47 protein-coding genes (2 of these 47 running past the window's edge) are annotated in these 57,671 nt (G+C 45.1%); 30 read left to right on the top strand and 17 right to left on the bottom strand.

Annotated elements, in window-relative coordinates; translation table 11 throughout:
• From putA to ACXAGK_RS01070, 6 genes are all read left to right on the top strand, one after another.
• On the top strand, positions 1-200 hold the 3' end of the coding sequence (putA, locus tag ACXAGK_RS01045; protein WP_474853508.1) for a bifunctional proline dehydrogenase/L-glutamate gamma-semialdehyde dehydrogenase PutA. The gene continues 3,598 nt to the left of window position 1, outside the view; 200 of the gene's 3,798 nt are visible here — the last part of the coding sequence; its start codon lies beyond the left edge, outside the window; the stop codon is at positions 198-200.
• Positions 201-455: 255 nt separating this feature from the next.
• Complete coding sequence (locus tag ACXAGK_RS01050; protein WP_474853510.1) at positions 456-1,907, top strand: TolC family protein; 1,452 nt, start codon at positions 456-458, stop codon at positions 1,905-1,907.
• Complete coding sequence (locus tag ACXAGK_RS01055) at positions 1,904-3,406, top strand: efflux RND transporter periplasmic adaptor subunit (protein WP_474853512.1); 1,503 nt, start codon at positions 1,904-1,906, stop codon at positions 3,404-3,406. The genes ACXAGK_RS01050 and ACXAGK_RS01055 overlap by 4 nt, the downstream gene beginning before the upstream one ends.
• Complete coding sequence (locus tag ACXAGK_RS01060; protein ID WP_474853514.1) at positions 3,396-6,623, top strand: efflux RND transporter permease subunit; 3,228 nt, start codon at positions 3,396-3,398, stop codon at positions 6,621-6,623. Before ACXAGK_RS01055 ends, ACXAGK_RS01060 begins: the two co-directional genes overlap by 11 nt.
• Entirely contained in the window at positions 6,595-7,335 is a 741-nt protein-coding gene (locus tag ACXAGK_RS01065) for a response regulator transcription factor (protein ID WP_474853516.1), read from the top strand. Before ACXAGK_RS01060 ends, ACXAGK_RS01065 begins: the two co-directional genes overlap by 29 nt.
• A complete protein-coding gene (locus tag ACXAGK_RS01070) occupies positions 7,329-8,663 on the top strand; it encodes a sensor histidine kinase (RefSeq protein WP_474853518.1) in 1,335 nt (444 codons plus the stop codon). Before ACXAGK_RS01065 ends, ACXAGK_RS01070 begins: the two co-directional genes overlap by 7 nt.
• 147 nt (positions 8,664-8,810) lie before the next feature.
• On the opposite strand, the gene ACXAGK_RS01075 is transcribed toward ACXAGK_RS01070, so the two are convergent.
• Positions 8,811-9,413, bottom strand: a complete 603-nt coding sequence (locus tag ACXAGK_RS01075; RefSeq protein ID WP_474808855.1) for a TIGR04211 family SH3 domain-containing protein — start codon at positions 9,411-9,413, stop codon at positions 8,811-8,813.
• 172 nt (positions 9,414-9,585) lie between these two features.
• Here ACXAGK_RS01075 and ACXAGK_RS01080 point away from each other — a divergent pair, with 172 nt between their 5' ends.
• The gene (locus tag ACXAGK_RS01080; RefSeq protein ID WP_474853520.1) at positions 9,586-11,091 is read left to right on the top strand and encodes a CYTH domain-containing protein; all 1,506 of its coding nucleotides are present in this window, start codon (positions 9,586-9,588) and stop codon (positions 11,089-11,091) included.
• A 59-nt stretch (positions 11,092-11,150) separates the two neighbouring features.
• Positions 11,151-12,230 (top strand): helix-turn-helix domain-containing protein, encoded by a 1,080-nt coding sequence (locus ACXAGK_RS01085; protein WP_474853522.1) that lies wholly within the window; start codon positions 11,151-11,153, stop codon positions 12,228-12,230.
• A 28-nt stretch (positions 12,231-12,258) separates the two neighbouring features.
• On the opposite strand, the gene mutH is transcribed toward ACXAGK_RS01085, so the two are convergent.
• Positions 12,259-12,936 carry a DNA mismatch repair endonuclease MutH gene (gene mutH, locus ACXAGK_RS01090; RefSeq protein WP_474853524.1) on the bottom strand — a complete coding sequence of 226 codons (678 nt, stop codon included), beginning with the start codon at positions 12,934-12,936 and terminating at the stop codon, positions 12,259-12,261.
• A 113-nt stretch (positions 12,937-13,049) separates the two neighbouring features.
• On the opposite strand from mutH, the gene rppH reads away from it, so the two are divergent.
• From rppH to ACXAGK_RS01125, 7 genes are all read left to right on the top strand, one after another.
• Positions 13,050-13,592 carry an RNA pyrophosphohydrolase gene (gene rppH / locus ACXAGK_RS01095; protein WP_474808848.1) on the top strand — a complete coding sequence of 181 codons (543 nt, stop codon included), beginning with the start codon at positions 13,050-13,052 and terminating at the stop codon, positions 13,590-13,592.
• A gap of 133 nt (positions 13,593-13,725) precedes the next feature.
• Positions 13,726-16,017 (top strand): phosphoenolpyruvate--protein phosphotransferase, encoded by a 2,292-nt coding sequence (ptsP, locus tag ACXAGK_RS01100; protein ID WP_474854455.1) that lies wholly within the window; start codon positions 13,726-13,728, stop codon positions 16,015-16,017.
• A 3-nt stretch (positions 16,018-16,020) separates the two neighbouring features.
• Positions 16,021-16,827 carry a sulfite exporter TauE/SafE family protein gene (locus tag ACXAGK_RS01105; protein ID WP_474853526.1) on the top strand — a complete coding sequence of 269 codons (807 nt, stop codon included), beginning with the start codon at positions 16,021-16,023 and terminating at the stop codon, positions 16,825-16,827.
• Positions 16,828-16,831: 4 nt separating this feature from the next.
• On the top strand, positions 16,832-17,644 hold the full coding sequence (gene lgt / locus ACXAGK_RS01110) for a prolipoprotein diacylglyceryl transferase (protein WP_474853528.1): 813 nt from the start codon (positions 16,832-16,834) through the stop codon (positions 17,642-17,644).
• 8 nt (positions 17,645-17,652) lie between these two features.
• Complete coding sequence (locus tag ACXAGK_RS01115; protein WP_474808842.1) at positions 17,653-18,486, top strand: thymidylate synthase; 834 nt, start codon at positions 17,653-17,655, stop codon at positions 18,484-18,486.
• Between the two features lie 9 nt (positions 18,487-18,495).
• Positions 18,496-19,566, top strand: a complete 1,071-nt coding sequence (locus tag ACXAGK_RS01120) for a response regulator (RefSeq protein ID WP_474853530.1) — start codon at positions 18,496-18,498, stop codon at positions 19,564-19,566.
• Entirely contained in the window at positions 19,563-20,537 is a 975-nt protein-coding gene (locus ACXAGK_RS01125; RefSeq protein WP_474853532.1) for a GGDEF domain-containing protein, read from the top strand. Before ACXAGK_RS01120 ends, ACXAGK_RS01125 begins: the two co-directional genes overlap by 4 nt.
• A gap of 11 nt (positions 20,538-20,548) precedes the next feature.
• On the opposite strand, the gene ACXAGK_RS01130 is transcribed toward ACXAGK_RS01125, so the two are convergent.
• The 6 genes from ACXAGK_RS01130 to rapA form a co-directional block, all read right to left on the bottom strand.
• On the bottom strand, positions 20,549-22,726 hold the full coding sequence (locus ACXAGK_RS01130) for a response regulator (protein WP_474853534.1): 2,178 nt from the start codon (positions 22,724-22,726) through the stop codon (positions 20,549-20,551).
• Positions 22,727-22,831: 105 nt separating this feature from the next.
• Complete coding sequence (locus ACXAGK_RS01135; RefSeq protein WP_474853535.1) at positions 22,832-24,178, bottom strand: AmpG family muropeptide MFS transporter; 1,347 nt, start codon at positions 24,176-24,178, stop codon at positions 22,832-22,834.
• 100 nt (positions 24,179-24,278) lie between these two features.
• A complete protein-coding gene (locus ACXAGK_RS01140) occupies positions 24,279-24,602 on the bottom strand; it encodes a hypothetical protein (protein WP_474827940.1) in 324 nt (107 codons plus the stop codon).
• A gap of 143 nt (positions 24,603-24,745) precedes the next feature.
• Entirely contained in the window at positions 24,746-25,633 is an 888-nt protein-coding gene (locus tag ACXAGK_RS01145) for a DUF3530 family protein (RefSeq protein WP_474853537.1), read from the bottom strand.
• A 145-nt stretch (positions 25,634-25,778) separates the two neighbouring features.
• Positions 25,779-26,495 (bottom strand): bifunctional tRNA pseudouridine(32) synthase/23S rRNA pseudouridine(746) synthase RluA, encoded by a 717-nt coding sequence (rluA, locus tag ACXAGK_RS01150; protein WP_474853539.1) that lies wholly within the window; start codon positions 26,493-26,495, stop codon positions 25,779-25,781.
• A 50-nt stretch (positions 26,496-26,545) separates the two neighbouring features.
• Positions 26,546-29,407: an RNA polymerase-associated protein RapA gene (rapA, locus tag ACXAGK_RS01155; protein WP_474853541.1), complete on the bottom strand. Its 2,862-nt coding sequence runs from the start codon at positions 29,405-29,407 to the stop codon at positions 26,546-26,548.
• 336 nt (positions 29,408-29,743) lie between these two features.
• On the opposite strand from rapA, the gene ACXAGK_RS01160 reads away from it, so the two are divergent.
• Positions 29,744-30,535: a DUF4019 domain-containing protein gene (locus ACXAGK_RS01160; protein ID WP_474853543.1), complete on the top strand. Its 792-nt coding sequence runs from the start codon at positions 29,744-29,746 to the stop codon at positions 30,533-30,535.
• 9 nt (positions 30,536-30,544) lie between these two features.
• On the opposite strand, the gene ACXAGK_RS01165 is transcribed toward ACXAGK_RS01160, so the two are convergent.
• Positions 30,545-31,912, bottom strand: coding sequence for a gluzincin family metallopeptidase (locus ACXAGK_RS01165; protein WP_474853545.1), 1,368 nt, complete (start codon positions 31,910-31,912; stop codon positions 30,545-30,547).
• A gap of 218 nt (positions 31,913-32,130) precedes the next feature.
• Between ACXAGK_RS01165 and ACXAGK_RS01170 the strand changes: the two genes are divergently transcribed.
• Positions 32,131-34,206, top strand: a complete 2,076-nt coding sequence (locus ACXAGK_RS01170) for an extracellular solute-binding protein (RefSeq protein WP_474853547.1) — start codon at positions 32,131-32,133, stop codon at positions 34,204-34,206.
• Positions 34,207-34,513: 307 nt separating this feature from the next.
• On the top strand, positions 34,514-35,911 hold the full coding sequence (locus ACXAGK_RS01175) for a PhoH family protein (protein WP_025256610.1): 1,398 nt from the start codon (positions 34,514-34,516) through the stop codon (positions 35,909-35,911).
• A 113-nt stretch (positions 35,912-36,024) separates the two neighbouring features.
• Here ACXAGK_RS01175 and ACXAGK_RS01180 read toward each other — a convergent pair whose 3' ends face one another.
• The 3 genes from ACXAGK_RS01180 to ACXAGK_RS01190 all read right to left on the bottom strand — a co-directional run bounded on the left by ACXAGK_RS01180 (position 36,025) and on the right by ACXAGK_RS01190 (position 40,581).
• The gene (locus ACXAGK_RS01180; protein ID WP_474853549.1) at positions 36,025-37,002 is read right to left on the bottom strand and encodes a hypothetical protein; all 978 of its coding nucleotides are present in this window, start codon (positions 37,000-37,002) and stop codon (positions 36,025-36,027) included.
• A 273-nt stretch (positions 37,003-37,275) separates the two neighbouring features.
• A complete protein-coding gene (cysG, locus tag ACXAGK_RS01185; RefSeq protein ID WP_474853551.1) occupies positions 37,276-38,661 on the bottom strand; it encodes a siroheme synthase CysG in 1,386 nt (461 codons plus the stop codon).
• 129 nt (positions 38,662-38,790) lie between these two features.
• On the bottom strand, positions 38,791-40,581 hold the full coding sequence (locus ACXAGK_RS01190; RefSeq protein WP_474853553.1) for a DEAD/DEAH box helicase: 1,791 nt from the start codon (positions 40,579-40,581) through the stop codon (positions 38,791-38,793).
• A gap of 305 nt (positions 40,582-40,886) precedes the next feature.
• On the opposite strand from ACXAGK_RS01190, the gene prsT reads away from it, so the two are divergent.
• The gene (prsT, locus tag ACXAGK_RS01195; protein ID WP_474853555.1) at positions 40,887-43,661 is read left to right on the top strand and encodes an XrtA/PEP-CTERM system TPR-repeat protein PrsT; all 2,775 of its coding nucleotides are present in this window, start codon (positions 40,887-40,889) and stop codon (positions 43,659-43,661) included.
• Between the two features lie 180 nt (positions 43,662-43,841).
• On the opposite strand, the gene ACXAGK_RS01200 is transcribed toward prsT, so the two are convergent.
• Positions 43,842-44,678, bottom strand: coding sequence for an ion transporter (locus ACXAGK_RS01200; protein WP_474853557.1), 837 nt, complete (start codon positions 44,676-44,678; stop codon positions 43,842-43,844).
• A 188-nt stretch (positions 44,679-44,866) separates the two neighbouring features.
• On the opposite strand from ACXAGK_RS01200, the gene ACXAGK_RS01205 reads away from it, so the two are divergent.
• Positions 44,867-45,019, top strand: coding sequence for a hypothetical protein (locus ACXAGK_RS01205; RefSeq protein WP_474808806.1), 153 nt, complete (start codon positions 44,867-44,869; stop codon positions 45,017-45,019).
• 126 nt (positions 45,020-45,145) lie between these two features.
• On the opposite strand, the gene tolC is transcribed toward ACXAGK_RS01205, so the two are convergent.
• The gene (gene tolC, locus ACXAGK_RS01210; protein WP_474853559.1) at positions 45,146-46,543 is read right to left on the bottom strand and encodes an outer membrane channel protein TolC; all 1,398 of its coding nucleotides are present in this window, start codon (positions 46,541-46,543) and stop codon (positions 45,146-45,148) included.
• 296 nt (positions 46,544-46,839) lie between these two features.
• On the opposite strand from tolC, the gene nudF reads away from it, so the two are divergent.
• The 5 genes from nudF (at position 46,840) to parE (ending at position 51,364) form a co-directional block, all read left to right on the top strand.
• Positions 46,840-47,466 (top strand): ADP-ribose diphosphatase, encoded by a 627-nt coding sequence (gene nudF, locus ACXAGK_RS01215; RefSeq protein ID WP_474853561.1) that lies wholly within the window; start codon positions 46,840-46,842, stop codon positions 47,464-47,466.
• Entirely contained in the window at positions 47,463-47,903 is a 441-nt protein-coding gene (locus ACXAGK_RS01220; RefSeq protein ID WP_474853563.1) for a DUF1249 domain-containing protein, read from the top strand. Before nudF ends, ACXAGK_RS01220 begins: the two co-directional genes overlap by 4 nt.
• Complete coding sequence (locus ACXAGK_RS01225; RefSeq protein ID WP_474853565.1) at positions 47,900-48,727, top strand: metallophosphoesterase; 828 nt, start codon at positions 47,900-47,902, stop codon at positions 48,725-48,727. Before ACXAGK_RS01220 ends, ACXAGK_RS01225 begins: the two co-directional genes overlap by 4 nt.
• 40 nt (positions 48,728-48,767) lie before the next feature.
• Positions 48,768-49,349 (top strand): YqiA/YcfP family alpha/beta fold hydrolase, encoded by a 582-nt coding sequence (locus tag ACXAGK_RS01230; protein ID WP_474808796.1) that lies wholly within the window; start codon positions 48,768-48,770, stop codon positions 49,347-49,349.
• 119 nt (positions 49,350-49,468) lie between these two features.
• A complete protein-coding gene (gene parE / locus ACXAGK_RS01235; RefSeq protein WP_179982326.1) occupies positions 49,469-51,364 on the top strand; it encodes a DNA topoisomerase IV subunit B in 1,896 nt (631 codons plus the stop codon).
• A 107-nt stretch (positions 51,365-51,471) separates the two neighbouring features.
• Here the strand turns inward: parE and ACXAGK_RS01240 are convergent, their stop codons facing one another.
• Positions 51,472-52,146 carry a hypothetical protein gene (locus tag ACXAGK_RS01240; RefSeq protein WP_474853568.1) on the bottom strand — a complete coding sequence of 225 codons (675 nt, stop codon included), beginning with the start codon at positions 52,144-52,146 and terminating at the stop codon, positions 51,472-51,474.
• Positions 52,147-52,381: 235 nt separating this feature from the next.
• Between ACXAGK_RS01240 and ACXAGK_RS01245 the strand changes: the two genes are divergently transcribed.
• A complete protein-coding gene (locus ACXAGK_RS01245; RefSeq protein WP_474853569.1) occupies positions 52,382-53,086 on the top strand; it encodes an HAD family hydrolase in 705 nt (234 codons plus the stop codon).
• Positions 53,087-53,275: 189 nt separating this feature from the next.
• Positions 53,276-54,571 carry a hypothetical protein gene (locus ACXAGK_RS01250; protein WP_474853571.1) on the top strand — a complete coding sequence of 432 codons (1,296 nt, stop codon included), beginning with the start codon at positions 53,276-53,278 and terminating at the stop codon, positions 54,569-54,571.
• Between the two features lie 98 nt (positions 54,572-54,669).
• On the opposite strand, the gene ACXAGK_RS01255 is transcribed toward ACXAGK_RS01250, so the two are convergent.
• Positions 54,670-55,002 (bottom strand): hypothetical protein, encoded by a 333-nt coding sequence (locus tag ACXAGK_RS01255; RefSeq protein ID WP_474853573.1) that lies wholly within the window; start codon positions 55,000-55,002, stop codon positions 54,670-54,672.
• Positions 55,003-55,280: 278 nt separating this feature from the next.
• Between ACXAGK_RS01255 and ACXAGK_RS01260 the strand changes: the two genes are divergently transcribed.
• The gene (locus ACXAGK_RS01260; protein ID WP_179982331.1) at positions 55,281-55,472 is read left to right on the top strand and encodes a hypothetical protein; all 192 of its coding nucleotides are present in this window, start codon (positions 55,281-55,283) and stop codon (positions 55,470-55,472) included.
• A gap of 1 nt (position 55,473) precedes the next feature.
• Here ACXAGK_RS01260 and epmB read toward each other — a convergent pair whose 3' ends face one another.
• Positions 55,474-56,499, bottom strand: coding sequence for an EF-P beta-lysylation protein EpmB (epmB, locus tag ACXAGK_RS01265; protein WP_474853575.1), 1,026 nt, complete (start codon positions 56,497-56,499; stop codon positions 55,474-55,476).
• 36 nt (positions 56,500-56,535) lie between these two features.
• On the opposite strand from epmB, the gene efp reads away from it, so the two are divergent.
• Positions 56,536-57,105 (top strand): elongation factor P, encoded by a 570-nt coding sequence (gene efp / locus ACXAGK_RS01270; protein WP_179982333.1) that lies wholly within the window; start codon positions 56,536-56,538, stop codon positions 57,103-57,105.
• Between the two features lie 102 nt (positions 57,106-57,207).
• On the top strand, positions 57,208-57,671 hold the start of the coding sequence (gene epmA, locus ACXAGK_RS01275; protein ID WP_474853577.1) for an elongation factor P--(R)-beta-lysine ligase. It continues 505 nt past the right edge of the window; only the first 464 of its 969 coding nucleotides appear in the window; the start codon lies at positions 57,208-57,210; its stop codon lies off the right edge, out of view.

Raw genomic sequence — 57,671 nt, forward strand, 5'->3', positions numbered from 1 at the left:
TAGTGGATTCGAGTACTGAACGTACGGCGAGAATCTCGGCCATGCTGTCTTCTCGTGAAGGGGCTATTTTGCCGGTAATTACCGCGGAATATAACGATAACCTTATTCAGCGTTTGATGACCGAAAAAACTATCAGTATTGATACAACGGCATCAGGCGGCAACACGTCGTTGATGACCCTAGTTGAAGATGATGAATAAGCGGTAGCGTTTGCTTCAAATAGCTAATTAGCGATTGTATCAATATATTAGGCCAGCTTGACGCTGGCCTTTTTTATTCGACTTACTCTGGGCTTCATCTAAGCCTTTTCATGCCTTTCTCCTCTTTTTCTTATCACTTTCTCATGCCTTAACCCTGCCTTAACCCTGCGTTTGAAATACTAGCGTTAGTTAATTTAAACAAGTTGCGTATAGGCCTTAAAAAGTAAGCTATGCGCCAAGCAATAGGCATAAGTAATGGGCAAGATAAAACTTACGGTAAATAGTATTACCCTTTGTATTTTATTATCTGCATGCACAAGTACTGATGACAGAAGATTGAGCGAATCAGCATCCCTTACAACGGGAAATGATGTCGTGTGGCAGTCCCAAGCGCAGCAACAAGTTTCAGCGCAAACCCTAGTGTTGAATTCAGACACTGGGTTAACCGACGTAATAGATCTCAATCAGCTTCCGCATTTAGCAGACTATATTGATGAAGCTTTGTCTTCCAATGCAAGTCTGCAGCAGGCGTTAATCACGCTTCGAAAAGCACAAGTTGCTATCGATAGCGCAAAAGCAGACAGAAACGTGAATGTGGACACAAGTTTCTCAGCATCAAAAAGTGAAACTACAGGCAGCAGTTCATCTACTACTAGTACGGACGTAAATACAAGTAATCAGCTAAACAACCCAAGCTATAGCGCAAGTTTAAACGTTAGCTGGGAGCTGGATTTGTGGCAGAAAATTAGCGATGGCATAAGTGCTGCTAACTTAGATGCCGCGAGCGCCAGAGCCAGCTATCAATCGGCCAGAGATTCATTGGTTGCTAGCATAATAAGAAGCTATATCGATGTACTCACTCAACAGCAATTACTAAATATCGAACAGGCTCGGTTATCGGTACTAGAAAACAACGAAGCAGTGATCTTAACGCGCTATCGCACCGGGCTTGGAAGCCTAGACGATTTAGATACTGCGCGTACAAGCAGTGCAAATACCCGAGCTTCTATTGCCCAGTATGAATATGCTCTGTCATCAGCCAAGCGCACATTGGCAGTACTCCTAGGCAGGCAGGACCAATCGCTAAGCGAGCTTGATACGCAGGTGAATTTTCCAGATATCCTGTTGCCGCTTGCTAATCTGCCAAAACAAGACCTTGCCCGCAGACCCGACCTTCAGGCGGCCTTCTATACGATACAAGCAACAGAGTTCGAAGTTGATGTGGCCTATAAAGCTTTACTGCCCAGTATTAGTTTATCGGCATCGCTATCTGATTCTGCCTCTACACCCTCACAAGCTTTGTTTACAAACCCTGTATGGACATTGCTTGGACAGATGACGGCACCTCTTTTTCAGGGAGGCGCATTAAGGGCGCAAGTAGAAGACGCAAAACTTACCGCAGCAAATGCTTGGTGGCAGTATCGCGAAACGCTATTAACTGCGGTGCAGGAAACCCAAAACGCACTAGATAGTGAAACTGCCTACAGTGCGCGAATTGGCCATACAAATGTGGCGCTCGCCAATGCTGAGCGCAGTGTAGCTACCATTGAAGGTCAATATCGACAAGGTCTTGCTGATATCTTGGACTTACTTTCGGTGTATGACACGCGCTTTGACTTACAAGCTCAAGCTGTTGAGCTTCACGCCCAAAAATTACAAAACCGAATTGACTTAGGCCTGGCTCTTGGCCTTGGAGTGTCGCAATGAGAAATAAACGAATTATCGTAACCTTAATCGCTGCTGCGAGTATAGCGCTGGCAGTCATGTATACCATGGTGAACATGGGGGCTCAGCATCCTGGCGCTCGGCCGCAGGGGGCGCCTAAGTCAGAACCACCGTCTTCGCAATTACCCGATGATGCAGAGCAATTAAAAGATGACGCCTCAACAGTGAGACCAGCAGGTAGTGGAAGACCGTCAAGAGGTGATACGGCTGAAGGCACTATGCTTCGCCCATCTAGGGGTAATGAGAATGAAGTAGCCAAAGAAGCAGGTGAAAGGCCATCTGCAGATAGCCCTTCTTACCGAAGCCAAAAAGTAGAACAAAGTGTTGATTCTCAGCTAGCTCAAGTAGGGGTTATTAAGGTAACCGCCAACAGCTACAAGGCCAAAGTAAAGGGGTATGGTCAGGTAGTTCCTCAAGATAGCTTGAGCTTAGTCGCACAGGTTAGCGGGCAAGTTACTCACTTATCGCCAGCTTTTAAGACGGGCACGTTAGTTGAAAGTAACACAACTTTAGCGCGCATTGATGACACCAGCTATCAGCAGGCATTAGCAAGTGCCAATGCGACCTATCAGACAGCTGTAGTAAGCCTAGAAGAGGAGCGCTTGCAGGGAACACAAGCTAAAGATGAATGGACACGTTCGGGGCTTGAAGGCGAGCCACTATCCGCGTTGGTTTTAAGAGAGCCACAGCTTAAAGCCGCGCAGGCGACCTTGGATGAAGCCGAGCAGTCGGTAAACTCAGCAAAGCGAGACTTGGCGTTTACCTCCTTACGTGCCCCTTTTAATGCTGTGGTGGTTAGCCGTGATATAGCTCTGGGAAGTTTTGTACAGGCCGGCAGTGCTGTCGCAACACTTTATTCTACTGATGTTGCCGAAGTAGCTATAGGGCTCTCTCCGAGCCAATGGACTCAGTTACCTTCGGTTTCTGGAGCGCAGCTCTCTGGTGATGCTGCTTTTAATTGGTCGGTCACGCTGACCGATACCACCACAGGCAATAAATGGGATGCCAACATCGCTCGCGCTGAATGGCATCAAAGCGATACAACGCGCCAGCGCAATGCTATTGCGGTTATTGAAAAGCCATTAGATCAAGCAACTCCGCTTTTATTCGGCAGCTTTGTGCAGGCAGAAATTGAAGGAAGACAGCTCGAAAATGTATGGAAGCTACCGGCTTCTGCCATTTCACAAAAACAAGAAGTTTGGTTGGTAATGCCGGGCACCGGGCAACTAGCGAAGTTTACTCCCTCAGTGCTTTTTGAAAGCGATGGCTATGCCTATATCACTCCACCTAAGGCAAGTGATATTAAGGGCAATATTGCAAATGAGTCTTGGGGCAATGCGGGCAGTGAAGCCGAGCCAGAACCTGAAAGCGAAGTACGTCAAGCGATGGTCGTTGCGCGCCCTTTAAACAGTTACCTGATCAACACGAAAGTTAAGCCTGTTGTGGAAGGACAAACGGGAGGGCAAACCAATGACAAATAACCGAAACGGCGGGCCTTTTGATGGCAGCGAAGAGCCTAAAGGTAATAGACATAACGGGAAAAGTCCTCGGGGAATTATCGCTTGGTTTGCACAAAATTCGGTGGCGGCCAATTTACTGATGGTTAGTCTTATCGTACTGGGTTTAGTTTCCATGAACGATATCCGCAAAGAGGCGTTTCCAAGCATGGAGCCACGCTTTGTTACCATATCGATGACATATGATAGCGGTGACCCCAAGCAAGCCGAAGAAGGCATTGCCATCAAAATTGAAACTGCGCTAGAGGCCATTCCCGGTATTAAACGAATTTCGTCTACCTCAAATGCCAGCGGCGCCAGTGTGCAGGTAGAAAAGGAAACCGAATACGATTTAGACACGCTTTTCAACGACATCAAAACCGAAGTAGACAGTATTTCTAACTTCCCGTCGGATGCTGAAAACCCGGTTATCAGCAAAGCGCGCCGTCAAGAGCATGCTATTTGGGTACAGCTTTATGGTGATGTCGACCACGCTACGCTGCAGTACTTGGGAGAGCAATTAGAGCGAGATTTACTGGCCAAAGAGGATATTCGGGAGGTCAGCGCGGGTAGTTTTGTCGACCCCATGATGTCTATAGAAATAGACGAGGGCAAGCTTCAGGCCTATGGTTTAACGCTATCTGATGTGGCAGATGCGGTAAACCAAGAGTCTAATACCGCCCTTACAACCAGTTTGCGTAACAAAGAAAAAGTAATTCGGTTAAAAGCCTCTGAGCAGTCTTACTGGGCGAAAGATTTTGCTGACATCCCCCTTATTGCCGATACCAGTGGCGTAATACTTTCCGTTGGCGATGTGGCGACGGTACGCGATATGTTTGCCGATGACAGCTATCACTTGTCTCGTTACAACGGAACCAATGGATATGGTATTCAGGTGCTAATGGATGAATATGGCGACGTAACGAAAATGGTGCAGCAGGCCCACGAGGTAGTGGATGCGTGGCATGATAAAGGTTTACTACCTCAAGGTGTCGAACTCGAAACTTGGTATGACAAAAGCACGCTCATTACCGAGCGCTTGGAATTGCTTACCAGTAACGCACTAATGGGCATTGTGTTGGTGTTTGTTACTCTTGCTGTGTTTCTTAATTTGCGTGTGGCATTTTGGGTGGCGGCTGGCTTGCCGTTTATTTTCTTCGGCACCTTGTACTTCATGACCGATAGCTACACGGGAATGACGCTAAACGAGATGACCACGTTCGGCTTTATAATGGCACTTGGTATAGTGGTAGACGATGCCGTAGTGGTAGGAGAGAGCGTTTACGCCACGCGAAAACAACACGGCGATACGTTACATAATACCATTTTAGGTACGCATAAAGTGGCGGTGCCCACACTGTTTGGGGTGTTGACCACGGTAGCAACCTTCTTCGCGCTATCGAACGTATCTGGCGGCTTAGGTACCTTGTACTCGCAGTTTGGCACTATTGTTACTTTGTGTTTGCTGCTCTCGGTGGTGGAGTCAAAGCTCATTTTGCCCTCGCATTTAGCCCACTTGCCAACCAAACAGAAAACCCGAAAGGGGATAGGCGGCCTGTGGAATAAAGTGCAGCAAAAAGCGGATGGTGGACTTCAATGGTTTAACTACCGAGTCTATCAACGCTTGTTGAAGGTCACTGTAGCCTACCGCTATGCAGCCGTTTTATTGTTTATCGCGCTTTTTATCTTGGTTGTTAGTTTACCGCTAACGGGCGCTGTACGTGTAAGCTTTTTCCCCAGCATGCAAGGTGATACTGTTTCGGCGAATATGTCCCTATATAGTGATGCTAGCTACGGACAGAACGAACGCAACTTAATGCTGCTAGAGGAAAATGCGCTTGAAGCAGATCGCCAGCTAATCCAAGAAAATGGCACTAGTGAAAGCGGTATTAGTAGTTTGCAAGTAACGGCGAGTAGCGATCAAAGTGGCACAATCACCATATCACTTGATGAAGACTCGCCTTATTCTTTGGATGAGTTGTCTGCACGCTGGAATGCCTTAACTGGCAACTTAGAAGGCGTAAAAAGCTTAAAGATACGCTCTCGACGAGAAATGGTCGACGGGTTCAATGTTGAAATAAAAAGCATTAACGACGATACCTTAACGGCGGCGAATGACGCTTTTGTTCAAGTGCTTAACAATATTGATGGCGTATATGCAGTAGAAAGCTCGCTTACACCCGGCGAAGCCATGATGCGCTTTGAACTTACTCCCGAAGGACGAGCCTTGGGGTTAAATACCCAAAGCCTATCGCAGCAGCTGTTAAAAGCGTTCGGTGGAGAAATTGTTCAGCGCTACCTGCGCGATAAAAACGAAGTGAAAGTGCGGGTACGTTACCCTGAAAAGGATAGGATGAACCCGTCAGATGTAATGAATACCCAGGTGCGCCTGGATGATGGCACAGTGGTACCAATTTCCGTAGTGGCGAATGTTATTCAAGATGTACAAGAAAAACAGGTAGTACGTATTGATGGATTGCGCGCTTTAACGGTAAGTGCCTCGGTGGATAGCGATGTTATTACTTCTACAGAATTGGTTAACTATCTTAACAGCGAGTTTGTACCCCAGTTGGAACGCCAATACCAAGACTTATCGCTTTACTTTGCCGGTGAAGCCGAGCAGCAAGCGGAAACGCAAAGCTCAATGCAAAGCGTGTTTATATTAGCCTTGTTGTCTATTTTTGCGTTGTTGGCTATTCCGCTTAAATCCTATGTACAGCCGCTTATTATTATGACCGCCATCCCCTTCGGTATAGTCGGAGCCATTCTTGGGCACTGGTCAAATGGCCTTATGATAAGCCTACTGTCGTTAAACGGCATATTGGCGCTTAGCGGCGTGGTAGTTAACGATAGCTTGTTATTGGTCTCGCGATTTAATGCGTTACGTGAAAATGGCATGCCTGCGCATGCGGCGGTTATTGAAGCGTGCACCAGTCGCTTACGTGCTGTGCTTTTAACTTCAATTACTACCTTTGTAGGTTTATACCCCATATTAGGGGAAACCTCGGTACAGGCGCAGTTCCTCATTCCGGCAGCGGCGTCATTGGGTTACGGTATTTTGTTCGCCACTCTTATCACGCTTTTATTAATTCCGGCATTACTGTTAATTTATGAAGATGTAAGCCGTTTAATGGCAAAGTATTTGGTAAAACCTTTAACGGAGAGTACGGTTAATGATCCGCGTGTTACTAGTGGAAGATGATATGGGCCTAGCCGGCAATATCATTGACTATTTAGAGCTTGAAGATATGGTGTGCGACCACGCTGCTAATGGCGTGGCAGCACTAACATTTATGCAAATTAATCCATATGACGTTGTGGTCTTAGATATCAATTTACCAAGACTTGATGGCTTAAGCGTATGCGAAAAAGTGCGCGGTGACGGCAACGATACGCCTATCATTATGCTAACGGCCCGTGACCAGCTAGAAAATAAGCTCGAAGGGTTCCAAAAGGGTGCTGATGATTATTTAGTAAAACCCTTTGATATGCCTGAACTGGTAGCACGAGTTTCAGTGTTGGCGCACAGGCGCTCATCGCAAGTGAAAAGGCTAAACTTCGGTAATGTGAGCTTAGAATTAGGTAGTGAAGTGGCAAGTGTTGATAACACGCCAATTAAGCTAAGTCCTACTGGCTTTACCTTGCTAAAATCCTTATTGCAGCAGCAAGGAAAGGTTATGCCACGGGAGCGTTTACTCAATGCGGTGTGGGGGGAGGACGCGCCCGAAAGTAATGCGCTAAAAGTCCACCTTCACAATTTGCGCAAATCGTTGGCTCAAGCTAAGGCAAACATAGAAATTAAAGCCGTACCGGGCGCAGGATTTTGTGTTGCCTTAAAAACTGATCAAATGGCAAATGAGAGCTTGGGTAACACTTTGTCGTCAAATAAAAGTAAGGACACTGACCAATGGTAAACGGCCTTCGCATCAGCTTAAGACGTTATGTCTTATGGTCGTTGCTAAGTTTAGCGACTATAGTCATTGTGCTGTTTTCTATACAAAGTAGCGATAGCTTTTTCGATGGTATGGACGGCATGCTCAGAAATACCATGATAAGGGCCGCAAACAGTACCGAGCTTGATAACAGCAATCATGCACAGATCCTCGATTTACATGTTTATGCTCATTACAATGACTTGCCTGATGAAGTGAAGCAAAGCTTTTCCAAAGAGCGCTTTGAGCCATATATCCTATTAAAAGATATCAACAAGCCAGATTGGTTTTCTCGCCCAGTTTCGGCGCACTTTGCTGTGTTGGTCCCTCTGGATGATGGAAGGCTTCGATACGTTTCCCAAGTGTTCCGAGCGCCGCCCTCAGATGGTCAAAAGCACTTTAGAATTAACCATGTTATCTACAGTGCTATTGTAGGTTTTGTCGCACTTATTTCCTTTTCTGTCGCGCTTCTATTTTTAATGCGCAGCGTGTCTCGTCCTATAGAATCATTACAACGCTGGGCAGCCTCTCTTGATGAGAAAGAGCTCGATAAACCTATTCCTGAGTTTCGCTACAAAGAGCTTAACGCGCTTGCGGCGATAATTCACGGTAGCTTGCAAAACGTACGTACTACGCTTAACCGAGAGCGGGAGTTTGTTAATCATGCCAGCCATGAGCTTAGAACGCCTATTGCCGTTATTAGAAGCAGTGCGGCTTTACTGCATAGAGTGATAGATAGTGAGAATACCAAAGGCAACAACGCTCTAGCGCGGGTGGACCATGCCTCAAAAACCATGGCGGATTTGACAGAAACATTACTGTGGTTAGGAAGAAATGAAGAGACTGCGCTGCCTAAAGAAAAAGTGAATCTAAAAGCTATGGTTGAGGCTCTTAGCCAAGACTTAATGTATTTGCTGTCAGGCAAAAATGTGAATGTGCAATTGCACCTGAATGAGTGTGAATTAATGCTGCCTAAAACCGCAAGCGAAATAGTGATTGGAAACGTAATTCGAAACGCTTACCAGCATACCCAGCAAGGTAACGTCACCATCACGCTTTCAGGTGCAACGCTTACCGTACTTAATGAAGAAGATGGCATTGAGCAAAACGAAAATGCCTCCTTATCGGTAACGCCAAATAGTGAGTTAGATGGCGGTTTTGGAATAGGCTTAAAGCTTATCGATAAGCTATGTACGAAGTTGGAATGGGGTTATTCACACAAGAAGATCATCGCACAAGATACAAAAGATAGTATGAAAGGTATGAGTTCTGTGGCGCAGGGGTATAGCGTTGTGCTTGAGCTGCAGTAGCCTGCAAACAGGGCAGAGTTAATATACTATTATTGCTGTACTGTTCTTAGAAAGATTATATTAGACCCTCTAAATGCATCTACAAAAAACGCCGATGTTTAACATCGGCGTTTTTTTCTGTTTAAGCATTTTTTATAAATGCTAGCACTACATCCATTCGCTGTTTCTACGTTTGCGCTTAGGAAGGTAAGTGAGCATTACACCAAGCAATATCCCCACGCCTGCCACTATGCCACCGCGCGTAAACCAAGTAACAAGCTCATCTTTATTCGCGCTTTCAACCTTGGCGGTTAAACGAATGATTTGAGACGCTTGTTCGTCGTTTGTAGTGGTAAGTTTAGACACCTTTTGACGAGCATCGTTAAGCTGCTGACGAAGTCTGGCGTTTTCTGACTGTGCAGCTTGCAGACCACTTTGGCTCTCAGCAAGCTTCTCACTAACTATAGGCAACTGCTCTGCCTGCGACATTGTGTTAGACACAAATTTACTTTCCACCCAGCCTTTACGTCCTTCATCGTCGGTAATTTGCGTGAATTCAGCATCATTGTCGCGCGAAATTACCGTAATAGGGGTGCCAGCTTCTATTGAACCTAGGATACGATAGTTACGACCAGGTCCAGTATGCATAAAGATAAACAAGTCATCTCTTATGTAGTGCGAAGAAGACGCTTCTAAATCAGCGGTATCTTGTAGCGAAAATGCTTGAAAAGAGCATGCAATAAGGGCTGCTGCTAACCACTTTCGAATCATATGGAGTCCAATTTTAGAATTTAAAACGTGAAGATGGTATTGGTTGACCGCGATAAAGGCAAGTTTGTTCCACTTTTGTCTAATTTAAGCGACTTGTTTAACAGCAGCAACATTGCGAAAAGTAATCGACAAGGGTAAGGTGTCAGCATCATAAGCTGTGCTTAGCGCAACCATGTCAGAAATAGAATTAAAATTTGTAACGGGTGACAATGCTCACCAGGCGTTTACCCAACGTGTACTCCCTCTTTTTGAAAAACACAATATCCAGGTTAACTCTCATCGCGAAATGCGCTTAGAGAACGATTATTACGATACGGATCAGCTCGATTTTCAAAACAATAGAATGGGCTTTCGAGTACGTGGTAATAATGGCGAGTACGAACAAACGTTAAAAACCAATGGTGTAGTAAGCGGTGGCTTGCACAAACGCATGGAATATAACGTAAGTCTTGATAACGCAAGGCCGGATCTCACGTTATTCGAGTCGAATGTGTGGCCCGAAGGTTGGGACATCACAACAAAGAATGCGAGCCTTTCTAAACAGTTTAGTACACACTTTACGCGCAATGCCTATGTGGTTACTTTAGGCGATAGCCAAGTTGAAATTGTCTTAGACTGCGGTCAAGCCAGTACGGATAAAGCCAACTCCCCCATCAATGAGATTGAGCTTGAATTAATGTCAGGGGACATCAACAGTCTGTTTTCGTTGGCTGTGCTAATAAACGACAATATGCCGGTGCGTTTAAGCGATGTGTCAAAAGCCGCGCAGGGCTATCAATTGCTACACGGCTTTAACGCTAAAGTTCGCCATCTGCCAGACTTTCTAGCCCTTGAAGAGACCACCACCACAGAAGAGGCATTCGGCCAAGCAGTGCAAACCGCTTTGGCACATTGGCAGCATCACGAGCATGTCTTCTGCGAGAGTGGCTCTATAAAAATGCTGGCTGAGGTTGCTAAAAGCGTTAGGTTGCTACTGCAGAGTGTGTCGCTTTATCTACCCGTATTGCAGTGCCCAGAGCTATTAGCCTTGCACAAAAAACTGGTAACCCATGCGCAAAAGTGGGGCTGGCAAGATGATTTACAAAGTTTGCGCTACTTGCTGTCTAAAAAGAGCATGTTTAACAAAACCTTAAGCAAGCACCCAGCGGTAGTAAGCTACCTGCAAGGGCGCCAGACAGGTTTAATGCAGGCCCATGAGCCTGAAAAACTATTTTTCGACAATGATGCTACAGACATTAAGCTTCACGCTATAAGTCTTATACAGAATAAGCCTTGGCAAAAGGTAGCAACGGGGTTTGATCACCCTGTACTTGACCATGCAAAAGGATGGTTATCGCAAGGGTGGCAAACCGTGCAGCAGAGTATGCCCCTCAATAAAACCATGGGACCAGCTAATTACAGTGCAGCGGAAATAATGCTAAGACAAACCCTGTGGAGTGGCTTTTTGCTTGGTGACCTATTTGTTGAAGAGCGAGGTAACTTTCGTGCGCCTTGGTTAGATTTACTTACTGGCATTGATGAATTAAACGCATTGCTCATGCTGAAGCAATCAATAGACGATGCGGAAGTGGACTCTCACGATGAGGTACGCAAATGGACAGCAGAGAAACTCAGTACGTTAATTCGAATTATGGAGCGAACGCGCACTGTGGCTATGCAACGTGAAATCTACTGGTAACCCATGTCGGTGGACACGTATTGCGTTAGCAAATTTTATCTCAGGGAGGGAGGACGCTGATGACTTCAAGCTACTATGATTATTTTCTTTATTCGCTACTAGGCGTTTATATTTTCTGTTTTGCGCGTCTGTTCGTTCAAAAAGTAAACTTAACCAGCATGCGCTGGCTAATTGGTGCCTTTATCTGCTGGCCACTATTTATGCTAGATGAATGGCTGCGAATAGCACAAGCGAGTTCATTAGCTATCTTGTATGGTTTATCAGATGTATTTGCCGTCATCGCGATTACTTGTTGTTATCGTGCCATAAAGCCCATGTTATTGGCTTATCCTACGGCAAGAAAGCGGCTATGGTGGCCTGCCGTGGTAACGGCAATTTTTCAATGTACCGTTTTACTTATTCCAGTGGGTGACAAACAACAATGGCTTTCATCGTCGCCGAGCGGCGAGCCTTTATTGCTATGGCCAGCCTATTGTGCCTCGCTACTTACAGGCTTTAGTGTATTGCTCATTGGTATTCTTATAACCGAACACATTCAAATGTACCACCGACATTTACCTGAGCAGGCGGTGGACATTAAAAACTTAAAAATGCCTAAGCTTGCCGGAGTAATGGGAAGCTTGGTCGGTGTTGCCTTTATGAGTATTTTACTTGTTACCGCCGCAACCTTTGGTTTTTTCCCCGTACCTTTTTGGGAAAGCTTTCATCACTTAATGATTGGCTGTGCACTGTTAGTGGTATTGTTTTCATTAACCTTTATTCGCCGAACAGCGCCGTCGCCATTGAACTACGAGCGACTGGACGAAAGCAAAGCCACACCGTATGAAATAAGCAGTATTATTTCTAAAGCAGAACGCTATACCATTGAGTCAAAAGCCTATAAAACCCGTTTCCTTACGCTAAGTGAGTTTTGCAAAGGGGCTGATATCGACCCTACATCTTTGGCTATTGCGCTTCAGCTTACTGAAAAGAAAAATTTTAGGCGGTTTATATTTCACTACCGCCTGGAGTATGCGAAAAAAGTGCTGCTCCACAGCGATGCCAAATTAGAAGCTGTGGCAAAACGTCTTGGTGTTAATTCAGAAAAGTTTTTAAGCGAATACCTTGTTAAACATTTGAATGCTGATCCTACAAAGTGAAAAACATTTTCTTTTCGTACAGCTTACTTCAAACACCAAATGCATTGCGCAGTATTTGGTGGGTAAAGGTTTTGCGCAAGTAAAAGCCTCTAGGGCGAGTCTTAATACGCTGGCCCTCTGGTCCTAATGCGTCGGTAAGTACCTTACCATTGGCTGCTTTGGGGCGAATATGAAGTGCCTCGCCTTGTCGAGAGGTAATCGATTCCACCTGTCCCGTGGCAATTTGTTCTACCAATTCTTCCCAATCGTGTCTAAGCGTTACGTCTTCATCCTCATTTGGACGCCAATAAAACCCAGTCGCCACACGCCTGTGTGCTAATGGAATAGCTCTGTCACCTTCAATGGGTAGCCACAACACCTGCTGTAGCTTGTTTCGCACATTGGATGTTTCCCACGTGATACCCGGCGCCATCAAAAGCGGCGCAAAACAAACATACGTGGTTTCTAGTGGGGAGAAATTAGCATCGATGGGTATGGTTTTAAGCTCTATACCTAACTCGGGGAAGTCCTGTTGAGGCTTTGAACCTGCACTGGCGCCAAGCCATTTTTCAATAAGCATGCCCGGCCACCCTTTGTGGCGCTGTAAATTGGCAGGGATGGCAACATTGGCCATGTCAGCTAACTCTCCTAAGGTTAAACCTGCAATAGCGTGACACCGCGCTAAAAGACTATCTGGCGAAGATGGAGGCGATGAAGGAGGCTGCATAAAAAGTGGTTAATTTCCTGTTTGAAAGCGAAGGCGAACATTAAGACTATGATTGGAGCATAGTTTGTGGAAGAATGAAAACATATACAAGTATAGTGTGCCCGGGAGTCTATGTGATAGATGCCGATGGATTCCGTGCGAATGTGGGCATAGTGATTTGCAACAAAATGGGTCAAGTATTTTGGGCAAGACGTTATGGTCAACATTCATGGCAGTTCCCTCAAGGCGGAATTGATGAAGGGGAATCTGCTGAACAAGCTATGTACCGCGAGCTTCACGAAGAAGTAGGGCTGACACCGAAAGATGTCACCATTTTAAGTGTTACCCGTAACTGGCTTAGATATAAGCTACCAAAGCGATTAATTCGACAAGGCAGCAACCCTGTTTGTATAGGGCAAAAACAAAAGTGGTTCTTGTTGCAGCTAGATTGCAACGAGCGCGACGTTAATGTGCTTAAAACAGGCCATCCTGAATTTGACGACTGGAGGTGGGTAAGTTACTGGTATCCCATTAGAAATGTTGTATCGTTTAAGCGAGATGTATACAGACGAGTAATGAAAGAGTTCTCGCCTGTAGTAATATCTGCGCAACATCGACCTCAACAGCGCCAAAATGTAGCCCCGCATAAGCGTGGTAAAAAACGCAGGCGCGGTTAAGCCGCTAATGGAAAAAGTGTAAAGGGGCAGAGATGTTAAAGGTGTCAGAGGCAGCGATGTGCAACAGTAAGCGACGAGCAAACTGCAATTACACAAGGATAAACCGGTGAGCCCTCAGAGCCAACAAGGCGCAATGTTAACTACATTAAAACGTATCGTGCAGGAAATGAATCAAATTCCTGCACTCGATACCGCGTTGTTTAGGCTAGCTTCACGTGTAAAGCATACGCTTAGTGTTGACTCATGTTCTATTTACCTTGCCGATTACGACACCCAAGAATTCATCCTTAAAGCTACTGACGGTCTTCACCCCGATGCGGTAGAACAAGTTCGTATTGGTTTTTCGGAAGGTCTTATCGGTTTAGTTGGTCAACGGGAAGAACCGCTCAATATCGTAAACGCGCACAATCACCCTAGATTCAAACACTACCCTGAAGTAAAAGAAGAAAAGTATAATGCTTTTTTAGGTACGCCCATTATCAATCAAAGGCGTGTACTGGGTGTTATCACACTTCAGCAGTCTCAGATGCGACGCTTTAGCGAAGATGAAGAGGCGTTTTTAGTTACCCTTGCCGCACAGTTAGCGCTAGAGATCACCAACGCTGATATACGTGGCGCATTGACACTCTCTAACTCCACCGACAACATTGCTCGACAAAAAAATGTGCGTGGTATCGCTGGCTCGCCTGGCTTAGCTATTGGTAAAGGGGTGTCCCCCGATAAGTCTATCAACCTCAAAAACTGGGTGGTTAAGCGCACCCAATCACCACAAGAGCAAATTCAGCTTTACCGCAAAGGTGTTGAGGTAACACGAGGCCATGTTGACGCCCTGTCTCAGCGATTGGATGACGGAATCCCCGATGACGTTAAATCAATTTTCCAGCTCTATCATCACCTTTTAGATGCCAACAGTCTTGGGCGCGAAGTAGAAGAAAAGATTCGCCAAGGTTGGGACGCTGCTTCGTCGTTGAAGATGGTAGTCGAAAGCTACGCAGCTCGTTTTCAGGCTATGGACGACCCTTACATGCAAGAGCGTGCTATTGATATTGTCGATTTATCCGACCGTATATTAGCCAATATTTTGTATGAAGCGAACGGACAAAAAGTTTCTGAGCAGGTTATTACTGAGGCAAGTATTTTAGTCGCTGATGAAGTGTCAGCCCCCATGCTTGCTGAGTTTCCGCGAGATAAGCTCAAAGGGATTATCTCTATTCGGGGCTCGAACAACTCTCACGCAGCCATATTAGCAAGGGCTATGGGCGTGCCTGCCGTAATGGGCTGTCAAAACGTTACACCAGCGCTACTTGAAGACAAAGAAATTCTGCTTGATGGCTACTCCGGGGAAGTCATTATTTCGCCAGAGCGCAACATTAAGACCGAATTTATTCAGCTTATTGAAGAAGAGTCGGCCATTGCGGATAAAATCGACGCAGAGGCGGATAAACCGTGTGAAAGCGTTGATGGTTGCAGAATGTCCTTATACATCAACGCGGGCCTTTCTGCTGAAGTAGAACTTAACGCCGAACAGATTGGGGCAGGCGTGGGTTTATACCGCACCGAAATTCCCTTTATGCTTCGCGAGCGATTCCCTTCGGAACAAGAGCAGGTTCAGCTGTATCGCCAAGTCCTTGAGGCTGCGCCGTCGTTACCCATCACCATGCGTACTTTGGATGTGGGAGGCGATAAGCCGCTACCCTATTTTCCTATTAACGAAGAGAACCCGTTTTTAGGATGGCGTGGCATTCGACTTACACTCGACCATCCCGAAATATTCTTGGTTCAAGTTCGCGCTATGCTTCGGGCAAGCGTAGGGCTAAGCAACCTGCAAATTATGCTGCCCATGATATCTACGGTATCTGAAGTGCAGGAGTCTAAGCGCCTTATCAATCAGGCGTTTTATGAGATATCTGACGAAATTGCAGAATCAGGGCAAACCCTGAATAAACCAAAATTAGGCATTATGCTCGAAGTACCATCGGTACTTTATCAATTGCCCCAGCTGGCCAAGCATGTTGATTTCTTTTCAGTTGGCAGCAATGACTTAACCCAATACCTACTGGCAGTCGATAGAAACAATACGCGGGTGGCGGGGCTTTACAATAGCTATCATCCAGCCGTACTAGGCGCGCTTTACGATGTGGTTCAAAAAGCTAACCAAAATCAAGTGCCTGTGACTATCTGCGGAGAAATCGCGGGAGAGCCCGCGGGGGCGTTGCTGCTAATGGGAATGGGTTACCGCCGTTTGAGCATGAACGGCTTTAACCTTAGAAAGATAAACTGGCTTATTCGAAAAGTAACGCTTGATGAGTGTAAGCAGTTACTTTCACTAGCGCTAACTTCTGTTAGCCAAGAAGAAGTTTTTGTGCACTTGAATCAGTATCTTGAAACTAAGGGCCTGGGAGGCCTTATCCGGGCAGGTGCTTAAATAATGGATCCACTCGTTGTAATTGTTGCCAGCTGTCTGATCTTAGGCTCTATTGTCGGTATTCTTGCAGGTATGTTGGGTATCGGTGGCGGCTTAATTATTGTACCCGCGCTGTCGTACCTAATGATTCATTTTCTGGGCATGACCACCGAAACGGTTATGCCTGTCGCTATCGCAACTTCTTTATCTACCATTATTTTCACGGGTATGTCGTCGGCTTTAGCACATTATAAACTGGGTAATATTCAGCGTCATATTGTGCTTTATACGGGATTAGGGATCGCGTTTGGTGCAATTGCCGGTGCGCAGGTGGCAAGTCATATCTCGGGCGAAGTGCTTAAAGATGTGTTCGCCGTACTGGTTATATTGATAGCGCTGCAAATGATTTTTGGCAAACAAAAAGCGTCTGAGAACGAAGCCTCTAAAGGTTCACTGGCTGCTGTTGGCGGTGGAGCAGGCATGCTAAGTGCGCTTATGGGTATTGGCGGTGGCGCATTACTTGTACCCGCTTTAGTGTGGTTTCGTGTTAATGTACGCGCGGCTATAGGTTGCGCCGCTTTTTGCGGGCTTGTTATTGCCGTTTTTGGTACCACCAGTTTTATTATTGCTGGGTGGGGTGAGATAGATGTACCAGAATACAGTATGGGTTATGTTTATCTGCCTGCTACAGCTGGTATTGTTGCAACCTCCATGTTTACCGCAAACATAGGTGCGAAGCTTGGGCAGCGCGTTAATACACGTGTGTTAAAAGCGATGTTGGCATGTTTACTTGTTTTAGTAAGCATTAGAATGATTTTAGGAATTGAATAAAATAATGGAACAGAGCAGTTATCTGGTATTTCCCAGTATCGACCCCGTTATCTTCAGTGTCGGTCCATTAAGTGTCCGCTGGTACGGCTTAATGTATTTGGTAGGTTTTATTGCAGCGTATCTGTTAGCACAAAAGCGTCTATCACAAACTAACTGGAGCAGAGAACAGTTAAGCGACCTGCTTTTCTGGAGTTTCGTGGGCGTGATTTTGGGTGGTCGCATTGGCTATGTGTTTTTCTACCAGTTTGGCATGTTCTTAGACGACCCTCTGTATCTATTTAAAATTTGGGCTGGCGGAATGTCTTTCCACGGCGGCTTGTTAGGGGTATTAGCAGCCCTGTTTTGGCGCGCAAAGTGTATGAATACGACCTTCCTACGTTTAGGAGATTTCGTTGCGCCACTTGTGCCCATTGGCTTGGGGGCTGGTCGAATTGGCAATTTTCTAAACGCAGAACTATGGGGGCGCACCACTGACGTACCTTGGGCTGTCATTTTCCCTAACGCAGGCTATGTGCCTCGCCACCCTTCACAGCTTTACGAGTTTGCTTTAGAGGGCGTGCTGCTCTTTATTATCCTATGGCTTTATTCTGCCAAGAAGCGCCCTGTAGGGGCGGTGAGTGGCTTATTCTTGCTCGGTTACGGTAGCTTTAGGTTTATCGTTGAGTACTTCAGAGAGCCTGATGCTCATATTGGCTTATACCAAATGGGCCTAAGCCAGGGGCAACTTCTTTGTTTACCTATGATAGCTTTAGGAATAGGATTAATAGTCCGTGCTTATATGCGCGGAAAAGACCGTGTTGAACAACAAAAAATATAAGAATAACGATGAAAGAATATCTCGCATTAATGCGCCATGTACGTGATACGGGTGTGAAAAAGGAAGATCGAACTGGTACAGGTACATTAAGTGTATTCGGCTATCAGATGCGTTTTAATTTACAGGAAGGTTTCCCTTTGGTGACAACAAAGAAGTGTCACCTAAAATCAATCATTCACGAACTACTTTGGTTCTTAAAAGGCGAAACAAATATTGCCTATTTAAAAGAACATGGCGTAAAAATTTGGGATGAATGGGCTACCGATGAAGGCGAGCTTGGCCCTGTATATGGCCATCAATGGCGTAGTTGGGATCGCGGTGACGGTACCTCGGTTGACCAAATTGCCGAAGTGGTAGAGCAAATTAAAAATAACCCTGATTCACGTCGTCTGATCGTTAGCGGCTGGAACCCTGCGGTCTTGCCTGATACTAGCTATTCACCCAAAGAAAATGCGGCAATGGGCAAGCAGGCGCTACCTCCCTGCCATACGCTTTTTCAATTCTACGTTTTAGAAGGCAAGCTAAGCTGCCAGCTTTACCAACGTAGCGGTGATATCTTCCTTGGCGTTCCGTTTAACATTGCAAGCTATGCACTGCTTACCATGATGATTGCACAAGTGTGTGATTTAGAGCCGGGGGATTTTATCCATACGCTAGGTGATGCGCACTTGTATTCAAATCATCTTGAACAGGTAGAACTGCAGCTTAGTCGCGAACCTTTTGCCCGTCCAACGATGGAAATTAACCCAGATATTAAAGATATCTTTGGTTTTTCATACGATGACTTCACGCTAAAGAATTACCAGTCACACCCACATATCAAAGCCCCTGTCGCTATTTAAGGAGTTACCATGAGTACTCCAATATTGATTTGCGATGACTCGGGCTTCGCAAGGCGGCAAATGGCGCGCAGTTTACCCGACGGGTGGGATGTAGATGTCTCGTTTGCCGAGAATGGTGAACAAGCCCTAGCTCTTATCAAAGAAGGTAAGGGCGACGTGGTCTTTCTCGATTTAAACATGCCGATAATGGATGGCTACCAAACTATGGAAGCCATTCGTCAACAGGACTTGCCGTGCTTAGTGGTGGTAGTGTCTGGTGATGTTCAGGCGCAAGCGCGGGAAAAAATGCTCGCCCTGGGTGCTTTAGATTTCATTCGAAAGCCAATTGATAATGATAAGCTTAGTCATATCTTATCTTCCTACGGCATTTATAGCGGTGAGAGCCATTCATCAGGGGCTAACTTACAAAAGGCCCAGGGGCAAAGTGAGTCAAGTGCGCCTAAAGCCAAGGGCCCAGCGAGTAATGAAGAGCAGTTAGACGCATGCCGTGAAATGGTCAATATTGCCATGGGGCGCGCAGGAGAAAATCTAGCCCAGCTGCTAGGTGAGTTTATTGACCTACCCATACCTAATGTTAACTTAATTGAAAGCAACGAATTGTCTATGGCGATTGCCGAGATTAATCGTAATGACAGCGTTTCTGCGGTTTCAAAAGGGTTTATTAGCGAAGGTATAAGTGGTGAAGCCCTGGTTATCTTTAACGATACGAATACGCAAAATATTGTTGAATTGTTGAAATACCCTTCGTCGGCATCGTCAGATAAACTTGCCCTAGAAGCCCTAATGGACGTGTCGAATATTCTAATCGGTGCTTGTTTAAATGGTTTGTCAGAACAACTCAATGTTGCTTTCAGTCATACGCATCCTATCTTACTCGGGCAGCACCAAGGTTTATCAACGCTTTTAAGCGATAACGTACAGCGCTGGGGAAAATTAATGGCCATTGAAATTGGCTATGCGATAAAGTCGAGAGATATTTCCTTCGACCTTCTATTGCTGTTCCCCGGTGATGCTATGAGTCACATTTATGCGCGGCTGTTCGATGATGGTTTTATAATACAAGACAAGGAAAGTCTATGAATGCTTCAACTGGTACACTCGCTGCAGAAACCCTCGTTAGTTCATCTCACGTACCTGCAGAATTACTCGACTCAATTGAAGTAGGGATTGCGGTAATTGATCGCAACTTCAACGTGCAGGTCTGGAATAAATTTCTTGAGGATCATAGCGCTAAGAAAGCGAACGCTATGGTTGGAACTAGCTTGTTTACACACTTCCCAGAAATAGAAGAGAAGTGGCTCAGAACCAAAGTTGACCCTGTATTTAATTTAAAAAGTCCGGTGTTTATCATTTGGGAGCAGCGCCCTTACTTATTAAAGTTCGATTGTAATCGTCCGGTTACTTGCGCCGCTGAGTTTATGTACCAAAACGTGACCATCTTCCCTATTGTAGATAAAAGTGGACGTGTAGAGCGGTTCTGTATGCTGGTTTACGATGTGACCGAGCAGGCCCTAGGCAAACTGGGAATGCAGCATCTTAACGAAGAGTTGAAAACTGCAAGCCGAGTCGATGGGCTTACAGGGTTATTTAACCGCCGCTATTGGCAAGAACGCTTTGATGAAATGCACAAGTTATGCGTTCGACGAGGAAAGCCCAGTACCGCACTCATGCTAGATATCGATCATTTCAAGCGGGTTAATGATACCTACGGGCACCAAGCTGGCGACAAAGTCATAAAAATGCTTGCTGCCCTGATTAAACGTTGTGTGCGGGAAACCGATCTGGCGGGGCGTTATGGCGGTGAGGAGTTTGCAATTATCCTTAACGATTCAACGGTAGACGATGCGAAAGCGGTGGCCGAGCGTATTCGACAATTTGCACAGCGTTTGGTGGTTGAGCATGAGGGCGAATCGATAAGCTTCACTGTAAGCCTTGGGCTTGCCCAGTTTTCTCCCGACTTTAAGGAGTCGATGGCATGGCTTGAGTGTGCCGACCAAGCGCTTTATCAGGCGAAAGAAAACGGTCGAAATCAGTACCGTATCTATACTTAGAAAAACACCATCTATAAAAGTGCAAGACGTAAGGTATTTTTGAGTTCCTGGAAGGTAACAGGCTTCACAAGGTGATATCGAATACCCGCCTGCAGTGAAGCTTCTTTATCGTTTCTGTGGGCATTAGCGGTAAGTGCAATTATAGAGAGGTTAGGGTGCCCTTCTTTCATTATTTTTGCTACTTCCAAGCCGTTAATATCTGGCAATTGAATGTCGAGCAACACGCAGTCAAAGTCGGTTTCGTTAACTCGGCTAATTGCATCGTCGCCGGTATAACTCACCGTCACATTGTGACCCATACTTTGTAGCATATACTCCACCATCTCGGCGTTAATCGGCTCATCTTCAACAACTAATATGTTGGCCTTGGCTACATCTTTTATGACTTTTGCATTATTTGCCGTTAGTTGATGAATGGCGTCTACAAACCGATTTCGGTCGATAGGTTTAACAAAGCTCTGATATATGGGTAGCTCACTTTTGGCGATAATATTGGCGATATCCGGTGTTGCAGACAATACGATGACCGGCGGCACTCGTTCTCCATAGATTGCGCGCAGTGTTTTTACCAGTTCAAGTCCATTCATCCCTGGCATATATAAGTCGGCAATGATGCCCGAGAATTGAAGCAGTTCTTCGTGGAGGTTCAAAAGGTTGGCGCCAGACGAGAATGTGCGAACGCTAAAGCCTTCTTTCGTGACAATAGACTGTAGATGAAGCCTTGAGATTTCTAAATCGTCGACAACCGCGAATTTGGCATTTGAAGGGGTAGATGACACCGATGGTGAATCTTCTACTGGCTTAATAGGCAGTGATATTTTAAATTCAGATCCGACGCCAACGGTACTGTTGACTTGAAGTGCACCGCCAAGTCTATCAATACTGCGTTTGGCAACCGATAGCCCAATCCCCGCCCCTGGGTAGCGCTGACTTTGCGAATGCTCTCCTCTATAAAAGCGCTCAAACATGCGTTTTTGCGTACTATCATCAATGCCAATGCCGGTGTCGTTAATAATGATTACTAGAAAAACTTTTTTGTTTTTAACTAGCGTTGTAACGGTCACGTCAATTAAACCCGTTGAAGTAAATTTCACGGCATTATCGAGAATATTCACTATGACTTTGGAAAGGGCCATAGCATCGGTTTCAGCATAACTTGGCACGCTATGACTGCAGTGCATGTTAAATTCGAGCTTTTTGTCTTTAATCCTTACCGAAAAAGGGGATATGCATTCGTCTAACAAGCTGATCAAGTCTACCTTTGAAAGTTGAAGGTCATCCTCTATGTGATTATTGAGTATATCAGTAAGGTTGTTGGTTAAATTTAGCAGTCGATAACTGGATTGCTCTGCTTGTTGAATTAACCGAGTACGCTGATCTTCCAAATTAGGAATAAGCTCTAAGGCACTAATTATGGCGCTAATCGGGGCCCTAAACTCATGGCTGATAAGCTGTAAAAACTCTTTGTTCTGTAGATCTTGATCATTATCAGCAATAGCAAGCCGTACCTTTGACTTGTTGAGTTTTCGCAGAGATTTCTTGGGTGAGCTTTTACTAATAATCCACGCACCAAGATACCAAAGAACCAGAACAACTGCGCCAAATAAAGTGGTTATCAACATCTTTTGCCGCAGTACCTGTACACGGAGTAACGCCGCATTTTCTTCCGCTTGTAAGGTGCTTAGAAGAGGAAGAAGGCTAAAGCCATCATCAATATAAGGCTTCATTTCAGTAGGGGCGAGCGCCATAAACGTATAAAGCAATATTCGCGTTGTTTTGGCGCTTTCTTCGGCTGTGGCTCTATTTAAACCTTTATATGCCTTTGTAAACTCTTCTTTAGAAACGGGCGCAGGAGCGTCGCTGACCCTCCATCTGTCTTGTAAATATCGATGTAACCCCTGGTACGTTACCTGTAACTGATGGGCTAGAGCGGTATGATTGCCATTATCGCTTTGAGTTTGTCTGTTGAATTGGTGAATTCGATGTTCAGCGGTAATTATACTCGTTTCTAAATCACTCTTTTGCTTAAGGTTAGTAATGAAAGACTGCTGTTTAGTGTTCAATACAAGCAAGATTGAGATAATAATGGCCGCGAAAAACATAGCCGTGGCGTTTACTTTTGAAAAGGTAAAAGCGGAAAATGCCAATGATGACTTGCGTTGCGGTGGATAAGCCTTGTTTGCGCTCAAATTTCTTCCTTGCAAGAGTTTGTATTAACTACCTTCTTTAAATGTAGGCAACTAATACAAAGTTGCAAGGCCACTAAATGTAGACAGCAACAGGGTGTAAGGAATTTATGGCGCTTCGACGCGCTTTATGTGATCTCTTATGGAATATAAAAAGCAAAGGCTTGGGACCACCATGACAGCGGTCAAAATGAAAAACAAACTCCAGTTTCCATTAAGACTATCAACAACTAGACCACTGCTAGAAGCAACCAATGTTCGTCCTGCAACACTTAGTGAGGCCATAAGTGCATATTGAGTTGCGCTAAAAGCGCGGTTACATAAAAGCGATATAAAGGCGACCATGGCAACGGTGCTCCATGCTCCGGTAAAACCGTCGACGACTACAGTGATGGCTAACAGTGAAGTTGAAGGCCCAGTTTGCGCGATAAGAGCAAACAGAAGGTTTGAAGCCGCCATGGCAACCCCTGCAATCATCAGTCCTCGGTAAATACCATAGCGAATATTGACTAATCCACCGAGCAGAGAAAAGACAATCGTCACCCACCAGTTAAGCAGCTTTGAGTAAGTGGCGATATCGCTATTTGAAAAACCCACTTCTTTATAGAAGACGATGCTCATACGACCTAAAAACGCTTCTCCAATTTTAAAAAGAAAAATAAACAGTAAGAATGAAGCAGCCAGCTTAATGCCATTGCGGTTAAAGAACTCCGAAAATGGTGTTATGAGTGTTGTTCTTATCCAGTTAATTGCTGCAGAGCTGTTTGCGTCTACATCCGTTACTTGCTCAAGCAAAGCTTCCCTATTAACAGCTGGTTCATTAGCAAACCAGGTAGCTATTGCCAAAGAGGCCATGATAGCGCCAAGTAATAAGTAAATATCTGGCCAAGTCCAGGAAGTGAGGTCTGCTAAGAAAAAGGGGATAGCGCCAAGGCCACCGTAGCCCGTCCACCATCCAGCTGTTGCTACTGATGATGCAGTAGACATACCATCTTTGTCTTCTTTTTCAATGCAATCAATACGAAAGCCATCAATAGCAATATCTTGGGTGGCAGAAGCAATGGCAATGAGTAAACCAATTAGGGCTACGTAGAATAGGTCTTGGTTTGCGGTAAGTTGGGACATGGCCAGACACAGGAAAACAACAGCGCTTTGCATCAAAAAGATCCAACCTCGTCTTTGTCCTAGCATTGGCGGCTTAAGCTTATCGACAAGGGGCGACCATAGAAAATTAAATGAGTAGGTGGCGAAGATAATACCGAACAAACCAATCGCCGAACGCGATAACCCTTCATCCTTTAACCATGCCGATAATACTGAACCAATCATGATCCAAGGGAAGCCACTGGAAACGCCAAAAAGAAAAATGGTTAAGAAGCGTTTGTCATTGAACGTTTTTAATGCAGTTAGCAATACTTCGGCCTTCGGCGTTGACTCAAAAGTGTATTGAGCCATGAACCATTGTGTTTAGCAATAAAACTGTGGGGGCATGATGAACTTTTAAGCGATACGTTTTAACCCAAGGGGGGAGTATACCGTTGTAAGTGAGCGGAAATTAGGGGCGGATCCCGACGCAATCCAGAGGGCAGTGCCCTAAACCTTCCAAAAAGTTAACACAGTTTGTTAACTCATCAACAAGAAACTGGTCTTTTGTTAGTTTATCTTCATTCCAGTAATGCACTTGATGAAGCAAATGCCAAAAAACACGCTCTTTTTGCGTATATGGCTGGGTTAACGTGCATTCAATTTGCCCCCATTCTTCCATACTATCCCAAAAGAATAGCTCGATCTCCTCGATAGGAAGCTCTCCCTGCCAAAATGCTCGCAAATAGAAACACAGCTGTTTCGCTTTGTTATCTACAAAATCTTGAACATTCACAAGCCACTCAACCGTCGTTGTTTGCTAAAAAATAGTATAGCCCATAACATGACTACCATTGACTTCAACATCCCATTATTCGTATGAATAAAGGTAGGTAACTGTTTTGGATACTGATTTAGCCTAATCCTAAGATAGAGGAATTACCAGCCTAGATGCCTGGTCCAGCCTATGATGCTATTTGCAACTATATGAATATTCGGGGTTTTGTTGATTTCTTTTATACTAAAGGTTAAAGAATTATTTGGCAGGTGGACTTGCCTATAGTGCAATTTCAGTTCGTTTTTTGCACGAACCTTTCTTTTCATTGCGGTGCTTGCTTCCCAGTCATTAAAGTTTATTAAAGACAAGTCAAGAATGGGAAAGCTGGCTTTCGCGATAGTATCAATCACTAAGTTATTTGTTTTTTCTTGTGGCCAGAATGGCGATATAGCGACAAATGAGTCTGGTTGTAAACCAGGCTGCATTTCTACTGCAGACAAGTAGGCCGTTGCAAGCATTCCTTGCGCAATGACCATGCGGTATCCCGTTCTATCTTGCAAATAATTATCTAAAGCACTGAGTTGCAGCGTTAGTGCTGTCGTTGTTGATTCAAAGTCAAGGTACTGAGTCAGTTGATCACTTCTCGGGTGGATGATTGATTCACTACCCATCGATGGGGATGCGCTTTCTGCTTGGGCTTCACTGGTTTGTTCTTCAGTAGTTAGAACCGATGGTGAGCTTGTCGACAAATTAAATGGGCTGATAATTACGTTCCACCCTTTCTCAGCAAGCATACTCGCTAGGCTGTTACCTTCTGCAAGGGTCAAGCTAGATGGAAAGGGTTCAGTGAGTATCACGGCAACACCCAAAGGGAGCGGAGTTCGTGCCTCAACCATAATAACAGGGGCTTTCTCTTCGCCCACCATTAACGCGTCCACTTCTCCGGGCAAATAGGCATTACTTACATCTGTGAAAAAATCACAATGCGCCGTTACAGGCAGCAGCGATACGATAACTGCAAATGTTATAAGAAGAGCGTGCCTTTTCATAAAAAACGGTTTGCCTTTACCTATTTTTGATTTGCGCGGTTACGGCAGCATCAAATCAATTCATACACCAAGTATTCTAAGAAGGTTATCGGCAGAACCTTATAAAACTGAAATGAAGTCCATAGATAAAATAAAGAACCGCTAACTACTCAATACTTTCAGAAAGGGCTTTGGGTTGGTACTGGCTAAAAGGTATAGGAATGTGAAAATGCTGCCAGTGCCCGAATGTAGGGTGGGAAAAGCTTAAGCTTTCTGCATGTAGCTGCAAGCGAGAGGCCATAGATAACGCTTCTTCATGGGCATAAAGTCTGTCCCCTAAAATAGGGTGGCCTAAAGCAAGCATATGCACGCGCAGTTGGTGAGAGCGACCTGTGATGGGATAAAGGGCAACTAAAGAATAGGGCAATCCATTTTCATCATGGGTACGCTCGACAACGTCAAATTGCGTCACTGCTTTCTTACCGCGCTCGAAATCTACCATTTGCTTCGGCCTGTTCGGCCAGTCGCAAATAAGGGGTAAATTAACCTCTCCACTGTCTTGTGCTACATGACCATGTACTCGGGCAAAATACCGCTTTTTAGTTTGTCGGAGCTCAAATTGCTTTGATATATGGCGATGACTCTCTTTATTCAGTGCCAGCACTAAGATACCCGATGTCGCCATATCTAGCCGATGAACTACCGTCGCGGTAGGGTATACACAATTAACACGGCTAATGAGCGAGTCTCGGTGCTCTAAGGCCTTTCCTGGCACGCTTAACAGTCCGCTAGGCTTGTGCGCTACCACCATATCCTCATCTTGATACAGGATATCAAGATAAGGCGTCATAGGTGGGTTATAAACAAAACTCGGGTTTGCCATTATGTACTCGTTACTTCAACGTTGTTCTTTCAGTGCTTAACATTTCGCATTTACGGGTTGTTCACCACAATACGTATTGCGTCTAGCTGAACATCGGCTTCCTGAATGACCTTATCGAGCGCATTCATTTGCGTTTCAATAAATTCAATTTCGCTATCGCGCACAGCAGGATTGCGCTTTTGAAGATCGCGCAAGCGCTGTATTTCATCATTCAATGTGCTATGCATATCGTTAAGGGCATCATGCTGCTTTTGGTTAGCCTCATGATGGGCAAGCTTACGTGCTTTCTCGATTGCAAGTTCAAGCGGCTGTTGCAGTGCTTTTAGAAGTTGAGAAGAAATTTTGCGGCCAATTTTACGCTTAACATCAAAACTTAAGTCAGAAGGATTGCCCTGCGCATCTAAACATACCCGCACAGGCGTTTGTGGCAAGAAACGGCCTAATTGAAGCGTTTTCGGCGCTTGTGCATGCAGCACAAAAAGGGTTTCTATCCAGTAGGCGCCCTTCGGTAAAGATGGCTCGGCAATAAAGCCCATGCTGCTTTTTCCGTGTACGTCGGTGAGTACTACATCAATCGCGGTATGTACTAGCGGGTGGTCCCAGCTAAGAAACTGTACGTTTTCAAGCGTGGTGGCAACACGGCGCTTGTAAGTGACCGTCATGCCTTCTGGGTCAAGCCCTGGAAGCTGGCTTACCATGGATTCGGTTGGCATAAGGATAAAGCAGTCATTACCTTTTTCGTCCTGCTGAACACCGATAGCGTCAAATACACGGCCCATAAAGCGCGACAAATCTTGTTCGCTATCAAGTGTAATAATGTCTTCAAGCAGTTGCTCTACACGGCCTTCTCCAGAAGCATTAAGCTCAAGAAGTCGATCGCGACCGGCTTCAAGCTGTGCCACCAGTTGGCTATTTAGCGTAACGCTCATGTTTACAAGCTCGTCACGGGCACTCATATCGTCAGGGTGCAAGCAGGCACCAATAAGCAAAGGCTTAACGTCGTCGAACACGCCAGAGCCGGTCGGACAGGTCTTCTCAAAGGCATTAAGTCCTTCGTGATACCAATCTAGTAAGACGTGCTGCGCGGTTTTCGCTAAATACGGCACGTGAATTTGTACAGTTTGAGTTTGGCCAATACGGTCAAGACGACCAATACGCTGTTCAAGCAGGTCTGGCGTAATGGGCAAGTCGAACAGAACCAAGTGGTGAGCGAACTGGAAGTTACGGCCTTCACTGCCAATTTCACTGCACAATAGAATTTGAGCGCCGTCTTCTTCGTCAGCAAAGTAATGGGCGGCCTTATCGCGCTCTACTATGCTCATGCCTTCGTGGAATACACTGTGGCGTATGCCGGTTTGCGTGCGAATGACTTCGCCTAACTCTTGTGCCGTACGAGCGCTTGCGCAAATAAGCAGAATTTTTTCTGGCTTAACGCTTTGCATAAAATCTAGCAGCCATTCAACGCGAGGGTCGTGCTTAGTCCAGCTATTAACCACGCTTGCCATACGCTCAGGGTATAGTGAATAGGTTAGGTCGCCACCGCTCACTGCCTCTGAATAAACCTCCGGCAACGCCAATTCATATGCACTTAGTTTACGCTCTGGGAACCCTTCGATATTGGCGCGGCGATTTCTAAATAGCATGCGACCTGTACCGTGACAGTCAATAAGTTGATGCAACAACGCATGGCGATTGTCCGGCGAGCTTAAATCACCCGCATGTTCCATTACGTCAGGCGCAAACTCAGCAAGTTTGCTACGTTGCTTGTCGTTAGGCTCGGCGTCTGAAAGTAATGGCGCGACCGCATCGGCGAGCTGACTGTATTTCGATTCTTCATCTAAGAAAGCGTCGTAACTATGGAAGCGAGCCGGGTCGAGTAGGCGTAAGCGTGCAAAGTGGCTCTCGTGACCAAGTTGATCGGGCGTTGCGGTAAGTAGCAATACGCCAGGCGTTTGATTCGCTAGTGCTTCAACACATAGGTATTCGGCAGAAGGAGCCTCACTTGACCACGCAAGGTGGTGGGCTTCATCGACAACCATTAAATCCCAACCTGCGGCTTGAATTTGTTGCTGGCGTTTTTCGCTCTTACTGAGAAAGTCGATACTGCAAAGTACCAACTGATCGCTTTCAAATGGGTTTACTGCGGCTGTGTCAGCTGTATCGTCATCTTCTAGACCTTCGCTCTCTTCTATCGCTTCGCAGCGACTCTCATCGTAAATGGCGAAGGGAAGATTTACACGGCGCAGCATTTCAACTAGCCATTGGTGCATGAGCGAGTCTGGAACCAAGATAAGCACGCGCTCTGCACGACCAGTTTTAAGCTGCTGGTGAATAATTAGCGCTGCTTCAATAGTTTTACCAAGCCCTACTTCATCAGCAAGCAATACGCGAGGCGCGTGTCTTCCGCCTACCTCTGACGCTATGTGTAGCTGGTGCGGGATAAGCGATATACGGGCACCGGCAAGGCCGATAGTACTTGAACGCAAATATTCGTATTGATGGTCTAGGGCGCGTTCACGTAAGTCGAACCATTTCGGATTGTCTAGTTGCTGACTAAACAGGCGCTTTTCAGGTTGGTTTAAGCGAATGTGGCTGTCTAGCATGGTTTCAGGTAAACGCACTTGGGCCTTGGTATCTTCACGAAGCCCGTGATATATAAATAAACCTTGGCTTTCTTCTTTTTCAGTAATGGTCATTTCCCAGCCATCTTGGCTTTTGACCGTTTCGCCAATTTCGAATATTAGTCGCGTAAGCGGCGCGTCCTGCTTTGTGTATTTTCGCGCTTCGCCTGTTGCCGGATACAACACTTCAACTGAGCGGAAATCGTTACCGATAACCACGCCCAGCCCCAGCTCTATTTCGGTGTTGCTTAACCAACGCTGACCAACTAAAAATTGACTATCTGAACTCATAAATCACCAACCTGTTTTTCGGGGGGCGGTATTGTACGCATTGCGTTGTGATAAGTCATTAATACTAGCTTATTTGATTTACGGTTGCAGGTGGAGGACGTGATTGAGTAACTATGCCTCTGCGTCAATAAGACGATTAGCACGAGTAGTGCCTTCATTACTTCACAACGAGAATGCTGGTTAGCAAAAGAATAAGAACGTTAACGTACCCATCAGGCTTGCTTTGTCACAGGGTTGACGTAAAACTGTCGTATCACTGACCATGGATATTTCTTACTGTTAACCGCGTTACGTTTTTAACGTATGTGAAGCGCAGCTAACAGGAGGAAGCGCGAGATGGATATGAAAGTAGACAGTCAAAAGCTTATACAACTTCGCAATGCTAAGGCATGGAGTCAGCAGCATCTGGCAGATGTGTCCGGATTGAGTTTGCGTACTATACAGCGAATTGAGAAAACACAATCTGCATCACACGATTCAATAGGCGCACTTGCTTCGGTTTTCGAAACGACGCCCGATGCGCTTTTAATGGGTGAACCCCTCGCCACTACAAGTCATGCTCAAGGGCAGCCAACCTCGCAAACTTCTACTGCGGGCGAGAATGCCTCAGCTCATCATGCAATTAAACAGCAGCTTGACCGGCCAACGTCGTTGAATCCCCAACATGTTCTTTGGATCACGCTAGCGCTCGCCATCAGTTTGTTTGTTGCTATTTATTATGCGCAAACGGTCAATGCGAACAATGGTAGCAACCAAGTAATTGAAGCTGGCAAGCCAGTTAATGTCAGTAGCGAAGTCCTTGAAGATGCAAAAAGCTGGTTGGAACTTATCGACAGCAGAGAATATGAACAAAGCTGGAAAGATAGTGCGGCTATATTCAGAAGTAATATTTCCCAAGCGAAATGGGCTGAAGCACTTCAGCTTGTTAGAAAGCCTCTAGGCGATCTAAAAAATCGAGAGTTTGCTTTAGCTCAAGCGCCTTCTTCACTACCAGGGTTGCCAAAAGGCAATTACCTAATCTTATCATTCAGCACCCAGTTCACTGAAAGTACCTCTATGAATGTAGAAACACTCTCTATGGTAGAGGTAAATGGTGAATATAAAGCAATAGGGTACTTCATCAAGTAGACCCTTTTATCACTCACCCATGCGATACAGGGTCTGTAAGCCCAGTATCGCCTTTTTATCGTTTTCGCTAGTTGCATTGTTTATGGCGTCAATAAGTTCAGGTGCGTTATAAGGTTCAAGTAATGCTAAGAAGGTCGCTGTGCCAGGCGGCATGCCACTATTCACTACTTTTTGAAGTCGCTTCCATACGGTGAACAGCGACTCCTCACCTAACGTTTTTTGCTGCACCACGCTATCGATGGCGCGGTGCATTACCATTCCGCACGAGTAATAAAGATTGAAGCGTCCGTTCTTATAAGCGTTGGCTAGCGTGCTTTGCGTTAAACCTTGCGTGCAGCTTTCAAAGGCGTGGGTTATACGCCTATCCACATAGCTATTGGCATCTTCATAAAGGTAGTTCATGGCTAGTGCCGCAAAGTAGTCGGCGCTACCTTCATGTAACCATGACTGTTCGTCATTTTCTGAGACGCCGTCGGTATTACCTGGCTGATATAAATGTGCTGCTTCATGGGCAAAGAACCACAACGTCTTATTGGCAAAGTCGATATTCTCAGCGCGTTTGTCCAAATCATTTCGGTTCCAGTGCATAAAAATTTGATTTGGCAGCGTGCCGCCTTGTGAGGAATGACCGTCAACCATGGCGTAAGAAGCAAATAGCATAGGTTTCTCAGTGGCAAGTGAGTTAAGAGAGTGAGAGAAATAAGCCATGATATTGGGCATGTCGTACTTAAGCTTCGCTTGTATGCTCTCAGGTAAGGCTGGGTCAATAAGAGCAACAGCGCTGTCTGTGATAATAGGTTGCTGCTTACCTACATAAACCTGTCTGCCATTATTTTTATCTACCCATGAGGCGCTGCCACTAACTACTTTTCCGTTTAAAACGATATGTTCGCCACTTGGCACTTTAAGGGTGATAGGCCATTCATTATGTTCCTCTTTACAAGTATTAGCACAAGCAAACAGACGACCAGAATGAAAAGCATTGCCACCGTTCGAGAAAGGCGAAAACGGCGCATAGTCTTTGCCCAAGTGTTTGTAAGTGGGGGTGAGTACAAAAGAAACCTTAGAAATAGGTTTTCCCGTTTTAGATCGCACAATTTCTTGTTGTGAAATGGTGTCGTAGGCAATCTCAATGTCACTACTTTTTGGTAGCCAGCGAGTGGTTCTAGAAGCGTCAGGGTTTCGGACGAATACTAGCTGTTGTGAGGGCTTATCAAGGGTATAGCTTAGCTCCCAGGTAGCACCGCTCTCTGTCTGAGTTTTTTCAATTTCGGTGTCGACCTGACTAGCGAAACTTACGCCGTTCGTAAAGTTAGTGATTAACAACACTAAAAGGGTAAGAAAGGGATGAGCTATAGTTCGTAAGGAGGGCGTCACAACTAAAAGATCCTTTTTAAGTGCAGTGATAATGGCTTTCTTTCGCGTATTACGACTGTAGCCAATATCAGCATTTACGTGTATTTCCCGCAAACGACGTTAAAATAATGTTAATGAGGGGTGGCTGATTTAATGTTAGTTTATTTAGTGATAGTAACGCACTTTTTGTTTTTTTCTGCTATTTAAACTTACATCTAATGAACACTGGAAACTATATAATGCCAAATTTAGCGGGTGATGTTGTTTACCTTCTTACCCGTACGTCGATACCCAAAACGGCGATAGGGTTGTACTTGCTATGTTTGGTTTTTCTCCTTGGCACCAATTTTACTTATGCACGCCCTATTAAGCTTGCAACATCAGAGGTAAGCCCCTTTAGCGATAGCCAAGACGTGTCGAAAGGGTACGTGAATGAAATAGTGGTAAAGGCTTTTGAAGAGTTGGGCGAGCCGCTCAATGTAGAGCGTTACCCTCATGCCCGGGCTTTAATGTTGGCGAAAACGGGTGCCTTAGACGGTGTATTTCCTGTTCATGACTACGAAGGTGTTAATGATGCATTTCTTCTATCTGATGCTATCCCAGCGGGAGCGAGTGGATTCCTAATTAGGATGAAAGACTTTAAAGGTAGCAGTGAAATACCTAATCTAGTTGAATGGCTCAAACGACAAAACTTGCGAGGAATTGGGCACCTCAGAGGCACAGTAGCGCCGCAATTTTTATCAAATGAAGCGTTTTTCAATATGTACCCAGGAAAGTCTACGGTTAATCTATTAGATTTACTTGGAAGAGAGAGAATTGATGTTTTATTCATTGATAAGTATAGCGCCAAGGAAGCATTAGTTAACGAGCGACCTAGCCTCAAAGGTGAGTTTATATTTATCCCTGGGAAGGAAGTGCAATGCTCTTTTCATCTAGCGCTTTCGAAACAAAACCCTAAGTCTTCCAAGCTAATTGAGAAGTTCAACCTAGCGTTACAGAAACAAAAACAGAATGGGCTTTTGGCGCGCACACTCGAAAAGTATGGTGTATATAACACTTCACAAAACGAAGATGCATTAATTGTTGGCGCGCCAGATATTAATGCTGTTTTTAATGCAAAAGCATACCTGGATAAATACGGCTCTCCTCTATTACTGTCAAATATCCAATGGCGAATAATGGATGAAACCGTTTTACGCCGCCGATTGCTCGGTAATTTTTCAGTTAATGAAAATAGCTTTGATTTGGTACTAATTGGTAATTACGGGCTTCCTATTTGGGCGAAGCGGGATATTCTCGTTCCTTTTAACACGCATCCTGACGATTATGATATTGATGATGTCATTCCTGCAGCTCTTAATGCAAACACCGTTAACGGTAAACTTTACGGGTTACCGTTTGTCGCTGAAACAACACTGACTTTCTACCGAAAGGACCTGCTTGATAAGTTTAATTTAAGCCTTCCCTCAGTGCTCACATATACCGACGTTAAGGCGCTCGCTCAACAAGTACATATGCCCGAAAAAGAAGTTTATGGCGTAGGGCTTAGAACGCGCGTGGGGTGGGGACAGAATATGGCATTAGTGAGTACCATGGCCAATACCTATGGGGCATCGTGGTTAGATGAAAAAATGCGACCTACCCTAGACAGCACGGCGTGGCTTGATGCAGTAAATATGTATGCTGACCTTGCAAAGAACGTTGGCCCCCCAAGAAATGAAGATATGGGGTGGCAAGAGAACCAAAAACTTTTTGCTCAAGGCAAGTTAGCGTTTTTCATTGATGCCTCTTCTTTAGGCGGCGCGCTATTTGATAAAAACTTCTCTAAGGTTACTCAATCCACTGGCGTTACTTATGCGCCGCTCGGAACGCAACAGAAAGGGGCGCAGTGGTTTTGGTCATGGAATTTTGCCGTTCCGAAACAATCGCGCTATGTGAAAGAGTCCCAGCGACTTGCGCATTTTTTAACATCAAAAACCTTTATTGATGACCTCAAGAAAGTTAGCGGTGAATACGCAGCCCCTTCAGGTACTAGGCATTCTACGTATTCAAGTGCTTATCAGCAAGTCGTGCCTTATGCTGCGTTTGAGCACCAAGCGTTGAAGTTACTTTCAAGCGATGAACCGAGTGAATCCATGATTGGAAGCCAGTTTATCCCTATCCCAGAGTTTACTGCTATTGGCTATGCAGTAGGGGCACAAGTCAATGACGTGGTTACCGGTAAAAAAAGCGTGAAGGCGGCATTAGAAAGCGCGCAGAATCAAACAGAGATAATTTTAGAGCGCGCTGGGTACTTCACGAACAAAGAGAACTAGCTTGTTAGCATTGCGTATGTGAAAAAAGACCAAGACGATTGCGCTTTACATTTGTTCTAAATGAAAATAAAAAAAGAAAAAACAGTGCTAAATCTTAAAAACTGGATTATGGTGGAATTAAGGGTTCGCTAATTCAACTGACGAACCTTTGAGGCAGAAAGTGTAGTACTGCTTCTCAGTCGACGCGAGTAGGGGAAGAAGTCCTGTTTCGAGCGGCATTCTCCTACAACCGTAACTGTAGCTTGTTAGTGCGCGGGTTCATAAATGAACTATGCGCCTAACCTGGCTTTATTTACCGGAGTGAAGGATGCCAAAAAAAAATTCTACCGATACTAAGATTTACGTCCTCGATACCAATATTCTGCTGCACGAACCTCACGCTTTTCTCTCCTTTAAAGAACATGATGTTGTTATTCCAATGACCGTATTGGAAGAACTCGACTACATAAAAGACAGTAAGAAAGACGTGGCGCGCGACGCACGGGTATCCATTCGGGCGATGGAGGACTTACTCCACGACGCAACGCCAGAAGATATGCTTGCAGGTGTATCGATGGAAGGACTTGGCGCGGGGCAAACTGCGCCTACAGGTAGCCTATCTATCTTTGCCGACCTTAATATGGTCGAAGCCCAGCAAGTTTTTACCAGCAACGAGAACGACAATCGTATTATCAACGTTGCGCTGCACTTGCAAAAGACCTTTGCGCCGCAAAAAGTGGTGTTGGTAACCAAAGACTTAAACATGCGCCTTAAGGCAAAAGGGGCCGGCCTTGCTCATGTTGAGGACTATCGAACCGACCAGCTTATTACCGATATCAAATATTTATCTCGCGGGTTCCATACCTTTGAGGGAAATTTCTGGGACAGCGTAAAAAGTGTGGATAGTCGTAGTGAAGGTCGAGACACCATTCACACCATACCAAAATCCATGTTGCCCGAGGCCTATGTAAACGAGTTCTTACTCGATGAAACAAGGCAGTTTGCAGGCCTTGTTGAAGAGATCACCGACGATCATTTAGAAGTACTGGATTTAGGTTACGAACGCTTAATGGGTCGCCATGCCTGGGGCATTACACCAAAAAATATAGGACAGGCAATGGCGCTTCATGCCCTGCTAGACCCGCATATTGATATGGTTATTCTCACAGGGCCTGCAGGCAGCGGTAAAACGTTACTTGCGCTAGCGGCTGCCCTTGAAATGGTGGTAGAGCGCAACATGTATGACAAAATCATTGTTACGCGCAGCACGCCAGAAATAGCGGAGTCTATTGGCTTCTTACCGGGTACTGAAGAAGAAAAAATGCTGCCTTGGTTGGCGGCGATTACTGACTCACTTGAAGTACTTCACAAGCATGATGAAAATACGAAAGGCTCTATGAACTACATCATGGAAAAGGCCAATATCCAGTATAAGTCGGTAAACTTTATGCGAGGCCGAAGCATTCAAAATGCGATTGTAATCTTGGATGAGTCGCAGAACTTAACGGCATCACAGCTTAAAACCATCATCACCCGTTGTGGTGAAGGAACTAAGCTCATTGTAGGTGGTAACTTGGCGCAAATAGACAGTAACTACTTAAGTGCTGTGACTTCGGGCCTGACCTATCTAGTTGAGAAATTTAAAGACTTCTCGGGCAGTGCCACCATTAATCTAGATGGCGTTGTAAGAAGTCGACTAGCGAGCTTTGCAGAAGAAAACCTCTAGCGAGTTACTCTTCCCAAGTATTTTATTTAAAGCGCCTTAATCAAAAAGGCGCTTTTTATTTTTACATTCAGTGAAGATATTTTCCCAATACACCAAGGATGAATTTGTTCCTTTTATTCGACAGTTTCCACTTGATAGCGCCCAGTGACAATGTGGCGTTCGGTATCTTCAGATACTTGTCCAAATGGAATGAGTGCTGGGCCAGTGGGGTCGTAGAGCACGTAGGTGTCGCCCTCGTGCTCTATAGTTCTGTCATCGGCCATGGGCGTCAAGGCAATGCCGAGCAAGGCATGATTTGGTAAAAATACCATGATCATTTTGGTTGACGGTAAAAATGCGCGAACCATTGACGATGCCAATACTGCCTTACTGTCGCAATCACCAAGGTTCTGCATAAGTACGCTGACAGGCGGCGCATAGCCAGAGCCATTACTTACTACTCTGTCTTCTAATGTGTCGTAAGGGATACTTTGAAGCCAACTAAGAAGTAGTGAAAAATATCCTCTGTAGTCTGACTGTACGTTCACCTTTTCATAAAACGCCTGCGATGCTGTTATTAAAGGCTTTACCGACTCGGCAACATATCGGACATGATCGGGTTTTATTGCCTGTTGATTAAACAAGGTAGTGAAGCGGGTAAAGTAATGATCTTGCAAGTACTTATCGTACTCTTGTTGCTGAATAGCTTTTAAATTATTGAGTATTTCTTCAACTTGCGCTTCGTCTGAGCCTGTCACTTGAATATCAATAGACTCTCTTTTTGGCGTTATCTTCACACGCGCAACTTTAGGGTCTATTTTTTTAGCTTCTTTGGTTAATGCAACAATAATGTATCGCTGTGCTATTTTCGGTTTGTAGTTAGCTTGCTGAGAGGGGGCTTCTTTCATTGCACTTTTAGATAACTCAAAAGAAATGGATTGTCGCGTATTATCGTTATCTAGCCATTCGTAGCTAAAATTTACCCCAGTATCCGTGTTAACTTTGCTGTATTTAAGCTGTTCGCCATGTGCAGCAGTCAATAAGAAAAGGCTAGAAAGCAGCATAAGCATGCTGGCTGGTTTTAATGTGCTAAGCGCGTGAAATTGAGACACGAATACATATCTTTTCAACGCATTTCTAATCATTGTCTGTGCATCGCACTTCACACGGTTTAACACATCTTATCCCACATATTCATCACATTACTGAGTATGCGCGCCTATATGTAAAAAACAAGTTTATGCTGAATTTGGTCTAAGGGGATTGAGAGACGAAGCCACGTTAAGGTGCTCTTTGGATAAAACGCAGCCTTCGGCTGCTAGAAAAAACAAACCCCTCCGGAAAAAAAGAGGGGTTTATCATCAATCTGAGGTGACATATGTCGCCTATTCTTGAAACCAGTTTAATTCATCGTGAAGGCTTACTACGCTACCCACAATAATCAGTGTGGGCGGCTGAAGCTGCGCTTTTTCCTGCTTTTCCACAATGTCTTCTAGTGTACCGGTTAACACCTGCTGCTTTTCAGTAGTGGCTGACTGAACCAGTGCTATTGGCGTTGAGGCATCAAGTCCGTGCTCAATCATTTTTTCACAAATGATAGGCAAACCGGTTAGCCCCATGTAAAACACAGCGGTTTGATTTTTTTGCGCAAGGGCAGGCCAATTAAGTTCTATAGTGCCGTTTTTTAAATGGCCAGTAGCAAACACCACAGACTGTGCATGATCTCTATGAGTAAGTGGAATGCCTGCATAGCTTGATGCGCCGCTTGCTGCGGTAATGCCGGGAACTACCTGAAACTCAATACCGTGCTGAATAAGAGTTTGAATTTCTTCTCCACCACGCCCAAATATGAAGGGGTCGCCGCCTTTTAAACGCACCACGCGATTACCTTTTTTCGCTTCATCAACCATCAGCTGATTAATATCGTCCTGAGGAAGCGTGTGATTGCTTTTAGCCTTACCTACATAGATTTTCTCCGCATCGCGACGCACAAGCTCAAGAATTTGTGGGGAAACTAAGCGGTCGTAAACAACAACGTCAGCTTTTTGCATTAAGCGAAGGGCGCGAAAGGTAAGCAAGTCTGGATCGCCAGGACCTGCCCCTACCAAATACACTTGCCCTTCGACTTTTTTGTCTTCGGCGGCAGCTTGTAGTGCCAATTCAAAGGCCTCATCAGCTTTTTGGTCTTGGCCCTTTTCAACCATTTCCGCGATGTCGCCGTCAAGTACGTCCTCCCAAAAGTAGCGTCTTGCGGTTACACCGTTAAGCGTCTGTTTTACTTTTTCGCGGAATTTTTCAGAAAACGCGCCCAATCGACTTAAATTGGCCGGCAGAACAGTCTCTAATTTCTGACGTAAATAACGCAGCAGAACCGGCGCAACACCGCCACTGCTCATAGCGATAATAATGGGAGAGCGGTCAACAATAGAAGGGGTAATAAATTGGCATAGTGGCGTGTTATCTACCACATTAACCAAAACTTTGTTGGCGCGAGCTAAGTCGTGAATATACTGGTTAACATCGCCTTTATCCGTGGCAATAAACACCATGTCTTTATGGGTAAGGTCGCTATTTTCAAACTCACGTTCTATCAGCGTGACTTTCTCATTTAACGCTAGTTGCTTAACCGTGTCACAAACCCAAGGTGCAACCACTGTAATGGTTGCAGGCGTCTTCATAATAAGCTCTAGCTTACGGGCTGCCACTTCACCGGCCCCAACAATAAGGACATTGAGTTTTCTAGCGTCTAGGAATAGCGGAAAGTAATCCATAAAGGTTTTCTTAGCTTTAAATACAAAAAAAGAACTGACACTATTTTGCGCCAATTCTTTTTAATTAGAAAACAACGAAAACAGCCTTCATATTGCAATTAGTTATATAAAGGCTGAATGTGTTGCTATTTAGTTCTTACGCTTACGGTTTTCGCGGTCTCCGCGATTGCCTCGGTCTTCACGGTTGCCGCGAGGTGCTCTGTCACCGCGATTACCACGATCGCCACGACCTTCTCGCTTAGCCGGTGGCGTATCAGACCATTCGCGAATATTTAAACGCTGACCTGCAACACGTGTGCCTTGAAGCGTATCGCGGGTTTCCTTAGGCATGCCGTCAGGAAGGTCTACCGTGCTGAAGTTGTCATAAATTTCGATAGCACCAATGTGCTTCGAGTTTATGTTTGCTTCGTTCGCAATAGCGCCTACGATATTGCCAGGCTTAGCGCCGTGAACATGACCTACTTCAATACGGAAGCGCTGCATGCCTTCTTCTGGCTTGCGGTTGCCACGTGGCACTCTTGGCTTTCTTTCGCGACCATCACGAGAGTTTCTATCACGGTTGTCGCGCGGAGGCTTGCTATTAATGTCTGGTCGATCTGATTCTTTAAGAATTAACGGCTCGTCGCCTTGCGCAATTTTAAGTAGCGCAGCCATGATGGTTTCAGGCGATGCTTCGTTTTCTTCTTTAATCATCTCAACAATAGGCATTAATGATTCAATGCTATCGTCTTGAGTTGCTTCGGCAACTGACTGCTTAAAGCGGCTTAAACGGGTCTCATTGATTTCGCTAATTGAAGGAATAGGCATCGCTTCAATAGGCTGCTTAGTGGTTTTCTCAATCGAGAACAACAAGCGCTTTTCACGGTGAGAGATAAATAAGATTGCATCACCTTGACGACCAGCACGACCGGTACGACCAATACGGTGTACATATGACTCACTGTCATACGGGATATCGTAGTTGATAACGTGGCTTACACGCTCAACGTCAAGACCACGGGCTACTACGTCAGTAGCTACAAGGATGTCGATCTTACCCTGTTTAAGCTTTTCAACAGTACGCTCACGGGCGGCCTGAGGAATATCACCGTTTAGCGGCTCTACATCGTAACCACGGGCAGACAGTTTATCTGCTAATTCAACAGTAGCGGTTTTCGTACGTACGAAAATGATCATACCGTCGAATACTTCCACTTCCATGATGCGGGTTAGCGCTTCAAGTTTGTGGTGCGGTGCAATTTGGCAGTAACGCTGACGAATCGTACTTGCTGTGCTTACCTTTGAGGCAATTTTAACGTGCTTAGGGTCTTTTAAATAACGCTGAGTAATTTTCTTAATTGGACCAGGCATAGTTGCCGAGAACAGCGCAGTTTGGCGCTCTTCTGGTGCGTGGCTAAGAATAAGTTCAACGTCATCAATAAAGCCCATACGAAGCATTTCATCAGCTTCGTCTAACACTAAGAACTTAAGTTCGCTTAAGTCTAGTGTTTTGCGCTTTATATGGTCGATGATACGGCCTGGTGTACCTACAACCACTTGAACGCCGCGCTTAAGCTGGCGAATTTGGTTGTCGTACGACTGACCGCCGTATACTGGAAGTACTTTAATTTTTTGACTAAAGCTCGCATAAACCTGAAACGCCTCTGCAACCTGAATAGCTAGTTCACGGGTTGGGGCCAATACCAGTAATTGCGGCTTACGTTGCTCAGGATCGATATTTGCCAACATAGGCAGGGCAAACGCAGCGGTTTTTCCTGTCCCTGTCTGTGCCTGACCGAGTAAATCGTGTCCTTCTAGAATAAGAGGAATACTCTCAGCCTGAATAGGAGACGGTTTCTCGTAGCCAACTTTTTCAAGGGCTTGTAAGATTGGTTCTGGTAAATTGAGGTCTTTAAATGTCATGTCGACAGTTGTGGTCATTAAGGGTCCTGGTGCATTAAGTAAGGAGGGTGCGGCATACGACTAAACCGTACTTTTTCGGTTTATTATCGCAAGACGCTATACAGCGTTGAACTGGCCTGTCCGGCGAGTTAATGAAGCGTATTCTTAGCGTATTTCGCGATATGCTTGCCAGCAGTGTTGCAAAAAACCGTATTATATTCGAATAATGGACAGGTTGCCACGAAATTGCACAAATTCGATGAAATAATAAGCAGTTTAGTCAGTGCTTTTGACAAAGAGCAGGAATGTGACGACAAAAATCTGAGGAAGGGCAAGGAATTACAATGACAAAGCAGAGAACTGATACATTAATTAAACGCACTACGCTAGCAGTTATGTTAACCAGTGCACTTTTGTCAGGGTGTAGCGAAAAGTCGATGGAACGCCATTTGGCTGATGCACGAAACTATGCCTCTCAACAGCAGCTTGATGCCGCCATCGTTGAATACAAAAACGCTATTCAAAAGGGCCCTAATGCGGCAGAACCTCGCTTCGAGCTAGGAAAACTGTACCTACAACAAAACAATTATGCGGCCGCAGAAAAAGAACTTAACAAAGCAATGGACTTAGGCCATCCCGTTAGCCAAGTTATTCCATTGTTATCTGTGGCCTATCAACAGTCAGGAGCAGAAAACGCCCTCGCTGAAGTAGATTATCGCGCAGAAGGAATGACCGCGGTTGAATCAGCAGAAGTGGGATTTTATAAGCTTCAAGCCCTTATGCAACTTGGTAAAAATGAAGAGGCGCAAGCGCTTCTAGCCGATCTTTCTACCCTAGATACCAGTTCGGTTTACAAAGGCCTTATTGATAGTTACGCCTTTGTGCTAGAAAACGATATGGAAGGCGCATTAGCCGCAACAGAAGCCTTGCGTGAGCAAGCGCCAACCAACAAAGACGTATTGCAACAGCTTGCCAAAATTTACCTGCAAAATGGCGAACCTGAAAAAGCCGCAGAGGTATACGGCGTTTATGTTAGCCAGTTTCCAGATGACGTTACCAGTAAATTTGCGTATGCCGCGCTTCTTATTGAAATAAGAGATCTAGATAAAGCTCAACCTATTGTCGATGATTTGTTGGTGCTAAACGAAAACCATCCGCTGCTAAATACTTTCAAAGGCATTATTGAGTCGGCCAACGAAAATTACTCGAAAGCCCTTGAGCACCTAGAAATTGCCGTTCAAAACGGTAGGAGCGATCAGGTTGTGCGTTTGGTTGCGGGTTTTAGTGCGTATCAAATTCAAGACTTCGAAGCAGCCCAGCGCCACTTAACCATGGTGGCGTCTAGCTTGCCTGATAATCACCCTGGCCTTCGAATGCTGGCAGACAGTATGCTCCAACTAGGTGAAAACGATGAGGCTCTTGAAGTATTAGCAAGAGTTGAAGGTGAGCAGGGTGTTGATGCGGCGTTGTTTTCGAAAGCCAGTTACCAGTTGCTTAGAGAAGGCAACGTCGTTGGCGCTCAGCAAATGGTAGAAAAATCAGAAGGGGTCAGCACAACAGCTGAAGACTTATCTCGTTTAGGTGTGTTACAGCTTTCATTAAACGACATTGATGGATTAGTAAATCTTGAACAGGCGGTTGAGCAAGCGCCTGAGTCTGTCACTTCACAAGCAACCTTACTGCGCGCCTACATAGCGACTAACCAACTCGATAAGGCGAAAAGTGCGGCAAAAGAGTGGTATGAAGCGTCGCCACAAACAGCCGCTCCCTTAATTTATTTGGGAAACATTGCAACGGCAGAAGGCGCTTATCAAGAAGCGGCGCAGTACTTAGACAAAGCGAGCGAGCTTAGCGATGCTGGTAACGAGGTTACGTACTCAAGAGCTAAATTGCTTGTTGCCGAGGGCAAGAAAGAAAATGCAGTTGCGTTTATTCGCGCTTTTATCGACGAGAACCCTGCTGACGTCCAAGCACTGGCGCTGTGGTTTGCGTTGGCAATGGAAAGTGGTGATGCAGACGACGTGGTTAAGCATACTCAAGCACAGTTTAATGCCAATAAGGGCAATATTAACCTGCGCCTTTTACTTGCAAGAATGTATTCGCTTAATAACCAGCTAGATAAAACTGTCTCGCTGTTGACGGCTGTTGAAGGTGACGAGTCATCACCTCAGACTTTCTGGAATTTAAAAGGCCAGGCACTTATTGCCACTAATAACGTAAAAGATGCAACGACCTTCTTTGATCGCTGGTTATCATTTTACCCACAAGATAAAAATGCGGTATTGGGTAAGCTGCTTATCGTCGACTCTCAAAAGCAATTCAAGAAAGGGTTGGAGCTAACGAACAAGGTGTTGTCTAAGCGCCCAGACGCCCAATTAACGCTTTTGAAAGCGTATTTTCATAGCCGTCTTGGTCAATCAAAACCGGCATGGGAGATCATCAATAATGTCTCTGACGAGGTTAAGGCATTGCCCTTTGTAAGAGGCGTTATTGCACGTTTACATCTTATAGATAAAGCGCCAGAGCAGGCCGTTGAACACGCGAAAGCGGCTTATGATGCCACCTCAAACTCAGACAATGCTTTGCTGCTTGTTGCCGCCCTGGAGATGTCAGGTAAAAAAGAGCAAGCGTTTAGCTTTCTACAAAAGCACGTAAATGCGCACAATAACGATGTACAAAGTGCAATGCTGTTAGCTGAGCGTCAAATTGGTAATGATAGAGCCGCAGCCATTGATACCTATGAGCTTATACTTACTAAAACGCCTGATAACTTTGTGGTGCTTAACAACTTGGCGTATTTAGCGTTTGAAGATAAAGACCTTCAGCGAGCTGAAGAGCTAGCGAAAAAAGCGGTATCGCTGCAGCGTGAAAATGCTGATGCTGTAGACACATTAGCGCAGATTTATATCGCTAAAGGTGAGAAAGAAGAAGCGCTAACCCTGTATGAGCAAATATCAACAGGCCCCATTGCTAGCGATGAAGTGTATTTAAATCACGTAGCTTTGTTACTTGAACTCGATAAAAAGGCCTTAGCGAAGCGACGCCTAGCAAGTAGGGAGTTCACCTCTGAAGCTGCAAAGCAAAGAGTAGAAAGCCTAAAGCAGCAATACGGCGTGTAAGGCGTTTTAATAAAGGTTTTAGCTATTTATCTAACGCTGTTAGTTTTCTTTAGTAACAAAAACTGAAATGAAAGAGGGCCATTTATCGTGGCCTTCTCTTTATGTTTACCCGCGTTTCTGCCTGCCTGTCTGCTTGGGTAGCTTCTGATTTACTACCTGTGTCTAGACAGCCTCTGGCAGTTATTCTCTGCTATTTTTTGACGCGACCTGCGCTTTTAGCTCTCGCAACTCTTTGAGCACATCATGCAGTGTAGGTTCAATATTACCTTGTGCGATTTGCTCTTCAAGTAAGGCAGCTTCTTTTTCTGCTCTTGCCTTTTCGTTTTCTCTTTCCATCACATTGACCACAATACCAATGACCATATTGAGGAATGCGAAGGCGGTAAAGAAGATAAAGGTTAAGTAAAAAATCCAGCTGAGTGAGTACACTTCTTGAGTTTCGTACATCACATCTGTCCAATCTTCGAAGGTCATGATCCTAAAGAGTGTCAGCATAGAAATAGTGATATCGCCCCACAGCACCGGATTAATATTTTCAAATAGTGTGCTGCCTACCGCTGCGTATATATAGAAGATGATAAACATCAGCAGCATGACATAGCCTAGCTGAGGGAGAGCTTTCACTAGAGAAACAAGTAATATTCGAAGCTCTGGGATGATTGAAATCATACGAAGCACGCGGAAGACCCGCACTAAACGCGCAATCAGCGCAAGTTCAGTGTCGTCTGCCGGGATTAGACTGATAACTACAATGAGGGTATCAAACCAGTTCCAGAAACTTTTGAAAAAGTAACGCTTTTGCTTTTCCGCTAAAAAGCGAATTGTGATTTCAGTTAGAAAGAAAGCGCTGATAAACCAGTCTAAAAACAACGTAATAGATGACATGCCGGTAGGTAGTTCATAGGTCTTCGCACCGACTAATAGCGCCGATATCACGATGACGCTGATAACAAAGGCTTCAAACCATTTATTTGCTCTTATGCGCTCAAATTTATTTTGTAGTTCAGAGGCTTGCATTTTTATTTATCACTCAAGAAAAAAACAATAAACCAAGAGGCTTGTCGTAAGCTTACTTGGCGTTATACTAAAGTTGTTGTTCGCACACTTTATGCGCCAAAATGTAGGGGCAAAAAGGCAACTTTAAAGCCTTAAACCCGGCAAAAATAACATCACTAAAAATAGAGACAAATTCAAAGGGCATAATCATGGATGATGAGTTACAGCTGTTGCAAGAGAAATTACGCGTCGTTTCAATGCGTCTATCTAATTTTGTAATGACTAAGCAAAACGCTGAAGCATTATGTGATGAATATCGGCAGTTGTTGGGCGCATTAAAGAAGTTCTCTTGCGCAAAATAGCGAGTAGATATTCCTGCTAAACCTCAAATCACCAATTTTCAAATACGGGAGTAGGCACAAAAAAGGGCAGCCAGTTGCCACCCTCTTTATGTCGTACTCAAATGCTTACTTAGCGGTATAAAAAACCTATTGGTCGTTATTGCTCTCGACCGGCTTAAGACCGCGGTTGATCATAGCCACATCTTCACCTGTAAGGGTTCCCGCCGCTTGCTTAAGTGTAATCACAGACTGAATGAAGTCATAGCGAGCACCAGCAAGGTTACGACGCGCATCAAACAGGTTACGTGTGCTATCAAGTACATCAACGATAGTACGTGTACCTACATCAAATCCAGCTTCTGTTGCTTTAAGGGCGCTGTCTGCCGACACAACAGACTGCTCTAGAGCGCGAATAGTAGAGATAGACGCTTTTACGTTGTTAAACGAGCTACGAACCGACTGTACGGTCTGACGATACGTCTGCTCTGCAGCTTGGCTCGCAGCAACGTAGTTGTACTTCGCCTGCGATGTTTGCGCGCTAACACTGCCGCCTTGGTAAATAGGTACGTTCAGAGAGATACCAATTGACTGGCTATCTAGATAAGGGGTTTCATAACCAAATGGGGTCGTTGAGCCATCGTCGTTCAGAATCTCGGCGTCTACATCATCTTTTGAGCGACCATAACTGCCTGACAAAGATAACGTTGGCAAGTGACCAGAACGCGCAATGGCAATGTCTTCTTTAGCCACATCCATGGCTAAACGGTCTACCAACAATGCTAGGTTTTTGTCTTGGGCGGTTTCTAACCAGCTATCTACGGTTTCAGGTACCGGCATTGTGGCCGAGAAATTATCTTTGTTTAATCCGTAAAGGCGGTCGTGGTATTTACCCGTAATCACGCGCAGCGCTTCAAGGGCAAATTCCAGTTCGTTTTTAGCCTGAATTTCCTGAGCGACTGTGCTGTCGTAATTTGCTTGCGCTTCATGCACGTCTGTAATCGCAGTAAGACCCACTTCGAAACGTTGACGTGTTTGTTCAAGTTGACGTTCAATCGCACGTTTTTCTGAACCTACAAACTCTACGTTGTCGCGGGCGCGCAATACGTCAAAATAAGCAGTAACTGTACGTACAATTACATCCTGCATGCTTGCTGCAAGCTGCGCATCGCTTTGTTCAGCAATTTTTTCAGCGCGATCTAAGCCCAGCCAGTTAGCGTGGTCATACAACGACATCGAAAGTGTTAACCCGTAGTCAATGGTGTCTACTTCTGTATCTGTCGTGAATACCTGAAGGCCATTGTCACCGGCAGCCTGTTGAAAGCGTTCGGAATCTGACATGGTGTAGCCCACAGAGCCAGAGATTTGGGGTAGTAGGCTTGCGCGGCTAATACTAATTCCTTCAAACGCAGCATCACGTTGCGCTTTCGCTTGGTTTACCAATGGATCGTTTGCCAGTGCTTGTTGATATACCTGTAGTAGGTCATCGGCTAGTGCACCAGTTGTCATCGAAACACCGATAACCAGCGACAGAAGTGTTCGTTTCATGCTTACGTCTTCCTGTTGTGTTCAAGTTGCGTCGTCACTTTTTTGTTAAGACGACTTATTAAAACCAAGTGTATGAAAATTCAACCACAAACCGAAAGTCCAAACTCGTAACAGTATTCGATTAACTGTAACAGAATATGTGATCTACCCACGCAATTTTTATAGTAATAGACGACTTGTAATATGAGTTTTCTGTTATTCGTACACACTCAACATCGCATTTTTCATGCGTATACATGGTTGGTGTGTAAATGTACTATGTATGATAAATCTATTTGAACCATAAGTGTCAGCAAATGAGCAAGGAAATCCTTTCATTTACCTCAAATGACGTCGAAATTACCGACATTAAGCCAGTGTATCGTGGTTTCTTTACCATGAATCAGTATCAATTTAAGCACAAGTGTTTCAATGGAGAATGGAGCGACACGGTTACACGCGAAATTTTTGAACGCGGCCATGCGGTGGGCGTTTTGCCCTACGATCCTATTCTGCAAGAATTCGTGCTAATTGAGCAAGTTAGAATTGGGGCGTTAGCTACATCTTCAAGCCCTTGGTTAATAGAAATTATCGCAGGCATGATAGATAAAGGTGAGACTCCAGAGTCTGTATGCCATAGAGAGTCCATGGAAGAGGCGGGAATAGAGTTACAAAACTTGACCAAGGCCTTAAGCTATTTATCGAGTCCAGGTGGTACCACGGAAAGATTACATATATTTATAGCAAAGACTGATGCTAGTAAAGCGCAAGGCATTCACGGCCTAGAAAGTGAGTCTGAGGATATCAAAGTGCATCGCGTAAAAGAGAATACCGCTCTTGAATGGTTGGAAAATGGCCATATAGACAACGCCGCAGCAGTAATTGCGCTACAATGGTTCTTTATGCATAAAACACAACTTCTGGAGCAGTGGCAGACATCGTGACACAACGCAATCAACGAAAATACATCCCTCATCTTCCGTCAATGCAGGCGCTTTGCGAACTGAACTATGCTTATGTTCTTAGAATGCTACCTGACTGCGATACGGAAGATTTGAGTTATGAATTTTCTGTTGGCGTGGGATTAGCCTATGAGATTAGGATAGTGGACTCTGCTCGCTACACCAGCACGTTGAGCATAAAACAAACCACTAAAGACATGCCCTTGTACCTAACGCCAAGTATGACGGTTCGCCTATATCATGATGCGCGCATGGCTGAAGTGATAAACAGCCAAAATACAGGGGCCCTTGAGCCTTCTTACGAATACCCTAATTTGAAGATGCGCCAGCGCAACGAAAAGCATATGGTAAATATCTTTTTAGCTGAGTGGCTAAACTTTTGCCTGCAACATTCAACAAACGTTACCTCTGAAGCGTGATATCACTAATACAGATAAGTGATTGCCACTTATTTAAGGATAAAGACAAGACTGGTTACGCGGGTATAGCGCCTTACCATGCACTAACGCGAGTGCTTATCGCTGTTCGAGAGGACCTTGCAGATATTGCTGACTTAAAAAAACAGAGCGCTAATCAAGGCAACAACGGGCAAGAACAGAAAGTGATAGTGTTGGTTACTGGTGATATCAGCGGCGATAACTCCCCCGAAAGCTATCAGCATTTTACCGCATTGATGGAGCAATACATCGAGCCAGAAAATGTAGACTGGTTTGTTCTTGCGGGGAATCACGACAATAATCCGCATTTCGAAAGCTATCTTGGTAGCCGTCACTTACAAAGCACCAACCCGATAAGCTTTTCAAACTGGCAAATACACGGTATGGATACCCGCGCTTCAGGCAATATTCACACGGCGGCGGGCGAAGTAAAAGGCGGCGATTTAATTGCGTTAAAGCAATCGCTAGATGCATCTTCGCACCTTAATCATCTTGTTGCGCTTCATCACCATATATTGCCTTCGAAAAGCTGGATGGATAAACATTTTTTGGCTAATGCACAGCACCTTGAGTTGCTTATCAATGAATATCCGCAAATAAAGGCGTTAATTCACGGTCATATTCATTCGCCATTGCGCCAATACATAGGAACGAATAGCACGCCTTCTTACGGGAGCCCTGCTACCTGCTGGCAGTGGCAAATGCGTGCTGAATTCGGTGTAAGCGAAGACTCACCTGGGTATCAGCTGATTAACTTAATGGATAATGGAACGGTAGACGTTAGGGTTACCGAGGTCTGGGTTTGAAATAGTCCAAAATACAGAGAACAACACAGTAGAGAACAGTATGCAGCACATTTTATATCTTCATGGCTTCTTGAGCTCGCCGAAGTCGATAAAGGCCCAAGCCACTAAACAATATTTTGAGCAGCATCATTCAAACGTCACCTTACATATACCTGAACTGTCTAACTTTCCTAGTAAAGTTGAAAGTCAGCTGCTTGAGCTTATTGATAGCACCCCGGCACTGCTTGAAAACGGGCTTAAACTGATTGGTAGCTCAATGGGCGGCTATCTCTCTACCTTTTTACTTGAGAAGTTCGGTGGTAAAGCCGTATTAATCAATCCAGCGGTACGCCCCTATGAACTGCTGCAAAACTTCATAGGCTCTCATGAGAACCCATACAGCAGAGAAAAATTTGAGATAGTAGAAAGCGATATGGGGGTGATAAAAGCCTTAGAGGCTGCTTCAATTAAACAGCCATCTAGTTACAAAGTGCTGCTTCAAACTGAAGATGAAACCCTAGACTATCGCTTGGCTGCAGAGAAGTACCAGAAAAGTCACTTACTTATTGAAGAGGGGGGTGATCACAGCTTTGTTGGTTACGAAAACCACTTACCTGCTATCGCAGAGTTTTTGCTAAAATAAGCGCATTGCCAGTCTTTACTAGCCCTGCTAACATCAAATATACGCCGTGCAGTGCTGTAATTACTCACAGTAGTGCGTGCTTTCTTTCCTTATCGCTGGCTTAAATAACAACCATAACTATGTCAAATCAATATAATTCAGAAGCTATAGAGGTTTTAAACGGCCTTGACCCCGTAAAACGCCGTCCAGGTATGTATACCGACACCACCCGCCCAAATCATTTAGGGCAGGAAGTTATCGATAACAGTGTGGATGAAGCGCTCGCCGGCCATGCCTCTAATATCAAAGTTATTTTGCATGAAGACCAATCGTTAGAAGTTATTGACGATGGTCGTGGTATGCCGGTGGATATACACCCTGAAGAGGGAATATCAGGCGTAGAGCTTATATTATGTAAGCTTCACGCAGGCGGTAAGTTTTCAAATAAAAACTACGCCTTCTCTGGTGGTCTTCACGGGGTGGGGATTTCGGTAGTTAATGCGCTTTCAACCCGCGTAGAAGTGACAATTCGACGAGACAGTAACGTATACCAAATCGCCTTTGAAAACGGCGACAAGGTAGAAGATTTACAGGTTATCGATACTTGCGGCAAGCGCAACACAGGTACCCGTGTTCATTTTTGGCCCGACCCGCAATATTTTGATTCTGCAAAGTTCTCGGTTAGCCGTCTTGTTCATAATTTGCGTGCCAAAGCGGTATTAAGCCCTGGCTTACGCATTCGCTTTGACAACAAAATTACCAAAGAAAGCCAAGAATGGTATTACGAAGACGGTCTGAAAGACTATCTTTACCAAGCGGTGGAAGAGTTCGAAACTTTACCGTCAGATACGCCATTTGTAGGTACGTTCAGTGGCAATACGGAAGCCGCGGATTGGGCTGTGATGTGGCTGCCCGAAGGTGGTGATTTGGTCACCGAGAGCTACGTTAACCTTATTCCTACCGCGCAAGGTGGTACACACGTTAACGGATTGCGCCAAGGCTTACTGGAGTCGATGCGGGAGTTTTGCGAATTTAGAAACTTAATGCCCCGTGGCGTTAAGCTATCGCCGGATGATATTTGGGACCGCTGCGCCTATATCCTTTCAACTAAAATGCAGGACCCTCAGTTCGCCGGTCAAACCAAAGAGCGTTTATCTTCACGTCAGGCCAGTGCATTTGTATCGGGTGTGGTGAAAGACGCATTTAGTTTATGGCTAAACCAGCACACTGAAATTGCTGAAGCGCTGGCTGAAATGTGTATTAACAATGCACAGCGTCGTCTTCGACAGGTGAAAAAAGTCGCCCGTAAAAAGGTTACCCAAGGCCCTGCACTACCGGGTAAATTAACTGACTGCTCGTCACAAGATATCTCTTACTCTGAGTTGTTTTTAGTAGAGGGAGACTCGGCAGGTGGCTCGGCTAAACAAGCGCGTGACCGAGAGTTTCAGGCGATAATGCCTCTGCGCGGTAAAATCTTAAATAGCTGGGAAGTCGACTCTTCTCAGGTGCTGGCATCACAGGAAATTCACGATATTTCTGTGGCGCTGGGTATAGATCCAGATTCAACAGACCTGTCTGGTTTACGCTACGGTAAAATTTGTATTCTTGCCGATGCTGACTCGGATGGGCTACACATTGCAACCTTGCTATGTGCACTCTTTGTACGTCATTTCAGAACCTTAGTAGAGCAAGGCCATGTGTATGTCGCTATGCCGCCGCTATTTAGAATAGATGTAGGCAAAGAAGTGTATTACGCCTTAGATGAGGGTGAAAAGCAGGGGATTCTGGATCGTATTGAAGCGGAAAAGAAACGCGGAAAAGTGAACGTACAGCGCTTCAAAGGCTTGGGTGAAATGAACCCGCTACAGCTTCGTGAAACGACCATGGACCCGAACACCCGTCGACTTGTTCAGCTGACTATTGAAGATGCTGAAGAGATGATGGAGCTAATGGATATGCTGCTTGCTAAGAAGCGTTCTGGCGATCGTAAAACGTGGCTTGAAAGCAAAGGGAATATGGCAGAAGTTGCGCTATAGCGCACAGCTCTAGCGCTTGTAATAGCTAACGCGCAGAATAAACGTCGATGCTTTAAAAGTTAGTCAAAAAGCAAAAAGTCAAAAAGTGAATAGAAAACGCCGAGAGTCTATCCTGAAACATGGAGTTCTCGGCGTTTTAGTTTGTGCATCTGCAATAAAATACTGCCACGCATTATGACACTGGTGCCGTTTAAGATGAGTAGCGGCCAGCTTTGGCTTAACGGCATTGTTAAGCCAAACATTAAGGTGCTAACGTCTTTAATCAAGATGTTTCGAAATAACGCAAAGGACAGCGAGCCTACTTTTTGTCTACGCTGCAACACAAGCCACTGATGCAGCGAACCTTGAAATAATATGACGGTGACTACCAGCATCAACGTGTTTGCGCCAAGTTGCGCAAGCGTTGGGAAGGGGCGAAAAGCGATGGAAAGGGTACCGCCAACAAGCGCAAGCAAAGCAATAGCGGCAACGTAGCCTGAAATAGTAGTGCGCCTATGTTGCCATATCTTCCAAATTATTATGAGCGTAAGAATGAGCGCGCCAAAACGCGTCCAAACCAAGTAATGGTTAAAAGGCTCTACCGAAATGCCGAATAGGAAAATAGAGAAAAACGCAAAATAGCTAGATCCAAACTGGTTTAGCGACAGGCTGTGGTTCGCATTGCTTTTCTCGCTTGTAACGGACACTTGATGGTGCGTCATAGCTTTAATTTGTGACCATAAGCCTAACCATGTCAGTAAAAAAAGCGCCGCACTAGCAAAGCCTAATATGTGGTAAAGCACGCAGTTAGCTCCACGTAAAAAATATTTAAACTGGTGAGAGGCTCTCAGTGTATCACAGGAGTGGCTGGCCTAGTCTCTGCATCATTTGTCATTGGTAATGACTACGTTGTTTCACCTTCTCGAAATGAAATAACGGACAATAGACAGAGACAGGATGATATCGGTTTTTCGGTGCTGATAGCATTCTATGTATTCTCAACATCGAAATTTAGTTTTAATAGCAAGGAGGTTTATTTTGGCATTGCATTCAGTTTCTTCATCTACACGCCAGTTAGCGGTGAGCGATAACACCACAACGCTGTTATTTGACCACGATGGTACTCTGATTGACTCAGAAACCGTACATTTTGACCTTTGGAAAGACATTTTATTGAAATATGATGTTGAGCTAAGCAAGGATTTTTATTGCGAAGTAATGGCCGGGATACCGGTAAAGCAAAATGCAGTGGACTTAGTTGAGCATTTTAAGATTGATATAGAACCGCAGTTGCTGGCTCAGCAGAAACATAAAAGCGTGAGCGACTACCTCGACAAGCAAGCTTTTCCTTTGATGCCATTTGCTAGGGAGACCATTACACAATGTGCAGACAAGGGATTTACTATTGGTATTGTGACCGGGGGAAGTAAAAAGGCAGTAGAAAAAACGTTATCTCAATATGAGTTGAGTGATTATATTTCCTGTGTGGTGGCCGTAGAGGACGTAGAAAACAGTAAGCCCTCCCCAGATTGTTATGCCCTTGCAATGGATAAGCTAGGTAAATCGCCTAGCGAGTGTGTAGCCATTGAAGACACGCAAACCGGCATGACAGCGGCACTTGAGGCAAAGTTGGCTTGTATTGTAATACCTACAGACTTATCGCAGCATCACGATTTGTCCCGTGCTACTGTGCGTTACGATAGCTTGAAAGAGTGTAGCGATAGTGAGCTCAAGACACGTTGATTAATAAAGATACGTTAATTAAAAAGGTTATATACGACCAACTTGTCATTCCACTTGTCACTGGTGGCGCAATAATAGATAACGTAGTATAACCAGCATCTTAGCGCCTATTGTGTTTCGCTTCACAACAACGCATTTAGGCGCTAATTCCTTTTTATTAGTTGTAATTACAGGTAAAGCTGATTTCTTATGATTTTGCGTAGCCTCAAATGGCTTTTAATAACTATCGCCATCATCCTTGTTCTGCTTGTAGTAGGCGTGGCTACGGTTACCGTTATGGCTGTACAAAAAGCGCCCTTGGTAGCATCGACAGCGCCCACACAACTAGATGGTGCTGACAGTGTTAACGAACTGCTCGGCCAGCTAAAACAGGCATTTTCACGCCGAGAAGAAGGTCATCAGGTAACGCTTACCGAAACGCAAGTCGAAAGCTTGGTGGGCGTGTTACAGCGGGCCTTACCTGAGTTTAAAGGCGTAGTAAACATCACCCCATTGGGGGGCACTGTAAATGTTACTTACGCCATTGATAATACGGGCTATTACATTAATGCCTCGGCATTAGTATTACCTGGAGATAGCTTGCGTATAGAGCAAGTTCAAGTAGGGGACTTAACCATTCCAGGCCGTTTTTTACTCGGCTTTTTAGAACGCACAGTGAACTCTTATACCCAATCAGAAATAGCCACTATTGCGCTGTCTCGTGTTGAGCGCGTGACCATGGGACGCGGTGAACTTACCCTAGATGTTGGGCGTTTAGATGAACTGCTAAGCGAGTTAAACGTAGTGGCGTCGAACATGTCGATAAGTGAACAGACCGAGCTTCAGCAATTATCTGCGTACTATTTACGTTATTTGTCTGGTAGAGAAATAGCCTTATCAACTAAACCGGTATCCCTTATTGAATACTTGCGCGAAGGGATGGCACGAGCGAGAGAGCAAAGCCAAACCCCTGAAGATGCAGTACTGCATAATAATGCAGTAATCCTCGCTTTAGCGGTTTACGTTGGGCATCATCGTGTTGGGACTCTGGTGGGCGACATACAGCCAGATTCCGAAAAAGCGTTAAAGCCTCGCAGAGGTGCGGTGCTGCACAAGCGCAATGACTTGGCTCGTCACTTCATTATTTCTGCTGCATTAGAGCTAATGGCCGAACAAGGTATGTCCCTAGCAATTGGCGAGTTTAAAGAGTTGATGGACCGAGGCAACGGTGGCTCGGGCTATAGCTTTGTAGATTTAGCGGCAGATATGTCGGGTACTGAGTTTGCGAAGGTTGCTACAAATCCAAACACCGCAATGGAAGTACAAAACGCCATGGCGCGCATTCAAAGTGAACTTGAAATCATCCCGCCTATTGAAGGTCTGCCTGAAGGCTTGAGTAAGCAAGCTTTCACTGAACAATATCAGCGCGTGGACAGTGAATCCTATGTAAAAGAAGTAAAGGAAATTAAGCGTAGAATCAGCTTGCTGCCGCTTTACCAAAAATAAGCGCTAAGGCGTGGAATAGTGCGAAGTAAGTGATACGCTAATCTATAAAAAAGCCCGCTGTTAAAGCGGGCTTTGTTTTACTCACTTGCAGTTCTACGCTACTTTTTAGTAAGAGACTGCTGAAACTGTGCAATGGTTACTAGAGCCAACTCTATTTTTTTAACCAATGGCGCTAGGGCTTGTTTGGCCGCATCATCATCCAGTTCCTTTAGCGATTGCCAGTCATTCGCAATCTCTTGAACATAGGGGCCAAAGCGCTTGGCTGATGTGGTAAAACCGCTATCGTCAGCGAATACGGCTGCAAACTTACCTTTTTGATCGCGCTGTAAGTTATCTAAAACCTGGTCGGCATCAACGGCTTTGCGGTGCAGCGTTTGAAGTGTTTCTTGAAGTTGTTGATGGACAGCTTGCATCTCTTGGCTCTGTTGCATAGTCACGCCTTTTATTTCTAATGTGATTAGGTGTGCTTACTACCTGCACACCTAAGTTTATATGGTTTGCGTCGCAATTATTTTTTGCCACGCCAAATGTATTACGGTAAATAATGGTTAAAGTTTCGCCTTTCAAGGCCGATAACTTAACGATGTTGTAAATTACAAAACCTACGGTTCACTAACGAACTCGCTGGTTACGTGATGCTCAACACATCGTAAGGGTGGGCAATTCTGCCCATTTTTTTACTTTGCTACAAGCAACAAAGGAAAATGGTATGGATCTACAAGGTGCTAGTGCCTCTGGAGCGTCCGGTGCGTCACTTGAGTTGGCCTCTCTTAAGTTGGCAAAAAGCCAACAAGAGCAAGAGGGTAAAGCGTCGCTTCAGCTGCTGGAATCAGCCGCTGACGTACCAAAACCGTCATCTTCAAACCCCGCGTTAGGCGCCAACATCGATACCTACGCGTAAGTTACGGATGCAAATGTAAGTCGATAGGCGTTTTGCCAGGTTGACCGCCAATTTCTCTCACCAGTTTTGGCACTAAAAAGCCTGGCAGACGCTTTATCGCTTCTTCCATAATCAGGCGACCTTCATCGTCGCTGACATAAAAATGGCTTGCACCCTGCACTTTATCTAATACGTGTAAGTAATAAGGCAGGACACCCGCTTCAAAAAGTGACTCGCTTAAGTTACTGATGGCCTCGCCAGAATCATTAATGCCTTTAAGTAATACCGACTGATTGAGCAAGGTGACGCCCTTGTCTCGCAATGTGCGCAGTCGACTTTTTAAGGGCTCAGAGACTTCATTCGCGTGGTTCGCGTGCAGCACCAGCACTTTTTGAAGAGGCAAGTCCGTAAACCATTCAATAAAGTCATGGCTGATTCTTTCTGGCAATACCACAGGCAAGCGGCTATGTATGCGCAAGCGTTTTATGTGGGGAATGGCGGCAATTTCGTTAGCTAACCACGACAAATGATCATCTTTCGCCATAAGTGGGTCGCCGCCGGAAAAAATCACCTCGTTAATCTTGCTGTTACTGCGAAGGTATTCAAGTACATCAAGCCACTGATGTTTACTGACCGAATTGTCGGCATACGGGAAGTGGCGACGAAAACAGTAACGGCAGTTTACTGCACAGCCAGTGCGTACCATCAATAGCACACGAGAATCGTATTTATGCAAAATACCCTTGCCTGCTGTCTCATGCTCATCTAACGGATCTTCGCTATAGCCCGGCGAGGTGAGAAATTCGTCGCTAAGCGGCATAACCTGTAAAAACAGGGGGTCGTTAGGGTTTCCCTTTTCCATAAGGCTAACGAAATGCCGTGGAACACGCATAGGAAACAGACGGCGCGCTTTAATGTGTTGAGCGTATTTTTCTTCGTCTAAACCTAAGTGCTGTAACAGTTTTGCAGGATCGGTGTAGCTACTTGCTAATTCTTTTTGCCAGTTATGCTCTACAGAAATCGGTTTTTTAGGTATTATTTGTTCCACGAAACTTTTTGTACCTTATGTTTAGACAGAGGAATTATGGCTAATTACAGCACTAACGAGTTCAAAGGCGGCCTGAAAATCATGCTGGACGGCGAACCTTGCAACATTCTAGAAAACGAATACGTAAAGCCGGGTAAGGGCCAAGCGTTTAACCGCGTAAAAATCCGCAAGCTTATTTCAGGTAAAGTTTTAGAAAAAACTTTCCGCTCAGGTGAATCAGTAGAAGGCGCTGATGTAATGGATACAGAGCTTGCCTACTTGTACACCGACGGCGAATTCTACCACTTTATGAACAACGATACATTCGAACAAATCGCTGCAGACGAAAAAGCGGTGGGCGAGAACCAAAAGTGGTTGGTAGAAAACGACGTTTGTACTATTACACTGTGGAATGGTTCTCCTATTACGGTAACGCCACCTAACTTTGTTGAGCTAGAAATCACTGAAACGGACCCAGGTCTTAAAGGTGATACAGCAGGTACGGGCGGTAAACCAGCGACACTTAGCACGGGTGCAGTTGTTCGCGTTCCTCTATTCGTACAAACAGGTGAAGTTATCCGCGTTGATACGCGCTCTGGCGAATACGTGTCTCGTGCACAAAAATAATAGCGAAAACTAAAGCGCTTTACGCGCATATTGTTTACGTATAAAAGCCGGTGCCTTGTGTACCGGTTTTTTGTTTAAGCTTTACTATTTAGGTTTTAATACATGCAACCTTGGCAGCCGACTACCACACATGATGCGCGTGTAGCGCGTGCAGAATTACTCAGAACCATCCGAGAGTTTTTTTACGCAAGAAACGTGTTAGAGGTAGACACGCCTTTACTTTCAAATGGCACAGTTACTGACGAACACCTAGATGCGTTTGATACACAGTTTAATTTTGCCTCATCTGGTAAGCCAAGTAAGTTGTATCTTCAGACCTCGCCAGAATATGCCATGAAGCGTTTACTGTGCGCTGATAGCGGCAGTATTTATCAAGTGTGTAAAGCGTTTCGCCACGAAGGGGAAGGGCGCTGGCACAACCCAGAATTTACCATGCTAGAGTGGTATCGCTTAGGCTATGATCACTTCGCTTTAATGGACGAGGTTGACGCCTTATTGCAAGAAACCTTAAACACCGCCTCAGCCGATAAAATGACTTATCAGCAAGCCTTTCAGCACTATCTAAA

Source organism: Alteromonas sp. ABM1_013 (assembly GCF_056160505.1).

What these genes read in the sequence shown, in the direction of transcription:
- ACXAGK_RS01050 (WP_474853510.1), top strand. Translation starts at nt 456, where the DNA reads ATGGGCAAGATAAAACTTACGGTAAATAGTATTACCCTTTGTATTTTA.
- ACXAGK_RS01055 (WP_474853512.1), top strand. Translation starts at nt 1,904, where the DNA reads ATGAGAAATAAACGAATTATCGTAACCTTAATCGCTGCTGCGAGTATA.
- ACXAGK_RS01060 (WP_474853514.1), top strand. Translation starts at nt 3,396, where the DNA reads ATGACAAATAACCGAAACGGCGGGCCTTTTGATGGCAGCGAAGAGCCT.
- ACXAGK_RS01065 (WP_474853516.1), top strand. Translation starts at nt 6,595, where the DNA reads ATGATCCGCGTGTTACTAGTGGAAGATGATATGGGCCTAGCCGGCAAT.
- ACXAGK_RS01070 (WP_474853518.1), top strand. Translation starts at nt 7,329, where the DNA reads ATGGTAAACGGCCTTCGCATCAGCTTAAGACGTTATGTCTTATGGTCG.
- ACXAGK_RS01075 (WP_474808855.1), bottom strand. Translation starts at nt 9,413, where the DNA reads ATGATTCGAAAGTGGTTAGCAGCAGCCCTTATTGCATGCTCTTTTCAA.
- ACXAGK_RS01080 (WP_474853520.1), top strand. Translation starts at nt 9,586, where the DNA reads ATGTCAGAAATAGAATTAAAATTTGTAACGGGTGACAATGCTCACCAG.
- ACXAGK_RS01085 (WP_474853522.1), top strand. Translation starts at nt 11,151, where the DNA reads ATGACTTCAAGCTACTATGATTATTTTCTTTATTCGCTACTAGGCGTT.
- mutH (WP_474853524.1), bottom strand. Translation starts at nt 12,936, where the DNA reads ATGCAGCCTCCTTCATCGCCTCCATCTTCGCCAGATAGTCTTTTAGCG.
- ptsP (WP_474854455.1), top strand. Translation starts at nt 13,726, where the DNA reads ATGTTAACTACATTAAAACGTATCGTGCAGGAAATGAATCAAATTCCT.
- ACXAGK_RS01105 (WP_474853526.1), top strand. Translation starts at nt 16,021, where the DNA reads ATGGATCCACTCGTTGTAATTGTTGCCAGCTGTCTGATCTTAGGCTCT.
- lgt (WP_474853528.1), top strand. Translation starts at nt 16,832, where the DNA reads ATGGAACAGAGCAGTTATCTGGTATTTCCCAGTATCGACCCCGTTATC.
- ACXAGK_RS01115 (WP_474808842.1), top strand. Translation starts at nt 17,653, where the DNA reads ATGAAAGAATATCTCGCATTAATGCGCCATGTACGTGATACGGGTGTG.
- ACXAGK_RS01120 (WP_474853530.1), top strand. Translation starts at nt 18,496, where the DNA reads ATGAGTACTCCAATATTGATTTGCGATGACTCGGGCTTCGCAAGGCGG.
- ACXAGK_RS01125 (WP_474853532.1), top strand. Translation starts at nt 19,563, where the DNA reads ATGAATGCTTCAACTGGTACACTCGCTGCAGAAACCCTCGTTAGTTCA.
- ACXAGK_RS01135 (WP_474853535.1), bottom strand. Translation starts at nt 24,178, where the DNA reads ATGGCTCAATACACTTTTGAGTCAACGCCGAAGGCCGAAGTATTGCTA.
- ACXAGK_RS01145 (WP_474853537.1), bottom strand. Translation starts at nt 25,633, where the DNA reads ATGAAAAGGCACGCTCTTCTTATAACATTTGCAGTTATCGTATCGCTG.
- rluA (WP_474853539.1), bottom strand. Translation starts at nt 26,495, where the DNA reads ATGGCAAACCCGAGTTTTGTTTATAACCCACCTATGACGCCTTATCTT.
- rapA (WP_474853541.1), bottom strand. Translation starts at nt 29,407, where the DNA reads ATGAGTTCAGATAGTCAATTTTTAGTTGGTCAGCGTTGGTTAAGCAAC.
- ACXAGK_RS01160 (WP_474853543.1), top strand. Translation starts at nt 29,744, where the DNA reads ATGGATATGAAAGTAGACAGTCAAAAGCTTATACAACTTCGCAATGCT.
- ACXAGK_RS01170 (WP_474853547.1), top strand. Translation starts at nt 32,131, where the DNA reads ATGCCAAATTTAGCGGGTGATGTTGTTTACCTTCTTACCCGTACGTCG.
- ACXAGK_RS01175 (WP_025256610.1), top strand. Translation starts at nt 34,514, where the DNA reads ATGCCAAAAAAAAATTCTACCGATACTAAGATTTACGTCCTCGATACC.
- cysG (WP_474853551.1), bottom strand. Translation starts at nt 38,661, where the DNA reads ATGGATTACTTTCCGCTATTCCTAGACGCTAGAAAACTCAATGTCCTT.
- ACXAGK_RS01190 (WP_474853553.1), bottom strand. Translation starts at nt 40,581, where the DNA reads ATGACCACAACTGTCGACATGACATTTAAAGACCTCAATTTACCAGAA.
- prsT (WP_474853555.1), top strand. Translation starts at nt 40,887, where the DNA reads ATGACAAAGCAGAGAACTGATACATTAATTAAACGCACTACGCTAGCA.
- ACXAGK_RS01200 (WP_474853557.1), bottom strand. Translation starts at nt 44,678, where the DNA reads ATGCAAGCCTCTGAACTACAAAATAAATTTGAGCGCATAAGAGCAAAT.
- ACXAGK_RS01205 (WP_474808806.1), top strand. Translation starts at nt 44,867, where the DNA reads ATGGATGATGAGTTACAGCTGTTGCAAGAGAAATTACGCGTCGTTTCA.
- tolC (WP_474853559.1), bottom strand. Translation starts at nt 46,543, where the DNA reads ATGAAACGAACACTTCTGTCGCTGGTTATCGGTGTTTCGATGACAACT.
- nudF (WP_474853561.1), top strand. Translation starts at nt 46,840, where the DNA reads ATGAGCAAGGAAATCCTTTCATTTACCTCAAATGACGTCGAAATTACC.
- ACXAGK_RS01230 (WP_474808796.1), top strand. Translation starts at nt 48,768, where the DNA reads ATGCAGCACATTTTATATCTTCATGGCTTCTTGAGCTCGCCGAAGTCG.
- parE (WP_179982326.1), top strand. Translation starts at nt 49,469, where the DNA reads ATGTCAAATCAATATAATTCAGAAGCTATAGAGGTTTTAAACGGCCTT.
- ACXAGK_RS01250 (WP_474853571.1), top strand. Translation starts at nt 53,276, where the DNA reads ATGATTTTGCGTAGCCTCAAATGGCTTTTAATAACTATCGCCATCATC.
- ACXAGK_RS01255 (WP_474853573.1), bottom strand. Translation starts at nt 55,002, where the DNA reads ATGCAACAGAGCCAAGAGATGCAAGCTGTCCATCAACAACTTCAAGAA.
- ACXAGK_RS01260 (WP_179982331.1), top strand. Translation starts at nt 55,281, where the DNA reads ATGGATCTACAAGGTGCTAGTGCCTCTGGAGCGTCCGGTGCGTCACTT.
- efp (WP_179982333.1), top strand. Translation starts at nt 56,536, where the DNA reads ATGGCTAATTACAGCACTAACGAGTTCAAAGGCGGCCTGAAAATCATG.